The sequence below is a fragment of the Glycomyces sp. L485 genome (assembly GCF_022548875.1).
Taxonomy (GTDB): Bacteria; Actinomycetota; Actinomycetes; order Mycobacteriales; family Micromonosporaceae; genus Glycomyces.
The window spans coordinates 57278-112301 of sequence record NZ_JAKZEW010000002.1; the positions used below are offsets into that span (position 1 = coordinate 57278).

General features: G+C 67.7%; 60 protein-coding genes, 1 tRNA gene and 2 pseudogenes (1 of these 63 only partly in view). 37 read left to right on the forward strand and 26 right to left on the reverse strand.

Annotation, left to right across the window (positions count from 1 at the left end):
• Positions 1-218: 218 nt before the first annotated feature.
• Positions 219-1313, reverse strand: a complete 1095-nt coding sequence (locus L0U85_RS01540; protein ID WP_241375851.1) for a PLP-dependent aminotransferase family protein — start codon at positions 1311-1313, stop codon at positions 219-221.
• A gap of 165 nt (positions 1314-1478) precedes the next feature.
• On the opposite strand from L0U85_RS01540, the gene L0U85_RS01545 reads away from it, so the two are divergent.
• Together L0U85_RS01545 and L0U85_RS01550 are read left to right on the forward strand one after the other, a co-directional pair.
• Positions 1479-1994: a YbhB/YbcL family Raf kinase inhibitor-like protein gene (locus L0U85_RS01545; protein WP_241375852.1), complete on the forward strand. Its 516-nt coding sequence runs from the start codon at positions 1479-1481 to the stop codon at positions 1992-1994.
• The gene (locus L0U85_RS01550) at positions 1987-3144 is read left to right on the forward strand and encodes a thiolase family protein (protein ID WP_241375853.1); all 1158 of its coding nucleotides are present in this window, start codon (positions 1987-1989) and stop codon (positions 3142-3144) included. Before L0U85_RS01545 ends, L0U85_RS01550 begins: the two co-directional genes overlap by 8 nt.
• Before the next feature lie 122 nt (positions 3145-3266).
• Here the strand turns inward: L0U85_RS01550 and L0U85_RS01555 are convergent, their stop codons facing one another.
• A complete protein-coding gene (locus L0U85_RS01555) occupies positions 3267-3527 on the reverse strand; it encodes a cell division protein CrgA (protein WP_241375854.1) in 261 nt (86 codons plus the stop codon).
• Positions 3528-3769: 242 nt separating this feature from the next.
• Between L0U85_RS01555 and L0U85_RS21020 the strand changes: the two genes are divergently transcribed.
• From L0U85_RS21020 to L0U85_RS21025, 4 genes are read left to right on the forward strand one after another with little or no spacing between them, the layout of a single operon-like run.
• Positions 3770-4777 (forward strand): class E sortase, encoded by a 1008-nt coding sequence (locus L0U85_RS21020; protein WP_241375855.1) that lies wholly within the window; start codon positions 3770-3772, stop codon positions 4775-4777.
• Position 4778: 1 nt separating this feature from the next.
• Positions 4779-5096, forward strand: a complete 318-nt coding sequence (locus L0U85_RS01565) for a hypothetical protein (RefSeq protein WP_241375856.1) — start codon at positions 4779-4781, stop codon at positions 5094-5096.
• Entirely contained in the window at positions 5089-5685 is a 597-nt protein-coding gene (locus tag L0U85_RS01570) for an aminodeoxychorismate/anthranilate synthase component II (protein ID WP_241375857.1), read from the forward strand. Before L0U85_RS01565 ends, L0U85_RS01570 begins: the two co-directional genes overlap by 8 nt.
• The gene (locus L0U85_RS21025) at positions 5672-7084 is read left to right on the forward strand and encodes a YihY/virulence factor BrkB family protein (RefSeq protein WP_241375858.1); all 1413 of its coding nucleotides are present in this window, start codon (positions 5672-5674) and stop codon (positions 7082-7084) included. Before L0U85_RS01570 ends, L0U85_RS21025 begins: the two co-directional genes overlap by 14 nt.
• A gap of 3 nt (positions 7085-7087) precedes the next feature.
• Here L0U85_RS21025 and L0U85_RS01580 read toward each other — a convergent pair.
• Positions 7088-7736, reverse strand: a pseudogene (locus L0U85_RS01580) (response regulator transcription factor).
• Positions 7733-8848 (reverse strand): sensor histidine kinase, encoded by a 1116-nt coding sequence (locus L0U85_RS01585; protein WP_241375859.1) that lies wholly within the window; start codon positions 8846-8848, stop codon positions 7733-7735. Before L0U85_RS01585 ends, L0U85_RS01580 begins: the two are co-directional and overlap by 4 nt.
• Before the next feature lie 215 nt (positions 8849-9063).
• Between L0U85_RS01585 and L0U85_RS01590 the strand changes: the two genes are divergently transcribed.
• Both L0U85_RS01590 and L0U85_RS01595 read left to right on the forward strand, forming a co-directional pair.
• Positions 9064-9336, forward strand: coding sequence for a hypothetical protein (locus tag L0U85_RS01590; RefSeq protein WP_241375860.1), 273 nt, complete (start codon positions 9064-9066; stop codon positions 9334-9336).
• Positions 9329-9754 carry a DUF6220 domain-containing protein gene (locus tag L0U85_RS01595; RefSeq protein ID WP_241375861.1) on the forward strand — a complete coding sequence of 142 codons (426 nt, stop codon included), beginning with the start codon at positions 9329-9331 and terminating at the stop codon, positions 9752-9754. The genes L0U85_RS01590 and L0U85_RS01595 overlap by 8 nt, the downstream gene beginning before the upstream one ends.
• A 284-nt stretch (positions 9755-10038) precedes the next feature.
• On the opposite strand, the gene L0U85_RS01600 is transcribed toward L0U85_RS01595, so the two are convergent.
• A complete protein-coding gene (locus L0U85_RS01600) occupies positions 10039-10194 on the reverse strand; it encodes a hypothetical protein (RefSeq protein WP_241375862.1) in 156 nt (51 codons plus the stop codon).
• Positions 10195-10641: 447 nt separating this feature from the next.
• Here L0U85_RS01600 and L0U85_RS01605 point away from each other — a divergent pair, with 447 nt between their 5' ends.
• The 4 genes from L0U85_RS01605 to L0U85_RS01620 all read left to right on the forward strand — a co-directional run bounded on the left by L0U85_RS01605 (position 10642) and on the right by L0U85_RS01620 (position 14140).
• Positions 10642-11115: an NUDIX domain-containing protein gene (locus L0U85_RS01605; protein ID WP_277605242.1), complete on the forward strand. Its 474-nt coding sequence runs from the start codon at positions 10642-10644 to the stop codon at positions 11113-11115.
• 106 nt (positions 11116-11221) lie between these two features.
• Positions 11222-11773 (forward strand): hypothetical protein, encoded by a 552-nt coding sequence (locus tag L0U85_RS01610; RefSeq protein WP_241375864.1) that lies wholly within the window; start codon positions 11222-11224, stop codon positions 11771-11773.
• A 118-nt stretch (positions 11774-11891) separates the two neighbouring features.
• Positions 11892-12944 carry an endonuclease/exonuclease/phosphatase family protein gene (locus L0U85_RS01615; protein WP_241375865.1) on the forward strand — a complete coding sequence of 351 codons (1053 nt, stop codon included), beginning with the start codon at positions 11892-11894 and terminating at the stop codon, positions 12942-12944.
• A gap of 524 nt (positions 12945-13468) precedes the next feature.
• Positions 13469-14140: a polysaccharide deacetylase family protein gene (locus L0U85_RS01620; RefSeq protein WP_241375866.1), complete on the forward strand. Its 672-nt coding sequence runs from the start codon at positions 13469-13471 to the stop codon at positions 14138-14140.
• Between the two features lie 161 nt (positions 14141-14301).
• On the opposite strand, the gene L0U85_RS01625 is transcribed toward L0U85_RS01620, so the two are convergent.
• Together L0U85_RS01625 and L0U85_RS01630 are read right to left on the reverse strand one after the other, a co-directional pair.
• Positions 14302-14847, reverse strand: a complete 546-nt coding sequence (locus tag L0U85_RS01625) for a GNAT family N-acetyltransferase (protein WP_241375867.1) — start codon at positions 14845-14847, stop codon at positions 14302-14304.
• Positions 14848-14934: 87 nt separating this feature from the next.
• Positions 14935-15912 (reverse strand): S66 peptidase family protein, encoded by a 978-nt coding sequence (locus tag L0U85_RS01630; RefSeq protein ID WP_241375868.1) that lies wholly within the window; start codon positions 15910-15912, stop codon positions 14935-14937.
• 382 nt (positions 15913-16294) lie between these two features.
• Here L0U85_RS01630 and L0U85_RS01635 point away from each other — a divergent pair, with 382 nt between their 5' ends.
• The 4 genes from L0U85_RS01635 (at position 16295) to L0U85_RS01650 (ending at position 21498) form a co-directional block, all read left to right on the forward strand.
• Entirely contained in the window at positions 16295-18571 is a 2277-nt protein-coding gene (locus tag L0U85_RS01635) for a glycoside hydrolase domain-containing protein (protein ID WP_241375869.1), read from the forward strand.
• A complete protein-coding gene (locus L0U85_RS01640) occupies positions 18568-19863 on the forward strand; it encodes a glycosyltransferase (RefSeq protein ID WP_241375870.1) in 1296 nt (431 codons plus the stop codon). The genes L0U85_RS01635 and L0U85_RS01640 overlap by 4 nt, the downstream gene beginning before the upstream one ends.
• A gap of 376 nt (positions 19864-20239) precedes the next feature.
• Positions 20240-20791 (forward strand): SigE family RNA polymerase sigma factor, encoded by a 552-nt coding sequence (locus L0U85_RS01645; RefSeq protein WP_241375871.1) that lies wholly within the window; start codon positions 20240-20242, stop codon positions 20789-20791.
• Positions 20788-21498 carry a hypothetical protein gene (locus L0U85_RS01650; protein WP_241375872.1) on the forward strand — a complete coding sequence of 237 codons (711 nt, stop codon included), beginning with the start codon at positions 20788-20790 and terminating at the stop codon, positions 21496-21498. The genes L0U85_RS01645 and L0U85_RS01650 overlap by 4 nt, the downstream gene beginning before the upstream one ends.
• Here L0U85_RS01650 and L0U85_RS01655 read toward each other — a convergent pair.
• The 4 genes and pseudogenes from L0U85_RS01655 to L0U85_RS01670 form a co-directional block, all read right to left on the reverse strand.
• Complete coding sequence (locus tag L0U85_RS01655; RefSeq protein WP_241375873.1) at positions 21495-22223, reverse strand: PIG-L deacetylase family protein; 729 nt, start codon at positions 22221-22223, stop codon at positions 21495-21497. The two genes, L0U85_RS01650 and L0U85_RS01655, sit on opposite strands and share 4 nt — an antisense overlap.
• Positions 22224-22352: 129 nt before the next feature.
• Positions 22353-22928 (reverse strand): hypothetical protein, encoded by a 576-nt coding sequence (locus L0U85_RS01660; RefSeq protein WP_241375874.1) that lies wholly within the window; start codon positions 22926-22928, stop codon positions 22353-22355.
• Positions 22925-23473, reverse strand: a complete 549-nt coding sequence (locus L0U85_RS01665) for a CDP-alcohol phosphatidyltransferase family protein (RefSeq protein WP_241375875.1) — start codon at positions 23471-23473, stop codon at positions 22925-22927. The genes L0U85_RS01660 and L0U85_RS01665 overlap by 4 nt, the downstream gene beginning before the upstream one ends.
• A gap of 464 nt (positions 23474-23937) precedes the next feature.
• Positions 23938-24222 (reverse strand): annotated as a pseudogene (locus tag L0U85_RS01670) (BBE domain-containing protein); the annotation flags it as partial.
• A gap of 205 nt (positions 24223-24427) precedes the next feature.
• Here L0U85_RS01670 and L0U85_RS01675 point away from each other — a divergent pair.
• The 4 genes from L0U85_RS01675 (at position 24428) to L0U85_RS01690 (ending at position 27485) form a co-directional block, all read left to right on the forward strand.
• Positions 24428-24745, forward strand: coding sequence for a rhodanese-like domain-containing protein (locus tag L0U85_RS01675; protein WP_241375877.1), 318 nt, complete (start codon positions 24428-24430; stop codon positions 24743-24745).
• Positions 24746-24817: 72 nt separating this feature from the next.
• On the forward strand, positions 24818-26164 hold the full coding sequence (locus L0U85_RS01680; protein ID WP_241375878.1) for an MBL fold metallo-hydrolase: 1347 nt from the start codon (positions 24818-24820) through the stop codon (positions 26162-26164).
• On the forward strand, positions 26161-26727 hold the full coding sequence (locus L0U85_RS01685) for a rhodanese-like domain-containing protein (RefSeq protein WP_241375879.1): 567 nt from the start codon (positions 26161-26163) through the stop codon (positions 26725-26727). The genes L0U85_RS01680 and L0U85_RS01685 overlap by 4 nt, the downstream gene beginning before the upstream one ends.
• Complete coding sequence (locus L0U85_RS01690) at positions 26724-27485, forward strand: sulfite exporter TauE/SafE family protein (RefSeq protein ID WP_241375880.1); 762 nt, start codon at positions 26724-26726, stop codon at positions 27483-27485. The genes L0U85_RS01685 and L0U85_RS01690 overlap by 4 nt, the downstream gene beginning before the upstream one ends.
• Positions 27486-27553: 68 nt before the next feature.
• On the opposite strand, the gene L0U85_RS01695 is transcribed toward L0U85_RS01690, so the two are convergent.
• From L0U85_RS01695 to L0U85_RS01720, 6 genes are all read right to left on the reverse strand, one after another.
• The gene (locus tag L0U85_RS01695) at positions 27554-28684 is read right to left on the reverse strand and encodes a thioester domain-containing protein (RefSeq protein ID WP_241375881.1); all 1131 of its coding nucleotides are present in this window, start codon (positions 28682-28684) and stop codon (positions 27554-27556) included.
• Positions 28685-29090: 406 nt separating this feature from the next.
• Positions 29091-30068, reverse strand: coding sequence for a hypothetical protein (locus tag L0U85_RS01700; RefSeq protein WP_241375882.1), 978 nt, complete (start codon positions 30066-30068; stop codon positions 29091-29093).
• The gene (locus tag L0U85_RS01705; protein WP_241375883.1) at positions 30055-31215 is read right to left on the reverse strand and encodes a hypothetical protein; all 1161 of its coding nucleotides are present in this window, start codon (positions 31213-31215) and stop codon (positions 30055-30057) included. Before L0U85_RS01705 ends, L0U85_RS01700 begins: the two co-directional genes overlap by 14 nt.
• Before the next feature lie 104 nt (positions 31216-31319).
• The gene (locus L0U85_RS01710) at positions 31320-32516 is read right to left on the reverse strand and encodes a hypothetical protein (RefSeq protein ID WP_241375884.1); all 1197 of its coding nucleotides are present in this window, start codon (positions 32514-32516) and stop codon (positions 31320-31322) included.
• Positions 32517-32865: 349 nt separating this feature from the next.
• On the reverse strand, positions 32866-33456 hold the full coding sequence (locus L0U85_RS01715) for a hypothetical protein (RefSeq protein ID WP_241375885.1): 591 nt from the start codon (positions 33454-33456) through the stop codon (positions 32866-32868).
• Between the two features lie 117 nt (positions 33457-33573).
• Positions 33574-34083: a DUF6448 family protein gene (locus tag L0U85_RS01720; RefSeq protein ID WP_241375886.1), complete on the reverse strand. Its 510-nt coding sequence runs from the start codon at positions 34081-34083 to the stop codon at positions 33574-33576.
• Between the two features lie 359 nt (positions 34084-34442).
• On the opposite strand from L0U85_RS01720, the gene L0U85_RS01725 reads away from it, so the two are divergent.
• Positions 34443-34577: a DUF3500 domain-containing protein gene (locus L0U85_RS01725; protein ID WP_241375887.1), complete on the forward strand. Its 135-nt coding sequence runs from the start codon at positions 34443-34445 to the stop codon at positions 34575-34577.
• Positions 34578-35082: 505 nt separating this feature from the next.
• Here the strand turns inward: L0U85_RS01725 and L0U85_RS01730 are convergent.
• A tRNA-Ala gene (locus L0U85_RS01730) sits at positions 35083-35158 on the reverse strand.
• Positions 35159-35335: 177 nt separating this feature from the next.
• Between L0U85_RS01730 and L0U85_RS01735 the strand changes: the two genes are divergently transcribed.
• Entirely contained in the window at positions 35336-36088 is a 753-nt protein-coding gene (locus L0U85_RS01735) for an alpha/beta fold hydrolase (RefSeq protein WP_241375888.1), read from the forward strand.
• 120 nt (positions 36089-36208) lie between these two features.
• On the opposite strand, the gene L0U85_RS01740 is transcribed toward L0U85_RS01735, so the two are convergent.
• The gene (locus L0U85_RS01740; protein ID WP_241375889.1) at positions 36209-36367 is read right to left on the reverse strand and encodes a DUF2207 domain-containing protein; all 159 of its coding nucleotides are present in this window, start codon (positions 36365-36367) and stop codon (positions 36209-36211) included.
• A gap of 189 nt (positions 36368-36556) precedes the next feature.
• Between L0U85_RS01740 and L0U85_RS01745 the strand changes: the two genes are divergently transcribed.
• Entirely contained in the window at positions 36557-36790 is a 234-nt protein-coding gene (locus tag L0U85_RS01745) for a type II toxin-antitoxin system RelE/ParE family toxin (RefSeq protein ID WP_241375890.1), read from the forward strand.
• A 16-nt stretch (positions 36791-36806) separates the two neighbouring features.
• On the opposite strand, the gene L0U85_RS01750 is transcribed toward L0U85_RS01745, so the two are convergent.
• Together L0U85_RS01750 and L0U85_RS01755 are read right to left on the reverse strand one after the other, a co-directional pair.
• Positions 36807-38174, reverse strand: coding sequence for an amidase family protein (locus L0U85_RS01750; RefSeq protein WP_241375891.1), 1368 nt, complete (start codon positions 38172-38174; stop codon positions 36807-36809).
• A gap of 43 nt (positions 38175-38217) precedes the next feature.
• Complete coding sequence (locus L0U85_RS01755) at positions 38218-39366, reverse strand: cystathionine gamma-synthase (protein ID WP_241375892.1); 1149 nt, start codon at positions 39364-39366, stop codon at positions 38218-38220.
• Between the two features lie 93 nt (positions 39367-39459).
• Between L0U85_RS01755 and L0U85_RS01760 the strand changes: the two genes are divergently transcribed.
• Positions 39460-39723 carry a hypothetical protein gene (locus L0U85_RS01760; protein ID WP_241375893.1) on the forward strand — a complete coding sequence of 88 codons (264 nt, stop codon included), beginning with the start codon at positions 39460-39462 and terminating at the stop codon, positions 39721-39723.
• Between the two features lie 56 nt (positions 39724-39779).
• Here L0U85_RS01760 and L0U85_RS01765 read toward each other — a convergent pair whose 3' ends face one another.
• Positions 39780-40163 carry a VOC family protein gene (locus tag L0U85_RS01765; protein ID WP_241375894.1) on the reverse strand — a complete coding sequence of 128 codons (384 nt, stop codon included), beginning with the start codon at positions 40161-40163 and terminating at the stop codon, positions 39780-39782.
• An 87-nt stretch (positions 40164-40250) separates the two neighbouring features.
• On the opposite strand from L0U85_RS01765, the gene msrA reads away from it, so the two are divergent.
• The 9 genes from msrA to L0U85_RS01810 all read left to right on the forward strand — a co-directional run bounded on the left by msrA (position 40251) and on the right by L0U85_RS01810 (position 47726).
• Positions 40251-40817 (forward strand): peptide-methionine (S)-S-oxide reductase MsrA, encoded by a 567-nt coding sequence (gene msrA / locus L0U85_RS01770; protein WP_241375895.1) that lies wholly within the window; start codon positions 40251-40253, stop codon positions 40815-40817.
• Positions 40814-42274: a recombinase family protein gene (locus L0U85_RS01775; protein WP_241375896.1), complete on the forward strand. Its 1461-nt coding sequence runs from the start codon at positions 40814-40816 to the stop codon at positions 42272-42274. Before msrA ends, L0U85_RS01775 begins: the two co-directional genes overlap by 4 nt.
• A 688-nt stretch (positions 42275-42962) precedes the next feature.
• Positions 42963-43157, forward strand: a complete 195-nt coding sequence (locus L0U85_RS01780) for a hypothetical protein (protein ID WP_241375897.1) — start codon at positions 42963-42965, stop codon at positions 43155-43157.
• A gap of 608 nt (positions 43158-43765) precedes the next feature.
• A complete protein-coding gene (locus L0U85_RS01785; RefSeq protein WP_241375898.1) occupies positions 43766-44005 on the forward strand; it encodes a hypothetical protein in 240 nt (79 codons plus the stop codon).
• A gap of 234 nt (positions 44006-44239) precedes the next feature.
• Positions 44240-44455: a hypothetical protein gene (locus L0U85_RS01790; protein ID WP_241375899.1), complete on the forward strand. Its 216-nt coding sequence runs from the start codon at positions 44240-44242 to the stop codon at positions 44453-44455.
• Positions 44456-44582: 127 nt separating this feature from the next.
• Positions 44583-45980, forward strand: coding sequence for a phage major capsid protein (locus L0U85_RS01795; RefSeq protein WP_241375900.1), 1398 nt, complete (start codon positions 44583-44585; stop codon positions 45978-45980).
• A 1-nt stretch (position 45981) separates the two neighbouring features.
• Positions 45982-46362, forward strand: coding sequence for a hypothetical protein (locus L0U85_RS01800; RefSeq protein WP_241375901.1), 381 nt, complete (start codon positions 45982-45984; stop codon positions 46360-46362).
• A 3-nt stretch (positions 46363-46365) separates the two neighbouring features.
• Positions 46366-47112 carry a methyltransferase domain-containing protein gene (locus L0U85_RS01805; protein ID WP_241375902.1) on the forward strand — a complete coding sequence of 249 codons (747 nt, stop codon included), beginning with the start codon at positions 46366-46368 and terminating at the stop codon, positions 47110-47112.
• Complete coding sequence (locus L0U85_RS01810) at positions 47097-47726, forward strand: CheR family methyltransferase (RefSeq protein ID WP_241375903.1); 630 nt, start codon at positions 47097-47099, stop codon at positions 47724-47726. The genes L0U85_RS01805 and L0U85_RS01810 overlap by 16 nt, the downstream gene beginning before the upstream one ends.
• An 80-nt stretch (positions 47727-47806) precedes the next feature.
• Here the strand turns inward: L0U85_RS01810 and L0U85_RS01815 are convergent, their stop codons facing one another.
• Positions 47807-48076 carry a hypothetical protein gene (locus tag L0U85_RS01815; RefSeq protein ID WP_241375904.1) on the reverse strand — a complete coding sequence of 90 codons (270 nt, stop codon included), beginning with the start codon at positions 48074-48076 and terminating at the stop codon, positions 47807-47809.
• Positions 48073-48288, reverse strand: coding sequence for a hypothetical protein (locus L0U85_RS01820; RefSeq protein WP_241375905.1), 216 nt, complete (start codon positions 48286-48288; stop codon positions 48073-48075). Before L0U85_RS01820 ends, L0U85_RS01815 begins: the two co-directional genes overlap by 4 nt.
• A gap of 156 nt (positions 48289-48444) precedes the next feature.
• On the opposite strand from L0U85_RS01820, the gene L0U85_RS01825 reads away from it, so the two are divergent.
• Positions 48445-48714 (forward strand): GntR family transcriptional regulator, encoded by a 270-nt coding sequence (locus L0U85_RS01825; protein WP_241375906.1) that lies wholly within the window; start codon positions 48445-48447, stop codon positions 48712-48714.
• A 31-nt stretch (positions 48715-48745) separates the two neighbouring features.
• Here the strand turns inward: L0U85_RS01825 and L0U85_RS01830 are convergent, their stop codons facing one another.
• Positions 48746-49369, reverse strand: a complete 624-nt coding sequence (locus L0U85_RS01830) for a DUF2637 domain-containing protein (RefSeq protein ID WP_241375907.1) — start codon at positions 49367-49369, stop codon at positions 48746-48748.
• Positions 49366-49815, reverse strand: coding sequence for a hypothetical protein (locus L0U85_RS01835; protein ID WP_241375908.1), 450 nt, complete (start codon positions 49813-49815; stop codon positions 49366-49368). The genes L0U85_RS01830 and L0U85_RS01835 overlap by 4 nt, the downstream gene beginning before the upstream one ends.
• 466 nt (positions 49816-50281) lie before the next feature.
• On the opposite strand from L0U85_RS01835, the gene L0U85_RS01840 reads away from it, so the two are divergent.
• From L0U85_RS01840 to L0U85_RS20400, 3 genes are all read left to right on the forward strand, one after another.
• Positions 50282-52342: an MMPL family transporter gene (locus L0U85_RS01840; protein ID WP_347177331.1), complete on the forward strand. Its 2061-nt coding sequence runs from the start codon at positions 50282-50284 to the stop codon at positions 52340-52342.
• A gap of 133 nt (positions 52343-52475) precedes the next feature.
• Positions 52476-52682, forward strand: a complete 207-nt coding sequence (locus L0U85_RS01845; protein WP_241375910.1) for a hypothetical protein — start codon at positions 52476-52478, stop codon at positions 52680-52682.
• Between the two features lie 40 nt (positions 52683-52722).
• Positions 52723-55024 carry the 5' portion of a helix-turn-helix transcriptional regulator gene (locus tag L0U85_RS20400; RefSeq protein ID WP_277605244.1) on the forward strand. 653 nt of this gene lie beyond the right edge of the window, so the window shows 2302 of its 2955 coding nt (coding positions 1-2302); it begins with the start codon at positions 52723-52725; its stop codon lies off the right edge, out of view.

Sequence of the window (55024 nt, forward strand, 5' to 3'; positions counted from 1 at the left end):
GCGGCTCGCGCCGCGACCACGAGACCGATTCTCGCCTTCTGTCGAAGCAATGTGAAGAGTTTGCCAGTGGCGGTTATACGCCATGTCGCATAACCGCCAACCATGGTCGACATGTCGTGTTCACGACGCTACGGCCAGTGACCGTCGTCTCGCGAAATCGCGGCCGCCTCGTCCGGATCGGACGGGAGACGGCCGCGTTCGCTCGTTCCGGGACGGCGCTAGGGGCGGGTGGCCTCGACGGCCTTGGCCAGGCGCCGGACGCCTTCGTCGATCTTCTCGGCCGCGACGGCCGAATACGCCAGGCGCAGGCAGGACTCGCCGCCGTCGATCACGAAGTCGGTGCCCTTGACGACCTGCACGCCTTCGTCGGCGGCTGCGGCGGCGACCTTGTCGCAGTCGACGCCTTCGCCGAGGTCGACCCACAGGAAGTAGCCGCCGTCGGGCACCACGAACTCGGCGTTCGGCAGATGCGCGCGCAGGGAGGCCGACAGCTGGTCGACACGCGCTTCGAGGGCGGCCTTGACGGTCGCGATCGACCGGTCCAGACTGCCGGCCTTCGCGAACTGGTAGATGGTGGCCTGCGCGAACATGTTCGGCGCGATGTAGGTGTTGGTGGCGGCCTTCGCGATCCGGCCGATCAGGTCGGCCGGGCCGACGAGGTAGCCGGTCCGCAGGCCTGGGCAGACCGTCTTGGAGAACGACGACGCGTACACGACGCGGTCCTCGACGTCCTGGGAGAGCATCGTCGGGAACTGCTCGCCGCGGAAGCGGATGTCGAGGTACGGGTCGTCCTCGAAGATCGTGAAGTCGTACTCGTGGGCGAGCGCGAGCAGGCGGGTCCGCTTCTCGCCCGAGAGCGTCACTCCGGCGGGGTTCTGGAAGTTCGGGATGATGTGCGCGAGGGTCGGTCGCACGCCGCCTTTGAGGATTCTTTCGAGCTCGTCGACGTCGAGGCCGTCGGCCTGCAGCGACACCGGGTGGAGTTCGCCTCGCCGGTTGCGCAGGCCCAGCAGCGTCCGGTCGTAGGTGGGCCGCTCGACGATGACAGGCGAGTCGGGCTTGACGAGCTCGTCGAACAGGAACGCGTCGGCCTGCATCGAGCCGTTGGTGACGAGGACGTTCTCGACTTCGACCTCGTGCTTCGCGGCGATCCATTCGCGCAGCGGCGGGTAGCCGACGGCGGTGCCGTAGCCGGTGACCCGCGCCGGGTCGGCGTCGAGGGCCGCGGCGGCGGCGGACTTGAGTCCTTCGGTGTCGACGATGTCGAGCGACGGGGCGCCCCTGGAGAATGAGATGACGTCGGTGTTCGGCATGCCAACCAGCGTATGCGCCGACCCCGGCCGTCGTCGACCGGCATGTGGGCACCGCCGCATGTCGCACGGCGGCCCGCGCCGCCGGCGGCGCCGGCCGCGATACGGTGCAGTTGTGGGCCCTTTTGGGGCTCTGAGGGTTCGCTTCGCCGAAATGAGGGAGAGACGATGACGCTCGACCGTCCGCAGGCCCCGTGGCCGTACGATTTCCTTCCGCAGGTTCCATCGTTCGAGGTGACGTCGACCGACGTCGCCGACGGCGAGATGCTCTCCGAGGCCCAGACCGGCGGACAGGACGTGTCCCCGCAGCTTTCCTGGGCGGGGTTCCCCGACCAGACCGTCGCGTTCGCCGTGACGTGCTTCGACCCGGACGCGCCGACCGGCTCGGGCTTCTGGCACTGGATGATGCTCGACCTGGACCGCTCGGTCACCGGCCTGCCCGCCGGCGCCGACCTCGACCCGCCGCCGGGGACGGTGCAGCTGCGCGGCGACGCCGGCAAGGCCGGGTTCTTCGGCGCCGCTCCGCCGTCCGGCGACTACCCGCACCGCTACATCTTCGCGGTACACGCCCTGAAACAGCGCCTGGAGGTCCCTTCGGACGCCTCCTGCGCGGTCGGGTCGTTCAACATCACCTTCAACGTCCTCGCCCGGGGCTTGATCACGCCGGTGTACCGCAATGCCTGACGCGGTGATCCTGTCCGCTGCGCGCACTCCGGTCGGCAGGCGCGGGGGCGTCCTCGCGGACGTCCACGCCGTCGACCTCGCCGCGCACGCGATCAACGCGGCGCTGGAGCGCGCCGGTCTGGAGCCGGACGCGGTGGACGACGTCGTACTCGGCTGCGTCTCCCAGGTCGGGGAGCAGTCGTGGAACGTCGCGCGCAACGCGGTGCTCGCGGCGGGCTGGCCCGACGCGATCCCCGGCTCGACGATCGACCGCCAGTGCGGCTCGGGCCAGCAGGCGATCAGCAACGCCGCGGCCGCGGTCATGGCCGGGCACGCGGACGTCGTCGTCGCCGGTGGCGTGGAGTCGATGACACGGGTGCCGATGGGCTCGAACGTCAGCTCTGGCTCGGGCGAGCCGTACGGCCCGGCGGTGCGCGCCCGCTACGGCGAGCGGGTCGACGCGACCGCGGCGATGCCGTTCAACCAGGGTGTCGCGGCCGAGCTGGTGGCCGAGCGGTACACGGTCGGCCGGGAGGCGATGGACGCATTCGCGCTGACCAGTCACGAGCGGGCCGCCGCCGCGTCCGACAAGGGCGCGTTCGCCGCCGAGATCGCGCCGCTGGCCGGTGTCGACGCCGACGAGGGGATCCGGCGCGACACGAGCATGGAACGGCTCGCGGCGCTGAGACCAGTGTTCAAGGAGGGCGGTTCGGTGACGGCCGGGTCGTCGTCGCAGATCTCTGACGGGGCGGCGGCACTGGTCATCACCACCGATGAGCACGCGAGGCGGCTGGGGGTGCGGCCGCTGGCGCGGATCGCGGCCTCTGCGGTGGTCGGATCGGACCCGGTGATGATGCTCGACGGGCCGATCCCTGTGACGGCGCGGATCCTGCGCCGGACGGGGCTCGACCTCGACGAGATCGACGTGTTCGAGGTCAACGAGGCGTTCGCGTCGATACCGCTCGCTTGGCTGGCGGAGACGGGCGCCGACGAGGAGCGGCTCAATCCGCGCGGCGGCGCGATCGCACTCGGGCACCCGCTGGGCGCATCGGGTGCGCGACTGGCGACGACGCTGCTGCACTACATGCGCGACACCGGCGCGAGGCGGGGTCTTCAAACGATGTGCGAAGGCGGCGGGATGGCCAATGCGACGATCTTCGAGCTCTTCTGAGCCCGAGAACATGAAACCGGATATTTACTGATTTATCCGTCATAAGGGACCCCTGGCAACAAGTTTATGCCGGGGGTCCGACAACGAACAGACTGCGCCGAGTGGCCGTCACCAGCTCGGGGTCATCGCCACTTGGAGAGGACCAGCAGCGCCGCGACCATCGCCGAGAATCCGACCGCGAGGTTCCAATAACCCCACGCGGCCACCGGGTAGGCCATGCCGGACAGGTAGAACAACGTGAGCCACCCGATGCCGATCACGATGAGCGCGACGGCGGTGACCGGCACCCACGTCGGGCTCGGCTCGTAGCTCTCGCCGGTCTGCGAGCTCTTCCCCGAAGGGTTTGAGTAGACCTTCTTCTTACGCACGCGTGACTTCGGCATCGACGACTCTCCAAACGAGGGACATATCCGATGTTCAGGGTACCGCTCCGCTCCGAGACTCCCAAGCCCTCCATGGCCGAGCCGTCCTCCGGCCCGAAAGCCTCGCGGCGGCGCCCTGGACTGGACCGTTCGGGCGATACTTGAGATCAGGGCGTCACCTTAGGATGTCGTGGGGCGTTATGTTTAGGAAGCCACTCCCCCAACGATCCGATCACATGACCTGACGGAGGCGAAGTTCCCAGGTGAACGAGCAGGACTGGTCGCCCTTCGGAGGGGAACCGACTTCTCCTCCGCGACCCGCGCCCGGCCCGGGCCGGGCCACCGTGCCCCAGCCCGCCGGTTCGCCGCGTCCGTCGCCGTTCCCGAAGACGGACCCTCCTCACGACCAGACCGCCGCGCTCCGCCCGCCCTCGGCCGCGAAGCAGCCGACGCCGGGCCTCATCCCCGCCCCCGACGCCACCGCGATCCTCCCCCAGATCCCCGACGGCCCCGCCCCCGCTCCCGAAGGCGCCGACTCCGCGACCCGCAAGAAGCAGTCGGTCAAGCGCCACCGCGACGCGGAGGCCGCCGGCAAGGTCCGCAAGACAGTCCGCGGCGTCGGCGAAGTCCTCATCACCTTCGGCGTCGTCGTCCTGCTGTACGCCGCCTACGAGGTCTTCGGCGTCACCGGCGAGATCAACAACGCCCAGGGCGACCTCTCCTCGGACCTCGACGTCATCTGGGACGTCGGCGGGGAAGAAGAGGAGGGCGTGGACGGCGCTCCAGTCCCCGAGCTCGGCGACGCATTCGCCCGCATGTGGGCGCCCGACATCCGCGCCGAGTCGTGGACCCTCGTCGAGGGCACCGAGCTGTCCGACATCGAGTACGCCCCCGGCCGCTACCTCGACGGCGCCTACCCCGGCGAGCAGGGCAACTTCACGCTCGCCGGCCACAACGTCCCGGCCATCTTCCAGAAGATCCGCGATCTCGACCCCGGCGACAAGGTCGTCATCGAGACCAGGGAGAACTTCTACGTCTACGAAGTCGAAGAGCACGTCATCGTCGACGAGACCCAGATCGACATCACCGCGCCCGTGCCCGGCGATCCCGGCGCCTCGCCCGGGGACGAGGACTTCTGGATGACCCTGTTCACCTGCCACCCCCTGTGGGACAACTACGAGCGCTACGTCGTCTACAGCAAACTGATCGACACCGTCGAACGCGACCCGGAGGGCGACCTGCCCGACGAAGCGTTCGATCCGGAGGCCTGACGTGTACGGATGGATCTGGAGAAAACTGCCGTTCGGCCTTCCGGGTAAGCTGGTGGGCTCCCTCGCCCTCGCGGCGGGCATGCTCGCGCTCCTGTGGTTCGTGGCATTCCCGGCGATCCGGCCGATGATGCCGTGGAGCAACGTCGACGTGGGCGGTGGGACGAACGTCGAGAACGAGGAGGGCGGCGAAGATGAGCCCGACGGAGACGAACCCACCTGCACGCAAGGAGTCGACTGCGCACATACCGGCTTCGACCCCGAGGACTACCAGACCGCGGCGCCTCCCGAGGACGCCGAGGACCAGGAAGGCGATGGGTAGCGTCCTCGTCGTCGACTTCCGCGACTCCTTCGTCCACACGATCGTCAGCTACCTGCGGGCGCTCGGCGCACGCGTCGAAGTGCGCCGCTCCGACGAGTGCTCCCTCGCCGAAGCCGAGACGCTGCACCCCTCCGGGATCCTCCTCTCGCCGGGGCCGGGCCGGCCCGAGGAGGCCAAGCTCGGCCACGACCTGCTGGAGCGCTTCGCCGAACAGGTCCCGATCCTCGGGGTGTGCCTGGGCCACCAGGTCATCGCCGAGCACTGGGGCGCGACCGTCTCCCGTGCCCCGCAGCTGCGCCACGGCGAGACCTCCGCGATCCACCACGACGGCTCTGGCCTGTTCGCCGGATGCCCGAGCCCGCTGACCGCCACCCGCTACCATTCCTTGGCCGTCGAGCCTGATACCGTCGCCCCTCCGCTAGAGGTCACCGCGTCCACGGCTGACGGCGTCGTCATGGCGCTGCGCCACCTCGACCTCGATGTCGAAGGGGTGCAGTTCCATCCTGAGTCGATCCTCACCGAGGACGGCAGCGCCCTGCTGAAGAACTGGCTGCAGCGCCTCGCAGTCTCATCGCGTGAGACCACCTAGGAATCGGCCGTCGCCTGACGACGGCACCGACCACACACCGCAAGGCGCCTTTGGGGAGCTGTACTTGACTCGGGAGGACTGGAATCCTCGGAACCGGCACCGGCCGCGGCGCCCGCTGGTCCTCGCCGGATTCCTGCTGCTCCCGGTCGGGGCCTGGGAGGTCTTCATCGGCTATGCGATCGCCCACGGCGAGACGTTCGTCTTCTCCGACGGCGGCTACTGGTACCGGGCCGACAACACCGGCTGGGGTTGGGTCAACCTCGTCATCGGCCTCGCCGCGATCACCCTCGGCCTCGGTCTCGTAGTCGCGGCCAAGCGGCTCGCGCGCCTGCGCGCGAAGGTCACCCTGGCGCTGCTGCTCGCCGTGGTCTCGGCGATGAACCAGTTCTTCCTGGCCACGCAGTATCCCCTGTGGTCGACCCTGGTGATCGCGGTGGACGTCTTCATCATCTGGACGGTCACGACGCAGACCGAGGACCTCGGCGACAACATCGGACTGGACGACGGAATCGTCCGTTTAGGCCCGACCTGTCCGCAGAGCTGGCACGGTGGAGTCATGGGCCGTCGATCCTTCAAGACCGCGGCGAAGCGGTTCTGGGCCGAGAAGCGCACCGACGCCGCAGCAGCGCTCACGTACTACGCGGTGCTGTCGATCTTCCCCGCCATCCTCGTCGGCACCTCAGTAATCGGCATGCTGAACCCGGACGCCACCGAGGAGATGCTGAACGCCGCCGACGATCTGTTCCCCGACGACGCCATGTCGATCATCGACTCCGCGGTCGCGCAACTCCAGACCAACCCGGCGACGGCCGGGCTCATGGCCCTGGTCGGCCTGGCCGCCGCCCTCTGGGCGGCATCGAAGTACGTCGCGGCGTTCTCACGAGCCCTCAACGACGTCAACGGCACCGGCGAGACCCGCAAGTGGTGGACCGTACTCATCGTCCGCGTCGTGCTCACCGTCGTCGTCGGCGCCTTGACGGCCGTGTGCGCGATCATCGCCGCCACCGGCGGGGCCGTCGCCGACGCGATCGGCGACGCAGTCGGCGCCGGAGGAACCGCGGTCACCGTCTGGAACTGGGTGAAGTGGCCGGTCATCATCGTGCTCGTCATGGTCATCGTCACGCTGCTGTACTGGCTGGCCCCCGCCAAACGCTCCACGTTCCGGTTCCGCGCGCCCGGCGCCGTCTTGGCCGTCGCCGCGTGGATCGTCGTCTCCGCGCTGTTCGGCCTGTACGTGGCGAACTTCGGCAACTTCGACAGGACGTACGGCGCCCTCGGCGGCGTCATCGTGTTCCTGGTGTGGCTTTGGATCACCAACTCGGTGCTGCTGTTCGGCTCCGAGTACAACGTCTCGGCGCTCGCCGACGAAGTGAACGCCGAGGAGTCGGCGATCGGCTGAACGTCACTCCTCGACCTTGGGCTGCACCAGACCCGACTCGTAGGCGAACACGACCAGCCCGGCCCGGTCCCGGACGCCGAGCTTCATCATCGCCCGGTGGACGTGCGTCTTCGCCGTCGCGGGACTGATGAACAGCCGCTCGGCGATCTCCGTGTTCGTCAGCCCGCGCGCCACCAGCGCGACGATCTCGGTCTCTCGGCCGGTGAGTCCCTCGACCTTCCCGGCCAGGCGGGTCGGCGGGTGCGCGACATACTCGGCGACGAGTTTTGCGGCGATCTGCGGCGACAGCAGCGTCTCCCCGCACGCACCGCAGCAGCTCCTCGGGCTCGGTGTCCTTGACGAGGTAGCCGGCGGCCCCGGCGCGAAGCGCGTCGAAGACGTACCCGTCGAAGGAGTAGTTGGTGAGCATGAGGACGCGCAGATCCGCCAGCGCGCGACGTTCGGCGATCTCGCGGACGGCGCTGATGCCGTCCCCGCCGGGCATCTCGACGTCGATGAGGGCGACGTCGGGCCGGTGGGCGAGCGCGAGTTCGACCGCGGCTGGCCCGTCGGCGGCCTCGGCCACGACGGTCATGTCGTCCTCGGCGTCGATGAGCGCGCGGAAGCCGCCGCGCATGAGCGGCTGGTCGTCTGCGAGGAGCACCTGGATCATCCGGTCACCTCTTGTTCCGTTCGGGATTCGGCCGCGGCGGGCAACCGCGCTCGGACGCTGAAGCCGTGCCGGCCCGGTCCGACGACGAGCGAGCCGCCGACTGAGTCGACGCGTTCGCGCATCCCGGTGATGCCCCGGCCGGGTTCGAACGCGGTCACGTGGCCGTTGTCGGCGACCTCGATGTCGAGCTCGCCGTCGTCTCGGGCGATGCGAACTTCGACGCGGTCGCCGTCGGAGTGGCGGACGGCGTTGGTGAGCGCCTCCTGGACGATCCGGTAGGCGGCGTGGTCGACCTCGTGGTCGATGCCTTCGCAGTCGCCGCAGTCGAGGGCGATTTCGAGGCCGAGTCCGTGGTAGCGCTCGGTGAGGCTTTTGACGCGGCCGAGGCGCAGGCCGTCGTCGTCGCGGAGCATCGTGAGCGTCTCGCGAAGTTCGCGTGTGGCGTCTTTGGCGGCGTCCTCGACGGCGAGGAGCGCTTCGGGTGGTTGTTCGCCGCGCTTGCGCGCCAAGTGGACGGCGACGCCGGCCTGGACGCGGATGACGGAGATGGAGTGGGTGAGGGAGTCGTGGAGTTCGCGGGCGATGCGGACGCGCTCGTCGGCGGCCTTGCGTTTGACCGCCTCTTCTTTGGTTCGTTCGGCCTCTTCGATGTAGGCGTCCCGCTGGCGCCTCGACTCGCCGGTGACCATCGCGACGTGGAGCCAGCCGACGACCAGGAGCGTGTTCCGGACGACGTCGCCGGTGAGGCGGTAGTCGGCTGATTGCCAGAATCCGAAGCCCGCGATCGCGGAGACGGCGAGGACCATGGTGATCGTCAGCGCGCGGTAGCCGGTGTACATGGCGGTGGCGATGGCCACCAGCGCGGGCACGGCGGGGAGCGCGCCGAGTTCCAGGTGGGCGAGCACGACCATGGAGGCGATCGACACGGTGAGCACGGTGCGCGGGTGGACGCGCCGGAACACCAGCGCGATTGGTCCGAAGGCGAGCACGATCCAGGCCCATGTCGGCAGCGGATCGCGGAAGTGGCTGAACGCGGCTGCCAGCTCGGAGAGCACCAGGAGGGCGACTCCGAGGACGACGTCCGTCCGGCGGACGGGCAAGCGCTTCGACATCGTTTCATCGTAAGCCGAGGCGTCTTCACCGGCGTCGGCCAGCGGTTTCACCGCCGGCGTACGACCAGCGTGGTATGCGGTCGGTCCGATTGCGACGTCCGGCTCGGAGTGGATTGTCGGCGTGGGGAGGACGTTTTTCGATCGGCCGACGGGAATCGTCGATGGGGACGGAGGTGGTCGCCTCCGCCGCCACCCGAACCGAGGAGCGCGAAGCGATGTCATCTTCCATTCTGGACGTCGCCCCCGTCGACCGGAAGGCCGCCGGAGGACCGACCGCGCCGGGGACTGCGGCGCTCGGCGCGCGCCTGGCCGCGACCGCCGCGATCGATCCGGGCTCGATCAAGGACGAGGACGTGGCGGCGTGGCGGACCGGATCGGTCTCCTACCACTGCACCGTCTTCCACTTCGCGGTCGGGCACCTGGTCGACCGCGTCCAGTCCGACCTGTCCACATCCGGTCTTGTCAAGAGGGGAAACGTCGATGCTTGAGTTCTTCAGGATCTGGACGGGCGTCCTGGGCGCATTGATCGCGCTCCAGTTCTTCCTGGCCGGCTACGGTGCGATAGCTACGGGCGACACGGCGGAGGCGTTCGAGCTGCACATCATGAACGGGCGGCTCATCGGAGCGGTGTCGCTGCTGGGCATCCTGTTCGCGGTGCTGGCGCGCTCGGGGTCGAAGCTCGTGGGCCTGGCCGCCGCCGTGTTCGGCCTGGTCGCACTCCAGTCGGTCATCGCGCTGGTCAGCGTAGGCGGGACGGTGCCGGGGCAGATCCTCTTCGGCCTCCACGCCGTGAACGCCGTGTTCATCATGTCGGTCGCCGGTCGAGCGGACAAGACCGCCAAACGACTCCTGGAAGACCGCCGGATCTCTGCGGGCGACGCCTCCCCGGAGGCCGCTACGGCTTGACCGGGAACCGAGGAAACCCGGCTCGGGGACGGGGACGCCGCCCGTGTCTCGAGCCGGACATCCGGCCCGCATGCGGTGCCGATCCCTGTGAGCCGAACACTTCCTCCCCGTCAGATCGAGGGCCGTCGGCTCGGCAGGATCATGTCTCGCATACATCGCAGAGTCACAATCGGTTGTCACCGTTGTTACTACTGTAACCAGTTATTCGACTCGGAATCCCCTGCAACCCAATGTGAGTTAAATTCGCCTAGGGAGTAAAGTATTGCCCCATATCTTCGGTAGAATCAGACTTGGGCGGCGGCCCTCTTGATGTCGGCGGCGTTCGATCCCTGGTTCGCCCAGGTTCGGTGGGAGTGCTCGCACACCCACAGATCAGGCTCGCCGACGACGAGTCCGGTCACGTAACCGAGCAGCGCTGGTTCGAACTCGGTGAACGCCAACCACATCCGCGGTGCGTCGGCCGTCGTGCCGAATCGGATCTCTCGACCGCCGACGGTTTCTGTGCCGAGAACCGTTGAGCCGGGCCGGGTCGATCGGGTCCGCCAGCCGCACCGGGATGGGGGGTGGCGTTGAGCTCGCGCTGATACCGACTTCGGATCCGGTGGGGATTGAAGCGCGACAGGCGATGACCACCGGGCGGCGAATTGCATTCTGCCTTATTGAATTGGTTGAATGCGAGGCGCATGCCTCGTAACGCGATTTGTTGTAGACGTAAGCGCCTGTGCTGCTTGCGTATTCGAATGCTTGCTCATGGCATAATGAACGATGGTCATTGGAATGTCAACTCCCGCGTCCAGATGTTCTCAATGAGTCCGGTTGAGACTCGAAATTGACTTGTCAAAGCCAGGCCATACTGAAAGACTTTCGCAATGTCATCCTCTCCTGAAATGCTATTGTTCCGGCAGCGTGCGACATCTTATGTGCTGCGGCGATCGTCAGATGGCAGTGAAGTCGAGGTGCTCGTGTTCCTGCACATCGACGCGCCCGAGGCCGGAGTCCAAGTGCCCGGCGGCGGAGCACTGCCGCACGAGACGGTCGGTCAGGCCGCCATACGCGAAGCCTTCGAGGAGACCGGTGCCGCCGGTCTCGCCCTCGGCGAAGTCATCGGCAACAAGCTCATGCCCATCCAAGAGTCCCCAGTGCCGTACCAGGTGTCGACCTACTGCTGGCTCACGACCACCGAGACTCGCGACTCCTGGGACCACTTCGTCAACAGCCACGACGGCGACCACGGGATGCGCTTCCGCTGCGAATTCCGACCCTCGACCTCGGCCGGTCTCGATTGGGGCTTCGACATCTTTCTCGACCGCGCCGTCAAGCGCTTCAAGACATCCCACGGAAGGGTGACGTGTGCGGGCTGAGCGATTCGAATCGACGGCTGACCTCGCAGCGTTGCGGGAGCGGCTGCGGCACGTTCACTGGATAGGCGGCGGACCCGGCGCGGGCAAATCGACCATGGCCCGCCTAATGTCCTCTCGCCATGGCCTGCACTACTACTCGACCGACGAGGTCATGCCGGACCATGCCCGTCGTACGAACCCCGAGGACGCCCCGTTCCTGCACCGGTTCATCGCCATGAGCATGGACGAGCGATGGCTCCACCGTTCACCGGAGACCATGATGGATACGTTCCACTGGTTTCGCGGCGAGGGCTTCGAGCTGATCATCGAAGACCTCTTGCGACTCGCGGCCGCGCCCGGCGTCATCGTCGAGGGCTTCCGGCTGCTGCCGCACCTGGTGAAGCCACTCCTGGCCATGCAGAACCAGGCAGTCTGGCTCCTCCCCACCGCCGACTTCCGTCGAGCCGCGATCCGCGGCCGGGGATCACCTGGGGTCGGGTTCCTCCACAAGACCAGCGCCCCGGAACTGGCCGAGGAGAACCTGGCCGAACGCGACCGAATGTTCACGGAACACCTCTATGAGGAGACGGAACGGCTCGCACTGCGCCGCATCCGGGTCGACCCCACCATGACCGAAGAGGAAGTGGCTCGACAGGTGGCCGAAGCCCTCGAACTCTGATCTGACGCCTGCCAGGTGAACTGCTGGACGGTCACCTTTGGGCCGGTCGCAGCGGAATCGTCCGCCGCCGACGGCAGCTCGCGAAGGCCGCCTGGCGAACGACGGCTAAGCTCGCCGGATGACCGACGCACAGTCGAACGATGCGATCTTGCAACTCGACCACGTCGATGAACCGCAGCGGAAGGCGGCCGGGACCCGCTGGTATCGAACTCGCGTGTTCCGGTCACTGTCTTGGACGGCGACCGCCGGGGTCGTCGCTTACTCGCTGATCCGGCTGTTGGGCCTGGAGACCGGGTGGATCCTGGTCACGACCATCGCGTTCGTGCCGTACCTGGCGGCAGCCGCACTGGTCGGCGCCGGGATGCAGGCCGCATTCCGGCACTGGCGGGCCGCGATCGTCACTGCCGCTGCGGCACTCGCGATGGTCGCCGCGATCGTCCCCCGCGTCCTGCCTGAGAACCAGCCGGTGGCCGAGGGCGCCGAGCTGACCGTCATGTCGGTGAACATGTATGTGGGCGTGGCGAACGTGAAGTACATCATCGAGCTGGTCGACCGCTACGAGCCCGACATCCTCAGCGTCCAGGAGCTCACCCCGTCCGGCTTCGACGAGTTGGCCTCGCGCGGCTTGGAGGAGCGTCTGCCTCATGTGATCGCCGAGCCCGCCTGGAACGCGGTCGGCACCGGCATCTACTCGCGCCATCCGATGGAGCGGCTCGAAGAGTTGGAGCCCGACGGGATCTTCTACCAGCCCGCAGCGGAGGTGACTTTGCCGGACGAGTCCAAGATCCGGTTCATGGCCGTCCACGTCGCCGCACCGGGCAGCCCCGAGCGGATTCCCGATTGGGAGGCCGACTTCGAGGACTTTCCCGCAACCGGCTCGGACGTCCCCTGGGTGCTGGCCGGCGACTTCAACTCCACGCTCGACCACCGGCTGCTGCGCCAGGTCGTCGACTCGGGTTACAGCGACGCCGCCGACGCCACCGGCGAGGGGCTCGTTCCGACGTGGCGGCCGTTCGAGGGCGGCTTCCTCGGCAACCGGCTGCACCCGCCTGCGGTGACGCTCGACCACGTCCTGGTCGACGAGCGGGCCGCGGTGCGTGACTTCGAGGTGCTCGACAGGGACGGCAGCGACCACGCCCCCGTGGTCGCCACCATTCGACTACCGTCCTAGTGTCGGCCACTGCGAAACGTGGCCGGCCTTTGTCGACCTAGACCGATGCCGAGCGTGCGACCTGGGGGAGTCGGGTGCGTCGGCCGAAGACCGCCCTCGCGCAGCGGGCTCGCATCATCTTGGCCTGCGCCGCATCGACAGAGCAGTCCCGCACGAGCGATTTCCACATCGTCTGCGACGACTGCGCAACCCACCGTGCGGCGGTGACCGACCCGCCACCCCCGCTTCCACATCCGCTTCACCCCGAACGGCGCCTCCTGGATCAACCAGGTCTCGCCGTCGACCTCCGCCTGCCCTGGGAGAACCCAGCGAAGCCCGGCCTGGCAACTCCCGCACGAGTCCGCCGCGACTTCCCGAACCTCCACCAGGCCCCTGCCTTGCCTGACCAGCGCACCGAACCCGTTAGGCCCGGTCCCGGACGCTTTCGCGGGCAACGCGACAGAGAGTGAAGTGTCGGGATACACCCGTTTCATATGACTGCACCCCCATTACGCCCCAAGGAAACATATGCCATCATATGCCCCGTGAAAATTTCTCACTTTCTAATCGCCGCCACGGCGGCCGCAATCACCTCCCTCTCTCTCACCGCTCCGGCGGCCGCCCAGACCGCCGAGTCGGCGGACGACTGGGGCGACACCATCTTCCTCACCTTCGACGACGGCCCCGGCGGCTCGAACACCGACCGGATCCTGGAGGTCCTGGACGACAACGACGCCCAGGCCACCTTCTTCGCCATTGGCGAGAACATGCAGAACGACCCCTTGCGCACCCGGCAGGTCCTGGCCAACGGCCACGCGATGGGGAACCACACCTGGAGCCACCCCGACCTGACCGAACTGACCCGCTTGGAGGTCGACCAGGAGATCTACTCGGCCGCCGCGCTGCTGACCGCTTTCGGCGCCGAGGCCCCGTGCTTCCGTCCGCCGTATGGGGCGACGAACGCCGAGGTCGACGAGGCGATCGCCGACGCGGGGCTGAAGAAGCAGATGTGGAACGTCGACACCAGAGACTGGTCGCGGCCCGGCGTGGACGCGATCGTGGATGAGCTGCTCGGGGCCACGCCGGGCGACGTGGTCCTCATGCACGACGGCGGCGGAAACCGCTCGCAGACGGTCGAGGCCCTGGAGATCGCGCTGCCGAAGCTGGCCGAGAAGGGCTACGACTTCGGCATCACGCCCAAGTGCACCCCCGCATAGCGAAACACTGACGGACTGGTCCTGTTCAGGGCCCTTCCAAGAACCCGGGCGAGGTTGGATCCGGTTCACTTGTTCGCTCGCAAAGCGGAAGGTCTCCCAGATGTTGCATCTGGGAGACCGACAACGCAGAGGGCGGGCAGATGGGCCGGATCCAATCGGGATCAGGCGAGTTCGTCGACGACGCGCTCCTTCGGGAGGGTGAGGCGCACGATCGGGTAGTCGCTGCCGTTCATCTCATGGGTGCTGCGCTCGCCGTCCCGGACGAAGCCGTACTGCTCGTAGAAGCGCAGGCCGACCTCGTTGCTGTCCAGAACCCACACGCGGATCGGGGAGAGTGCGAACTCATTGAGCGCCTTGTGGGCCTCGCGCATGAGCGCGCGGCCGACTCCCTTGCCCCAGCGGTCGGGGTGGACGTAGAGCATCCAGACCTCGCCGGGCGAGCCCGGCGAGGTCTCGTCTTTCGTCGATTCCCTGGTGTCCCGGCCGACTGTGACGGAACCGATCACGTCGGGACCGCGCTCGGCCACCAACGTGAGCCAGAACGGAGGCGGGGAACTCAGGTTCATCACGAACGCTTCGGAGGGTTCGTCGCTGAGCCCGGCGAGCACGTTGTCGTCGATGAGGCCGCTGTAGGCGGCGCGCCAGGACGCGTTCTTGACATGCACGATCTCGTCTGCGTCTGCGGGCCCGGCTGTTCGGATCTTCATGTCTACCAACCGTGCCTGAAGGTCAATAAGAAAGCAACCACTAATTCGGATAGAATTTCGCCTGCACTCCGGTTGTGCATGAAGCGTCTAGGAGACAGGGGATTCCAAGAGTTTCAGGATCTGCGAGTCGGCGTCGACCTCGGCGTTCAATCCGATCGGCATCGGCAGATTCGGTCCAGTGTGGCCGAATTCGACGCCGCCGAGAATCGGGAGGTCGTGGTCGGCGAGAACGTCGAGGACGACCTCGCTGACCGTCGCCGGCCCGTACTTCTCGGGCGGGCCGTGCAAGTCGGTGGGGATGCCGACGACCATCGCGCCGACGCGGTCGAAGACGCCCTGCAATCGGAGGCTGTGCAGGTCGTTCCAGATGTGGCCGATATTGCGACCCACGTCCTCCCAGAAGAGGATCGCACCGTCGAACGCCTCGGGAGGCAGGGCGTACGGAGTCGCCTGGAGGCGGACGAGCCTGTCGAGCAGGCCGCCGACGAGGCGGCCGGTGGCCCGGCCGGGCTTCCATGTCTCCCACTGTTCGTCGGCGGGCAGGTCGATCTCGGTGATCTCGCCGGTGAGCAGGCCGCGGAGGATCTCCCGGACTCGGCCGCGGCGCTCGGGAGTCGACGCCTCCTCCCAGAAGTTCCCGAGACCGGGCGCGAAGTCGGCGTGCATTCCGATGAGTCCGGTCTGGGAGTGGAGGGCGAGGTGCAGGGCGGTGATGTCGGAGAAGCCGAGCAGCGGCTTGGGGTCGGCTCTGACGGCGTCGTAGTCAAGGCGGTCGATGTAGCCGGTGGTGGCGTTGCCGCCGGCGAAAGGGACGATGGCGCGGACATCGGGGTCGGCCAGCAGCTCGTTGATCTCGGCAGACTGCTCGGCCGGGGGCGCGGAGCGCCAGAAGCGCCTGGAGGCGGACTCGACGAGCTTCGAGACGCGGACGTCGAATCCCATGTCCTCGATGGCGGCGATCCCCGAGTCCAGCTCGTCGCGGCGGCCGGGGAGGAACGGTCCGGAGGGAGCGGCGATGACGACGGTGTCGCCCGGGTGGAGTCGCCTGGGCCGAAGCGGTTGCATTGCGTCTACCTCCAGAGCGTGTGCCGGAACCGAGACCAGCCTACGGCCGGACCGGTTCCGGCACAAGACGCGAGGCGAACGCCGGCCGCTTTGAGCGCGGGAGCGACTTGCTCTAGTTGAAGGGCAGTTGAGGGATCGGGATCCAGAACGGATCTCCCGAGAGCGTGCGGTCGTCGATGGACATGCGATGACCGTGGGCGCGGCGAAGGCGAGCCCCGCCGCGGTGACCAGCGCGTCGGGGCGGCGTGGCGGGGTGCGGGTGTCTTCTCGCCGAGGGGAGACCCGTGCTCATGGAGCACGTGGACCGCGAGCGTGGCAAGAGCTCGAACGGCTCGCGTCGTTCGGCTTGCACATTCACCCATCCGTAACGAGGATGTGACGGATGAACCTTAATATCGGTCACATCCTGGAGTCAGTAGATCCCTTCATCGGGACCGCAGCGACCGAACTGCCGGCGGCGAGAGGCCTCGCGGCCTCATGGTGGTGGCCGAAAGCGCAGGTGGGCAACACCCACCCCGGCGCCTGCCATCCACTCGGCATGGTCTCGGCCTGCGCCTGCTCCGGGGCCTACCCCACCGGATACGGCCGCTACGGCATCAGCACCGAGGGCGCCCCCGAGCCGATCTACGACGACTACCTCGCCTCCGGGTTCACCCACTTCCAGCAGTCCGGCACCGGCGCGATCCGCAAGTACTACAACTACTTCCGCGTCACCCCTATGGTCGAGCCGCTCGACGCGCTAGGCACCCGGTGGCGGCTCCACGACGAGGTCGCCGAACCCGGCTACTACGCCGCCACCCTCGACACAGGCATCCGCTGCGAGCTCACCGTCGGCGCCAAGACCGCCGTCCACCGCTATACCTTTCCGGCCTCGGCTTCGGCCCGTGTCGTCCTCGATTTCTCTTACGGCGGCCTTGCCATCGAGCACGGCGGCACGGTGCCGCTCCGCGCCGAGATGCAGAGCCTCGGCCACGGCCGCGCCCAGGGCACGGTCGTCATGGAGGGCGTCCCGATCTCTGTCTACATCAAGTCCGACACGCCCGGCTGGCGCCAACTGTGCTGGTACGACCGACGCCGCGTCGACGGCGGCACCCGCCTCGACTTCGACTACATCCGACGCACCACCCTGCGGCCCTTCGGCCTGATGTTCATGGGCCCCACCGAACCCGGCCAGGCCATCGAGTTGCGCATGGGCTTCTCCCTGCGCGGATGCGAGCAGGCCAGGAGGAACCTCGAAGAGGGGACGCCCGAGCCGGCCACGTTCGACGCCCGCCGCGAGCGTACGGCCGAAGCGTGGAACGAGTACTTCGACCAGATCAGAGTGGACGGCGGCACCCCCGAGCGGCGCACCGTGTTCGCCACGAGCGTCTACCACTCGCTCATCAAGCCGTGCTTCGCCGAGGACGAGAGCCCCTTCTGGCCCTCCGACGGCCCGTTCGTCTTCGACATCTCGACGATGTGGGACATGTACAAGACCCAGTTTCCGCTGCTCACGGCACTGTCGCCGACGATGGGCGCCGAGATGCTCGAATCGCTCGTCCGCATCTGCGAGGAGGAGGGCAACCTCCCCATCGGCTACCGCATGGCCCGCGGCTCCGACCGGTTCTTCCGCCAGGCAAGCGCCCTCGCCCACACCGCCCTCGCCGACGGCTACCGGCTGGGCCTGCCCGGTGTGGACTGGGACTGGGCGCTCGTGCACATGGTCGACGACCTTCGCCGCGGCTTCGGCGAGGACTTCTACGAGCGCGGCATCGTCCATCCCATCAGCCACACTCTCGACCTCGCCTGCGGCTACCACTGCGCGGCGCAGGTCGCGCGCGGCCTCGGCGACGAGAAGCTCGCCGGGTTTCTGGAGGAGAAGGCTCGCAACTGGATCAACGCGTTCGACCCTTCCAACGGCCTGCTCAAGGACTCCTCGTTCTATGAGGGCGGCCGCTGGAACTACTCGTTCCGGCTACTGCACGACATGGCCGCGCGCATCGGCCTCGCCGGAGGCGACACCGAGTTCACGGCCATGCTCGACCGCTTCTTCGGTTTCGGCGCCCCGCCGGTCACGCAGCTCGGGACGCCGCCGTTCGGCACGGAGCTGTCGATCGGCGGCGACCTCAACCGATTCGAAGGGCTCAACAACGAGCCGGACATGGAAGCGCCCTGGGCCTACCACTACGCGGGCCGTCCTGACAGGACTGCCGAAGTCGTGCATGCGGCCTTGGCCTACCAGTTCGGAACAGGTCGCGGGGGCTTGCCGGGCAACGACGACTCGGGCGGGCTCAGCTCCTGGTACGTGTGGGCCTCGCTGGGGCTGTTCCCCGTCGCCGGGCAGAACCTGTTCCTGGTCAACGCCCCGGCGTTCGCGGGCGCGGCGCTGCGGTTCGGCGGGAACGAGTTCGAGATCGCCACGACCGGGCACGTCGAGTCCGGGATCGGCGACGACGCCGAGGGCTCCTCGCCGCGCTACGTGCAGAGCGCCCGCTTCAACGGCCGTCCACTGGAGCACGGCTACATCACCGGGAACCAGCTGCACGGCGGTGGAACGCTGGAGATCGAGCTGGGTCCCGAACCTTCCGACTGGGCGACGAAGACGCGCCCTCCGTCCGTCTCCGACCGACCCGACGACGCTCGGGGCGGTGGGACCCGCTTCCAGGAGTTCCTGCTATGAAGCTGATCCAGCCGGCGAGCCGACGGCTCGTCATCGTCGTCCGCGCCGACCCGGTCGTCTGCGGCCACGCCACCGAGGCCCGCAACCTCGCCGAAGTCGCCCTCGCCAGGGGCTTCGACGACGTGCGGATCGTGTCGTGGCCGATCCCCGCGCTCCAGGCCGCGGGCCTGCCGCTCAAACCGCTCGACGCGCTCGTGCCGTACTCGGAGGGCATCACCGTCGAACGGCCCGAACCGGTCGGCGACTACCGAGTCCCGGACGGGCGGTTCCTGCTCGGGCTGTCGGGGCGGCTGTTCGAGCTGTTCACCGACGGGGTGCCGACGGTGTGCATGTCGATGTACCTGACGCCGCATGCGAACGTCGTCGCCGAGGCGATGCGGTCGGTCCGCGACGCCGGGCTCGGCTCGCAGGTGACGACGATCGCCGAGGCGGTCGGCTCGGACATCACCAACGTGGTGCGCGGCTGCATCGCCGACGGCCGGGTCGGCGCGGCCGCGTCGCTGTTCACCACGTACCTGGCGAGCGACCGGTGCGTGGCGGTCTCGGAGTACACGAAGGACCTCATCGCCTCCTCGGCGCGCGAGGTGGACCTGGCGTGCGGGACGCGCTTCGCCGACGAGGTCGAGCGGCGCGTCGCGGTCAGCTACCCGGCCGTGGACTCCTCGATCTACCTCGACCTCACCGATGAGCAGGTCGACGCGGCGCTGCGGCGCCGCGGCCTGGAGCGCGACGGGTACATCCTGTTCTTGTCGCGCGTGGCGGCCGCGAAGGGCGCCGACGACCTCGTCGCCGGGTGGCGCGCCTCGGCCGCCGCGGCGACGCACAAGCTGGTGATCGCCGGAACCGGCCCGGCTTTGGCCGACGTGCGGGCCGAGGCCGCCGGCGATGAGCGGATCGTGTTCCTCACCGACGTCGGCGACGAGGAGAAGCCGCTGCTGATGAACGGCTGCGCCGCGTACGCGCTGCCGTCCAAGCCGCGGCCGGAGTTCGTCGAGACGTTCGGGATCGCGCTGGTCGAGAAGATGCTCGCCGGCGGCGGCCCGGTCATCACCACCCGCACCGGCGGCATCCCCGAGGCGGTGGGCGACACGGCGATCGAGGTGGCGCCGTCCGACCGACCCGGACTGGCCGCGGCGATCGACGCGGCCCTGGCGATGAGCCCGGACGAGCGCGAACAGGCCGCGGACCGGGCCAGGCGCCACGCGATGAGGTTCGACCGCATCAGCGTCTTCGACGGCCTCTTCGCCGACCTTCCCACGACCGACGCCGTCCCCTCGATTTCACAGTTCTAGCTTCTCTGACCTGCGGCTGAGCAAGTTCCCAAAATTCTTTCGAAATCGCGGCAACCTTCGAGCGCTCGGCGGCAACTACATGTCGGTGCGGCAACCCGGCTCCGTCGCACCTACAAACAACCAGGCCCAAATATGGAGAGGCATGCATGTCTTCACCTCGCGTCGCGCGTGCCGCGCAATCTCGGCCCCGGCCGGGAGTACACGCGCATCGGGGGACCGTCGGGTCACGGCCCGCGGTCGGACTCCCGGCCGAAAGGCTGGACGCGAGGGGCCGCTGACGGTATCAGCGCAGGTAGGGCGGGCGCAAGTGGCGCCCGCCCTACCTGCGCTGATAAACTCCGCCTCCCCGATACCTACCCGCACAGGGAGGGCCCCGTTGTACGTCCCCGCCTCGCCCGGAGAAGACGCCTTCCGCGCCTTCTTCGAACGGCACCATGCCGAACTGGCACGGTTCGCGTGGATGCTCATCGGTGAGCGCGCGGCGGCGGAGGACATCGCGGCCGACGCGATGCTCGCAGTGTGGCGACAGTGGAGCGACGTCGAGCGCTCCGCTTCGGGGATCGCCTACGCTCGCGGCATCGTCGCCAACCTGGCCAAGAGCAGGATCCGCTCCGCTGTGAGGGAACGCCGCCGGAACGCCGCGTTCTGGCTGCGCCCGAACGAGACGGTCAGCGAACCGAACATGGCGGCCGTGGTGGACGTGCGCCGAGCCCTGGACCGCCTGCCGTTCCGCAAACGCGCCTGCGTAGTGCTGCGGCACTCGCTCGACCTGTCCGAGCACGAGACGGCCGAGGCCCTCGGGATCTCGGTCGGGACGGTGAAGAGCCAGACCTCCAAGGGCCTGGCCGAGCTGCGACGGCTCCTGGCGCCGGCGAACGGGAAGGAGGGTACCGCGTGGGCGACCATACGGAACGGGATACAGCTATGAACGACGATCTGCCCGGCCGTCTGCGGGTGACCGCCGAGGAATTCCGGCCCGACTCGGAACGCATGTGGGAGCGGGTCGCCTCCGGCATGGACCGCTCCGGGACCGTCGCGTCCGAGCCGGCCCGCAGGGGCTTTCGCATCCCGCATCTGGCGATCGCCACCGGCGTCGCGGTAGTGCTCATCGCCGCGGTCGTGGCCGTCGGCTACGGGCCCGGCCTGGTCCGGCCGACGACGCCCGCGCCCGGATCGACCGGCTCGGACTCGGAGACGGGCGCGCCGGCGGTCGGCCACGATCGGCCCGAAGCGGTCGACGATCTCGACTTCCTGTCGGCCGGCGCCGCGGTCAACGACGACACCGACAACGCCTACTGGTCCCAGGCAGAGCTGACCTTGGACACCGAGGAGCCACTCACCGAGCTGACCGTGGAGCTGTACGTCGTCGTCGGTGAAGACGTCGAGACGACCGGCTCCTGGACGACCGCCGAGCACTACTTCGGCATGCCCGACGTCTACGAGGACGACGGCTACCTCGTCTACCGGTGGACGCTGCGCGAGGACGAGACCGTCGAACCGGGTGAGTACGTCTTGGCGGGGCAGCACAACCACGGCGACGGCGCCAGGGACACGGGCGGCGACTACTACGTGTTCGAGGCCTCCGCCGATTCCGGCGAGGGCACCGTCATCGGCCACTTCCCGCCGCAGGACTAGAAGGAGACGAGCTCGAACGTGGCCGCGTAACGCGTGCCGAAACGCTCGCCGCCCATCGCCGCGAAAGCCGTGAGGAGTTCGCGGGCGTAGGTCTCCGGGTCGGTGTCGCTGAGCGCCGAGATGTACGCGCGGTGCTCGACGAGCGAGGCTATGCCGATCTCCATCGTCGCGGTCGTGTCCACCGCGTGCGACGCCTCCGGCGAACCGAACAGGGCCGCCCAGCGCACCCCCGGCCACGGTTCAAGCCCCTGTTCGAGCAGGTCGGTGTGGATCCAGCGATTCCCGGCGTCGTTCACGGCGTCCAGCACCGACTCGCCGACGGCTCGGTGGTCGGCCGAGTTCCAGCCGCCGGGCTGGAAGTTCTCACGGGGGTTGAGCGTGACCACCAGCTCGGGCCGGTGCCGGCGGATCGCGGCGGCCAGGTCGCGGCGCAGCGGCACCCCGGCCTCGACGACGCCGTCGCGGTGGTCGAGGAACTCCACGGAGCCGACGCCGACGACCTCGGCGCTGGCGCGCTGCTCGGCCTCGCGCAGCGGCGCGCACTCGTCGGGCGGGATCGTGTCGATGCCCGCCTCGCCGCGAGTGACCATGAGGTAGGCGACCTCGCGGCCCCCCGCGGTCCATGCGGCGACCGCGGCGGCGGCGCCGTACTCCATGTCGTCGGGGTGGGCCACAATGGCGAGCGCCCGGGTCCAGTCCGTCGGCATCTCGAGGAGTTCGCCCATGAGCCCAGTATGCGCCTCGGCCGCCGGAATCGAAGGCCCCTCCCCGCGTTCCATCACGCGGGAGGCAGCCGTGGGCCCTCACTCTGGAGTTCGTTCACATGGCCGTCGAGCCCGGTCGGAGTCGCCGCATCACCCCATCAGGAGGTGCGGGGCGAGGGCGACGGCGATGAACCTGATCGACCGTCCAAGTAGGCAGACGAGGACGAACGCAGGCGCGCTGATCCGGGTGTAGGCGGTGTAGATGCAGGTCGCCAGCAATGGAGGTAGCCCCGTCACCGCGCTGAGGAACAGGATCGGCACGGTCAGGGCGGGCCGGTCGAGCAGGGCCGTGAGTTTTCCGGCGGCGGCGCCGATCGGCTCGGCCAGGCCTCGCCACCGTGCGCCGGCCGCCGTCCTGGATCGGGTACTCACCGGATCCTGCGGTTCACCGGAGGAGTCCTCGATCCGACCGGCCGGTTCCCGGTGGCGGCGGCGGCCGGCGGCATGGGCCCACTGCCGAAGCCGAGTCGACCGCAGGGCACCGCGGGTGCCGAGGAAGAAGACGGTCTTGCCGGCGGTCTGGCCCAGCGCCGCGGCGATGCCCAGCCCCACGGGGCCGTGTCCGGTGGTGGCTGCCAGCCCGATCAGATACGGCTCGACGGGCGTCACCGGCAGGAACGCCGATACCAGTCCGGTGAGGCAGGTGAGGAGATAGGCGGCGATCACGGGGCCTGCAACCGGGCCGAACGCAGACGTCCGACGACCACCAGCGATGCGGCCTTGACGCATGCGACCGCTAGGGCGAACGCCGCGGGCCAGAGTGGCGAGGGAGAGAGCAGCACCAGGACCACCAGGCCACCGGTGTTCAGCGCCTTGGCCGGCGGCGACCAGTTCCACCGGTGCACGCCGCGATGGATCTCATAGAAGTAGTTGGGGCTCACCACGGGCCAGTACAGGAAGGCGAGGCTGAGCATGCAGTCGAGCACCATGAACTGGACCAGGAAGATCGCCAGCGGCAGCGCCATGTCCGGGCGCAGTACCAGCAGCGCCGCCGCGCACATCGAAGTGCAGCCTCGATCGGCGACGATGTCCAGCACTGCGCCGGCTCGGGTCTCCTGGTCGAGCAGGCGCGCGAACAGGCCGTCCAGGATGTCGCCGATCCAATAGACCACGTAGGCGGCCACGGCCAGTGCGACGCCGGCTTCGGTGACCGCCAGTACGGCCAAGATCATCGCGGCGACCGTGCGCACGATGGTGATCGTGTTGGGCACGTTGACCAGGGGAGATTCAGTCGCGAGTCTGATGCGGTCCTTCGGAGCCTGCTTCTCGGATGCCGAGGGAGGTTCGATGACGGCTCCTCCATCGATCAGTTTCGCGCTGTGCGGGGCCGGAGAGTACTTGACCTCCTTGGACAAGAAACTACCAGGTTTGCATACTCGGTGTGCACCATGGATTCCGATGTGTACCGCACGAATGGTCCACAGGGTCATGTCCCGTCTCTCATTGGTGTTCAGTACCGGCCGGCCGTCGGTCTTCGGCCCCGACATCGGTTGGAGTCTCCTGCCGCCTCCGCTCGGGAGATGCTCGGCTCTCCGCGCGTTTGGCGAGGGCTCGGCCCCGTCTGCGGGACCTCGACGATCGGGCTCGGGATCGCCGCGGCCGCCGGCGAACGCGCCTGACACTTCACCCGCACCGGAGCCGAGCCACTCGTCTCGCTCGGACTGGTCCTTGCGCCTCAGCCGGCCACCGGCGGGATGTTCTGGTTGGCGTGGAAGAAGTTGTCCGGGTCGTAGTCGTGCTTGATCGCTGCCAGCCGATCGTGGTGGCCGCGGTAGGTGGACCGGACACGCTCAGGACCCTCTTGTGCGCCGAGGAAGTTGACGTAGGAGCCGCCCATCGAATACGGATGCAGGTCGTTCCAGTAGTCGACGCACCATCGGCGGATCAGGTCGGCGTTGGCGGGGTCGGGATCGATCCCGGCGATCACCCCGGACCACATGGCGTCCCGGTAGGCCCAGGCGATCGACCGGGCGGGCTTCAAGCTCATCGCCTCCGGCATGCGTGAATGCCGTCACGCCGCCGAACGCGGCGAGGAGGAACCGCTGACCGAGGAAGAGCTCGAGAAGCTCTTCATGGCCCTGGCCTGAGACCTCATGCCCGGCGGGCGGGCGCCGGGCACATTTCTTTCGATGAAAAATACCCCATGGGGTATAGAGGGGAAATCCATGCCGAACGAAGAACCATTGCACGCCTTCCGGGCCGCGCACCAACGCGGCGAGACCGTCGTCGACGTCCGGGAGGAGGTCGAGTACACCGCCGGTCACGTCCCCGGCGCGGTGTCGATCCCGCTCCACCGGCTCGCGGCGCAGCTCGACCGCGTCCCGCCCGGGCGTGTCCATGTCGTTTGCGCCAGTGGCAACCGCAGCAAGGTCGCCGCCGAGATGCTGCGCCGCGCCGGCCGCGACGCCGTCTCGGTCGCAGGTGGCACCGCCGCTTGGCACCACGCCGGGGGCACGCTCGCGCTCGGCCGCTACGCCGCCTGATTCATTGCAGATCCGCGCCGCAGTGCGCCCGAAATATACCCCCAGGGGTATTGTCCGATCTTGGAGGCAACCATGGAGATCATCTCGTTCCCGACCCCAGGGCTCGGAGACACCAGCTACCTGCTCGTGCACGACGGGCTGGGCGTCCTCGTCGACGCCCAGCGCGACATCGACCGCTTCCTCGCCGAGGCGGCCCGGCGCGATGTCGACCTGCGGTTCGTCCTGGAGACGCACCTTCACAACGACTACGTCTCCGGAGGCGAGCAGGCCGCGCTGCGCTCCGGCGCCGAGCTCGTGATCCCGGCAGCCGCGGCTCCGGCCTACCGGCACACGCCCGCGTTCCACCTCGAGGACATCAAGGGCGACAAGGGCTTGAGCCTCCGCCCGATCCACACTCCGGGCCACACGCCCGAGCACACCAGCTACCTGGTGCTCATCGACGGGGAGCCGCAGGCCGTGTTCTCCGGCGGCAGCCTCCTGGTGGCCGCGGCCGGCCGCCCCGACCTGCTCGGTCCCGAGCGCGCCGGGACCCTTGCCCGGCTCCAGCACGGATCGCTCCACCGCCTCGCCGACCTGCCGCCGGAGGTGGCCCTCCTGCCGACGCACGGCGCGGGCTCGTTCTGCACCACCACCGGCGCGCTGCGCACCACCTCGACCATCGGCGACGAGCGCGAGACGAACCCACTGCTCGCCGTCCCCGGCGTCGACGAGTTCGCCGAGCGGCTCATGGCCGCCCCTGCCCCGATCCCGGCCTTCTACCAGCACATGGGTCCGGCCAACACGCTCGGCGTCCCGCCGATGCCCCCGATCGCCCCGCCGCCGCTCACACCATCCGATCTGGACGAACTCCCGGAGGACACCGTCGTCGTCGACTTGCGCCCCCGTATCGCCGCCTCCCGCGGCTTCCTGCCCGGCGCCACGCTGATCGAGCTGGCCGACGACTTCGGATCGTGGACCGGCTGGCTCACGCCCCGCGACGCGCCACTGGTACTGGTCGCCGAACTGGACCAGGACGTGACCGAGGCGGTCACCCAGCTCGCCCAGATCGGCGTCGACACCGTCGCGGGCGTCATCACCGACCCCGGCGAGGCCGCCGCCGCCGCCTCGTTCGAGCTGCTCGAACTCGACGACTTCCTCGAGCGCCTGCGCGACCCGAACGCGCAGCTGCTCGACGTGCGCATGCCCTCAGAGCGCGAAGCGGTCAGCGTGCCCGGCGCAGTCCAGCAGTTCCTGCCCGACCTGTTCTCGAGCGGCATCGCGCCCGAACTCGACCCCGCCAAGCCCGTCCACATCGCCTGCGGTTCGGGGCGCCGCGCCCTCATCGCCGCGAGCCTCCTGCACCGCAACGGCTTCACACCCGTCGTCCTCACCGGAGCCGGCATCGCCCAGCTCGCCGCCACACTCGAAGGAGCCCAGTGACCACCATCGACCCGCGGTCCGCCCGCGAGCTGATCGAAACCGCACCCGACACCCTCGTCGTCGACGTCCGCACCCCCGGCGAATTCCAGAGCGCGCACCTCCCGGGAGCGATCAACCTCCCGCTCGACCAAGTGGACCCGCACCTGCGACGCATCGTCGCCGACGCGGGCGGACGCATGATCCTGGTGTGCCAGAGCGGCCGCCGGGCCGCCCAATGCCAGGCCAAACTCGCCGCCGCCGGACTCGCCGACACCGCGATCCTCGACGGCGGCATGCTCGCCTGGACAGCCGCGAACGGGCCGGTCGTCAACGGACCCAGACGATGGGAACTCGAACGTCAGGTCCGGCTCGCCGCAGGGAGCCTCGTCCTGACCTCCGTCCTGACGAGCCTGCTGTGGGCACCGGCGCTGGTCCTCGCCGGGATCGTCGGCGCCGGCCTCACCTTCGCCGCGCTCAGCAACTCCTGCCTCATGGGCATGCTGCTCGCACAGCTCCCGTACAACCGCGACGGCGCCCCGCCCATCGAGGACTCACTCCGCCGTCTCGCGGGAACGGCCCGGTGACAGCCGCACTCGCGGCGACCCTCGCCGCCGCCATCGCCATCGGCCTGCTCCTGGGCCTGCTCGGCGGCGGCGGGTCGATCCTCACCGTCCCGGTCCTCGTCTACCTCGCCGGGATCGAACCGAAGGCCGCGATCGCCATGTCGCTGTTCATCGTCGGCGCCACCTCCCTGATCGCGATGGGCTCGCACGCCCACGCGGGCCGGGTGCAGTGGCGCACTGGCGTCATCTTCGGCTCCGCGGGCATGGCCGGGGCATACGCCGGAGGCAGGATCGCCGAATACCTGCCCGGGGCGTTGCTGCTCACCGGATTCGCGCTGATGATGGTGCTGACCGCGGTCGCGATGATCCGGCGCTGCAAGAAATGCGAGTCAGAGACCGCGCCCCGCCGCAGACCGGTCCTCAAGATCCTCGCCGAGGGAGCAACGGTCGGCCTGTTCACCGGCCTGGTAGGCGCGGGCGGCGGATTCCTCGTCGTCCCCGCCCTGGTGATCCTCGGCGGCCTCAGCATGCAGGCCGCAGTCGGCACGTCCCTGCTGGTCATCGTCGCCAAGTCCTTCGCGGGCCTGGCCGGATACCTCCACTCGACCACGATCGACTGGCCGCTCACTCTGTCCATGACCGCGCTGGCGATCGTCGGCAGCCTCATCGGCGGAACCCTCGTCGGCCGAATGGACCCGGCCGCCCTGCGCCGCGCGTTCGGCTGGTTCGTCGCCGTCATGGGCGTCGCCCTTCTCGCCGGGCAACTGGCCTCGGCCTGACCGAAGTGGCCTCACCCCGCCTCGACCGTCCGGCCGAAGCACCTGATTCGAACCCTGGCGCTGAGCGACTACTTGTCGTTCTCGCCCCAGTCTCCGCCGGCGGTGGCGGCGCGGCGGCGCTTGAGCACCAGCAGAACGCCGCCGGCGAGCAGCACAGCGGCGATGCCGACGACCATGGTCAGGGTAGAACCGGTGACGGGGAGCGTCGCTTCCGAAGCCGGGGAGGCGGCCTCATCGGGGCTCGCGAACTCGATCTCCGTGGCGACCCTGTTGCTGATCTGCGAGGCGAGGATCAGGGTCTGGCCCTCGGCATCCGCGCCGCCAACGGGGACGAAGGTGCGCCCGACGGGCGCGATCCAGGTGGCCGTTTCGGCGATGACGGTAACCGGGCCGGTCTCCTCTCCATCGAACTCCACCCAGACGGACTGGCCGTCCTCGAAGCGGTCGATGGCGTGGCCGTTCAGGTTGACGAGCGTCGCGCCTTCGGGCTGGGAGAGACTGACCGGGGGCTGGGTGAGGCTGACCGGACTGAAATTGGTCGAGACGGTGAACGGACCGACCTTGGCGCCCTCGGTGACGGCTGCGGCATTGTCGATCGCAAAGTGCGGATCAGGGTTCGGTTCTTCGATCGGCTCGGCGTTGTCGAGCAGGTAGGCCATGATGGCGATGACCCACCGGTCGACGTCATCCCCGTCGTCGGTCGGGTCCTCGGCGTCGATCTCCCAACCGTCGGCCAGGTGCCAGATGGCGGCCTGGGTGCCGGCGTAGGCGACTTCTTCGATGCTGATCTCGTCGGAGGGGACGAAGGAGCCGAGCACGCCAGCGGCATCGAGCACATCCGCCGCCCAGTCGCCGTTGTAGCCGTTCGCAAGGACGCCGAGCACGAGCGGCAGGTCCTCGACCGGGACGTCCTCCCAGGCGCGCTCCTGATAGGTGTCCAGCTTCTGGGGTTCCACATCGACCTGGACGCCATAGACGGTGTAGGGCCAGTTGTCCACGACCAGTTGGTGCATGTAGGCGTTGGCCGGCTTGTCCTCGCCGTCCAACTGGCCGTTGAGGTCGAGGCCCGGCCCGCCTGACATGGTGCCTGAGGCGATGTCCTCGGCGGGTTCGTCCTGCGCGAGCGCAGCGCCGTCGACTCCGAGGACGAGTGCGAGACTCGCGGCAACGGCCAGCGACCCTTTCAGAGCTTTTCTCATCATTGTGAAGCTCCATCTGCTTCTCAAGGGATTGACGCGTTGATGCTGTATGCAACACATTAACGACCCCGCGCTGGTCGCACCAGACCGGAGACTGGCCCACATCTGGCGTTGGCCTCGGGTTTCTCCTGCGAGACAAGAGGTTCGGCGAGATCTTCATGAGACGCGACACGATAACGATTCGGTGTCGGGCCGGAGCTCGACCGAAGTGTCCACGTGGAGCAGGCCTCATTGCCCACAGCAGTCCAACAGGACGTTGGCCAGCTGGTAGAGATCGATCCTGTCCTGCACTTCGCTCGCCACCCGGATCTGACCTGCAGAGCAAACAAATAGGGAACGATGCAAGCGGGCATCGACCGCGCGGACGGTAGAACCGTCCACCCAGAACCGAGCTTCGTCGGTCTACTCAACACATCGCGTTGAGAGGAAGCAGGCATCTGGAGTGCGCAACGCTCAGTGAGTCGTACCAGATCGGATATTGTCCAGGATTACCCGTGTAGTTGAATGCGCCACCAACGGCAAGCCACTCCTGCGGCAGCGACCACATAGGCTGTGATTTTGCGACCATACCTGGGGTGAAGCCGTCACCTACTCCAAATGAGTCAGCAACTACCACGCATCTTGCAGCAGGAACCAACAATCGTTCCGAACTCGGCGCTTCAGGCAAGGTGGGGTATATGAATGATGTGGCCCCGGAAGCACACTCCCCAGACTCATTAATATTTGCTTGCATGTTCCGCTGCTCGCCTGGACCATAATTCGGTCCCCACAGCCCAGTATCTCTACTGTCAGCGGAGACCGTTGCTATTTCAAAATCAGTCGTAAGCACCTGGCCCTCGACAGTTTTAACGGCCTCTCGAACGGACGCCTCTCGGACTACCGCGACCGCACCGTCATCTACTATCTGGGTAGTACAACTAATAACCCTGTGCATTTGATCAGTCGCATACACCGCCGAATACCAAGCTGCCATGCAAGTGTTCGAATCCGAATCTCCAGAGCGCGAAACAGATATATCCAGCGAGTCCGAACCGGCCCCTGCACCTACTTTCCATTCAGCGGTTACGCTAGTAGGACTCAAGATCGTTGGCCAGATCATTATCAGCCGATGATGCTCGCTTCCATCTGCCCTGAGCTCCGCGGCGCGGAATGCCTCGAGGTCATACTGCATCCCAAGGCTATCCAACGTCCGAAGCAACTCAATGGCGAGATCTTCGGACTCACCGGAATCTCGAAACTGGTCCACAGTTGCGAACTCAATATCGTCCTGATCTGCCTTGAGAATAAACCTCTCGACAGGCAGGAACGAGCCTGTCGCTACGATACTAGCCAACAATACCGCAATTGCAATGAGCACTACAAGGTATACCCTAGGTCGCGACATGCTCCCAACACTCCTCCCATCCGCCAATATCACTATGTGATTGCTCCTCAACTTCCACAAAATACGTGGCATCGACGTACTCGTGGACCAACGAGATCGGTGTGACTGAGTCCGCGGAGCTACCAGTCATGCATGTAGGTGTAATCGACGTGTCGATCGTGAGGTTGATTCTCTCACTTTCGCACGGTGCGGCATTGGATTGAAGGATCTGGCGAAGGCCACGACCGTCATCAATGGGCGAGTTTGCTCCCGCAACACCACACAACTCCTCCCAATAGGCCAGCATCCCTGGCGACAGCGAGTCTACCCCGTATCTCATCCACAGCTGGTCTGACAACTTTCCAATGAGCTCGGGATCAGAGTCGTTCTGGACGGCGTCGAGTATCTCGTTGACTTCCGCACTCTCGACGTATCCGGTGGAAATTATCGCCGAGACTGCGTCAAATTGAGTCACTGGCAACGATCGACTAGATATGGACTGGTCTTCCCAGTGAATTTCACCCGCCTGAAGGTCTTGAAGTAGGCCTAGGCGAGCATCTATGACTTCATCTATCCCCGCGCCCACTGGAAACGGTCGTGTGAGCACAGCCCACTCAGGATGCACTGTCGGGAGACCGGTCTGGAGGTAAGCGAGCCTAGCAGCGCCAAACGAATGCCCTATAAAGCCGGTGACCTCAATTTGCTCTTCGGACGCGATGTTGGCGACCAGTGTGGTGTAAGTATCAGCTGTAAATCCGTAGTGCGAGCCACTGAGTTCACATGACTCTAGGACTCCATCGACGCCAACCTCGGCTTGTGCGCTGCCATTTCGGAGGTTCCGATAATACTCGGCCATCGCACTACTACATTGATCGGTCACCTCAGACGCGACCCACGGCTCTTCAAGCACCAGAAGATTGTAGCTCTCTGGGAGGGATTGTTGAGTGCCGGCCAACTGAAATGAGCCTGAAAGCGCTGAAACCCCAGGGCCTCCGGGGTCGTATATCACTGTTTTAGAAGTTGCTTGACGGGACCGTATAAGTGAATAGCGCCATTCCCTACCGTCAACTGAAATAGCTTGACACACCTCCCGAGCCGGAGGATCAAGGCAGAGGTCATTGAGAGTATCCGGGTGTACTTCGACAGCAGGCTCCTCGTTGCTGTCCAATAGGAGTCCCACGCCTATCAAGACCACAATTAGGAAAGCGATTAGCAGAAGGAGGGGGCGGGCCCCGAAGGGCCCACCCTTAGAATAGTTACCGTGTGGCATAGCTACCAGCCGCTATCCCATTGTGAGTGGACCTTTGCGCTACAGTACTTGTCCGTACATTCGCGGGCTTCTACCCAGTTGTAGTCTGCGAACGACGGAACGACCGAGTTGTTGGCGGCGCGGAGTGACATAGCGGCGTCGATTCCCATGTACGACTGCTTTGCATTACCTTTGAACTTGGCTCCGAAATGGAAGTCGGAACCGATCAGAATTGGCGTCACTGAATCGCATTGAGTGATGGGGAAGCTAATTGAAGCTCCACCCGCTCCGAGTTCAGCGTTCGCGCCGTTACAGTGCTGATTGTATTGAGTCGGTGCATGCCCCAATACACTAAAGAAGTTGCTGTTGTTCTCGTTCCAGGGGCGCGATCGAATCGTGAATTCCCTGAAGAATGTCGTGAGATTTGTCCTGGTCCGGAAGTTCGAGTAGCGGTTGTAGAACCACCGGTCGGTGCCAGAGACGGCGTATTTCTGGTATAGCGTGTTCATGATGTGATCACCCTTCGCGCCATGCTCAACCGCCGGCGTGAAGTGGATGGTTGCGGAGCCACTGCTGTACAGATAGGCACCCGTCGCGCTCTGGACTGAACCGAACCCGCTGCCAGATTCAACGATCGAGGGCTTGCTCGTGCTCGGTACTTCCTGGACAGTGAGTCCAACGGCGGTCGCGGCATCGACCTCTCCGCCTTCGCTGGCATCTTCACGACCAAGGAACAGACCTGTGGGTTCAAGGTCCGACGGCCAGACCACATCAATGGTGCCTTCAGGAACCGTAGGATCGGGAAGTGTGGCGACGTTCACCGCGGAAGCGTCAGTGAGCACGCCAGAGCGTGCATTCGACTCGAGGTACTCAGTGGCGAACTCCTGAGAGCTAGCGGAACTCGCAATGCGGCTCAGGATCTCTCCTCCTGAGTACTCCACCTCGCTGCTCGTTGAAGCTTGCGCTGACGCCGCCGGCACTAGGCCGAACACCAGGCTGACCACCGGAATCACAAGGACTGCGACCCTGCCGAGTGCATGCGATAGGTTTGTTGATGGTTGATGGGTGATGGGGTGATGGGGTGATGGGGGGGAAACCATCGAAATCCTTCCTATTACGGATTCGATACTTGGAGTGCTTTTGTCGGTAATGCTAACGTTTGCCACAATGAAAATATCAGCCACCCGATACTCGCGCAAGCACGCTACGGGCTGGTTCAAGTCGCAAAAGCTCGACCGTCGTCGCTGGTCAAGTAGCCCATAGCTCCATACGTTCGGCTTGGGGGAGTGTAGGGAAGAAGTAGCACTCTTGTGAGGACTGTCATATTTGTCCTTCGAGGTAGGCGCCCAACCACTCGAGGGAGCATGTTGGGCCGTAGACATCAGTGTTCGAGATCCGCAGCCTCGGACCCTGCCGCTTCCGCCCCAACCACGGCGATCCCGCCGCTGACACTGGTCATGGTGAACCAGACGCCACCAGAGCCGATCCCAGTGGTTCCACCAACGCACTACCTCGCCATCTGAGACCGGCACCAAGAGGTCTCAGGCTGAAATGCGGCTGTAGTACCGGTCAATCCAAGTTGAGCGGTATTCGGCGTGGAGCAAAGGTTTCGACTGCCGCGGCGAGGTGCTCTCGGTCTAGTCTCCACCAGAAATCCACCGGCACGGCCACGTCGTACCGCGGATCGCAGGCGTGGATCTGGCTGGCCGCCATACCGTGCAACGCGGTGAACGGAAGACGGCGTCGTAGCGGACGAGACTTCGCAGCCCGTTTCACAACGAGCCATTGGTTGGAAGCCTTCGTGGCATCGGTGCGGACCGTGATCGAGGCGACCTCCCTCCAGGGAATTGTCATGTACCCGGAAAGCAGGCCGAACGGCTGGATCGTCAGGCCTGAGCGATCCGCCCGGAGCGCAAGAGGTCGAAATAGTCCCATGGCAAGCCTGACCATGAGTATCACGCTGAACATGACCAGGGCAACGAGCCCGATGGCCTGCTGGAGTGAGCGAGGCAGCCTCCGGTACTCAGAGGACATATCCACTAGCAACAATGTGACACCCGTAGCTGCGAATAGGCTTAGCAGGGGATACCGCCACAGGTCGTGGAGCAAGAAACCGTAGCGGACGGAATACTCTGAGTCTTTGTCGCGTTCGGGGAGCACTCCCGCATTCTAGGCCGTCTACCAGGATCTGAGGTCCCAGTTGAACACGGCCCAGCACCTCCCCCATGTTTCAACCCGAAGTTCAACGGCGTTGTCAACCGCGTTCGCGACCGCACCTCAGTGATGGGTGCTCAGCATCGACTTGTGCAGTCGATGGGCGAACACCTCGAAGTCGAGCATCGCCTCGACGTACCTTCTTGCCGCGGGGACCGAGGAGTCGGCCTCGGCTCGCAGCTCCCCGACTCGGCGCAGCCGGTTCTCGAGCTCCGCGCGCAGCCCCGCCGAAAGGAACGAGTAGAGATCGGCGATCGACCCGGACTCGATGGCCTTCTCCGCCAGAGGGATCACCGGACCGATGTCAAGCCCGGCGGGCTTGAGGCCCGTGTACGGCGCGCCCTCACCCTCCCGATGTAGGCGTACCACCGTCTCGAGGAAGTACCGGTCGGCGACCTCGCGGGCTTCGGGGCCCGACTCGCGAGCGCGCTGAGCCTTGTGGAAGGTCGCCCGCACCTCCGCCTCGGCGGACTCGGGGACGAACGGGAGGGCCAGGGCGACATTCGATTCTTCGAGGGCGCGCCGAGCGGCGGTCGCGACCGGGCCGTCCATCGAATCGCAATGCGGTGGCATCGGTGACCGCCTCCTCATGACGACTACCCGTTCAGCATATGTCCGAGCCTTGCAGTAGCCGAGTTCTTCTCAAGGATCGCCTGCGACCGGAGATCGCCCCGCCGGTCCGCACTCGCGCGTGAAGCGGTTGGGAAGTTCGGAGTATGGGTAGACGATCACTCCCGACAGCTTCGGCTACGCCCTTCATCAACTGGGATCGAGAGTCGAACGTCTGCTATCGGCTGGCCCTGGATATACACCGCGACCTCGGCAATCGTCGACGGCACGACATCGTTCTCACGCAGCTCGGCGACGATCGGCACCTACGGTGAGGACGCGGTCTACTACTACCGAGTCCAAAACCCGGTCGTGCTCATCCAGTGCGACTGCCAGGGGCCGCCGCCTGCGACGGCGACGGCCCGAGCCAGAACCAGATCCACACCCTGATCCGCACCCCGAACGGCAACGACTACGGAATGGACCTGCTCAAGCTCCACCTCGAACTCGACCACTGACGCAGGTGAGGGACGCCGCGGCGGTGCCGGGTTCAGATGGCTCCGTCGCTGGCCGGCCATGCTGACGTCGTCGCCGGGAGAGATGCACCGGACGGACCTTGGGAGGGGGCCGGAGGAGGCAGGGCCTGCGAACGTGGTGCACGACCGACCGAGCCCTCAAAACACGAATGAGCGGTCATCAACCCGTTGGCCGCTCATGTGCTTAATCTAGCGGCTTTGTTCGGCTGAGGACTGCTTCGCTTCGTGGTGCCAGGTTCGTCTGCGGTCTTCGGGCTGTACGAGTCGCTGGTCGAGGAAGACCGGCAGACACTCAACTCGATCTGCTTCACCCGGCTCCACGTCGATACCGATGCGGACCAGCGACCCACCACCAGCGGGAGCGCCACGACCGCCAGCATCGCGCCCCAGCTGGCGTATCGGGACCAGGAACGCGAAAACGGCACCTGCCCTAAGGCCGGTGCCGCGGACGATATTCAGAAGGGTCAGAGTTCAAGTCTGACCGCCGTGGTGGAGCTTAGGGGATTCGAACCCCTGACCTTTTCCATGCCATGGAAACGCGCTACCAACTGCGCCAAAGCCCCTTGCGGTTTGGATCCCAGGTTTCAGACCTTGGAACCGGGACCAGTTTACACAGGGTTCAGGCCGCTACCCAGGGAGGGGCTGGAGACGGCGGTCACGTTGGTTCGGTGAGGTTCTGGCGGGGTTCCGGCTCGTCTACGGTGAAGTTCGATTGATGTGGAATGTCTGGGGGACGTTGCATGATTCCTTACCATCTGGTCGATGGGACGGGCGATCCCGTGGTGTTGATCAACTCGCTGGGCGGGACGCTGGATATGTGGAAACCGCAGGTCGGACCGCTGACGGAGCGGTTCCGGGTGGTGCGGTTCGACACCCGCGGGCATGGGGCGACCCACGCCGAGCCGGGGGAGTGGAGCATGGACGACTTCGCCGACGATGTCGCTGATCTGCTCGTTGGACTCGGCATCGAGCGGGCACACCTGGTCGGGATCTCGCTCGGCGGGGCGATCGCGATGACGACGGCGCTGCGCCACCCCGGCCGGGTCGGGCGGCTGGTGCTCCTGAGCACGGCCCCGAAGCTCGGCACCGTCGAGTCGTGGCACGAGCGGACGGCGAAGGTCAAGGCCGAGGGCTGCGGATCCATCGCCGACGCGACGATGAACCGTTGGTTCACCCCGGGATTCCACGCCGAGCACCCGGAGGTCGTCGCCGAGTTCCGCGAGCACTTCGCCGCCTGCGACGCGGAGGGCTACGCGTCCTGCTGCGACGCGATCGCGAAGTACGACCTGCGCGGCCGGCTCAGCCCGATCGACACCGGTGCGCTGGTCATGTACGGCACGCTGGACGAGGTCACGACCGCTTCGGACGCCGAGGCCATCGCCTCGGAGATCGCCCTGACGGAGGTGGTCGAGGTCGAGGGAGCCCAGCACCTGATCTCCACCGAGCAAGCCGACTTCGTCAACCGGAGGATCATCGACTTCCTCAGCGTTTGACCATCGTCCAGTCGCCGTCGGCGGACGAGGAGCACCGCGGGCGGGCCCGCCTATTTCCTCATTTGCGAAGTCATCGTGGCCGATCTTCGATCCGTCCGGGTGTCCGGCATGATGCGGCGCCTACCTACGGCCGACCCGGCGCCTGATGAACCCGAAGACGATGGTGCCGATGAAGAGCACGATGGCGATGACGGCCAGCCAGAGCAGGCCCTCAAGGGCGAAGCCGACGATCGCCAGCACAGCCCAGATAATGATCAGGATCCATAGAACTGTCCACATGTCTTGATCGTAGGCTTCAGTTCGCGTGAAATGTCAGAATTAGCACAAACAACGCTATTTCTCAACGTGCGACGGTTGAGCGCGGCGACGAATCTCGGTGGTCGGCGGCCCGTGCGCATGCCCTACGGACGTGACCGGCGTGGCCCACGCTTCGCGCGTGGACCACTCCGGTGTTCGCCTCGGATCAGAGTGTCATCGGTCGATGTCGTCGGTGATCGCCTCGCCGACGAACAAGGGGCCCGCCCACTCCGAGGGCTCCCATTCCTTCGCGTTCAGAGCGCCACTCATCAGGTCTCGCAGCTCAAGGGCAGCTCGGACCGATGGCGCATCCGCGTCGGCGATCGGCGCATCTTCTACAAGATCGAGGACGGCCGGCTCGTCGTTCTGGTCATCGCCATCGGCCGTCGCGACAAGGACGGCTGAATCACGTCGGTTCGCGTCAGTCCCAGGTGAGGCCCGGGGCGTAGCGGCGGGGCCGCAGTTTGGCGATGAGCTGCGCCGCGACGTCGAAGAGCCTGCCGGTGGAGCCGGGCGGGCCCACGAGCTGGACCGTCGCGGGGACGCCGTCGCCGCGCATGCCCACCGGGACCACCAGCGCCGGGAGTCCGGCCAGGCCGAACGGCGCGGTGAACGCGGCGGCGCCGGCCAGGTGGGTCACGTTGGAGCGCAGCGTCTGCGTCGACCAGCCCTGCGCCGCCGGAGGCGGGCCGGGCATGCCGGGGGTGACGAGCAGGTCGTAGTCGCCGAAGTCGAACCAGTCCTCTAGGTGGCGGCGGATCCGGTTGCCGTCGCCGAGGATCGGGCCGAACAGGCCCTTCAGGTACGTCTTCTCGCCGAGGGCGACCAGGCGGCGGGTGCGCCGCTGGAGACCGTCGGGCCCGCACTTGAGGCTCCTGAGGTAGGCCGCGCACGACCATGCCCCCGAGGAGGCGGCGGTCAGGCGGGGACCGAACTTCGGCCGCGCCCTGAACGTGTCGTGTCCCAGGTCGGTCATGCACCGCACGGCCTGGAGCAGCGACTTCGTGGCTTCGTCGTCGACCCTCGCGGGCAGCGGCGTGGTGTTGGCCGCCGCGATCCGCAGGCGGCCGGGGTCGCCGGTGCTGCGCGGGGACCGGTGCGTCAGCGCCGCGTATGCCAGGGCCGCGTCGTCGACGGTGGTGGCGAGGACTCCGACGTGGCCGTTGAGCCAGTGCTCGGGGTCGGAGTTGAGGTCGGCTGGGACGTGCTCGGGGCTGTAGGCGACGACGCCGCAGGCCGCGGCGGCGGTGCGGACGCCGCCGGCCGAGCCGGGGCCGTCGATGCCGATGCCGATCGGGGCCGCGCCTGTCGCGACCGCGAGCGCGGCGCCGCCTGAGGGACCGCCTATGCCGCGGTCGGGCCGCCACGGGTTGCCCGGCACGTTGCCGTCGTCGTCGGTGGCGGGCCACAGTCCCAGTTCGGACGAGCGGCCGAAGCCGACCACGACCGCTCCGGCGCCCCTGATGCGCTGCACCGCCCGGTGGTCGCTCTCGGCGATCGGGAGGAACGTGGCGTTCGAGCCGAGGCGGGGAGCGTGGCCGGTGACCGGCAGTTGCTCGCACACGGCGACGGGGACGCCCGCGGCCGGCAGGGCCGAGCGGTCGTCGATCTCGTCGACGGCGGCGGCCTCGGCGAGCGATTCGATCTTGCGGACGGAGGTGAGCGCGTCGGCGGCCTCGCGGTGCTCCTCGATGTGGCGGAGGTGGTGGTCGACGACGATGGCGGCGTCGGCGTCACCTCGCCTGACCGCCTTGGCTATCTGCTGCGCGGTAGTTCCCGACCAGCTCACGACTCTCGTCCTTTCGTATGGGGATGGGGTGTCATTGCCGGGGTCAGCTCCCGAGTGCCTGGCGCAGGTCGGCCAGGAGGTCGCCCGGATCCTCGATGCCGACCGACAGCCGGACGAGGTCGGAGGGCACTTCGAGCGCCGAGCCCGCGACGGAGGCGTGGGTCATGCGGCCGGGGTGCTCGATGAGCGACTCGACGCCGCCGAGGGACTCGCCGAGCGTGAACACCTCGGTGCGCGAGCACATCTCGACTGCCGCCTCCTCGCCGTGCTTGTGGCGGAACGAGATCATGCCGCCGTAGCGTTTCATCTGCTTGCCGGCGACGTCGTGCCCGGGGTGGGTGGACAGGCCGGGGTAGCGGACTTCGGCGACGGCGTCGTGGCCGGCGAGGAACTCCGCGATCGCCTCGGCGTTGTCGCAGTGCCGGTCCATGCGGGCGGCGAGAGTTTTGATGCCGCGCAGCGTAAGCCAGGCGTCGAAGGGGCCGGCGACGGCACCCATCGAGTTGTGGTGGAACGCGATCGGCTCGGCCAGCACCTCGTCGTCGACGACGACGGCCCCGCCGACCACGTCGGAGTGTCCGCCGAGGTATTTCGTGGTCGAGTGGACGACGACGTCGGCGCCGAGCGCGAGCGGCTGCTGGAGGTAGGGGCTGGCGAAGGTGTTGTCGACGACGAGGATCGCGTCGTTCTGGTGCGCGAGCGCGGCGAGTTCGGCGATGTCGGCGATATTGAGCAGCGGGTTCGTGGGCGTCTCGACCCAGATCATCCGCGTGCCTTGATCCAGGCTCTGGGCGACCGCGTCCAGGTCGGTGATGGGCGCGGCGGTGTAGCGCAGGCCCCAGCGGGCGGCGACCTTGTCGAACAGGCGGAACGTGCCGCCGTAGGCGTCGTTGGGGATGATGACGTGGTCGCCGGGTTTCAGGAGCGCGCGCAGCACGGTGTCCTCGGCGGCGAGGCCCGAGGCGAAGGCGAAGCCGCGGGCGCCGCCTTCGATGGAGGCCAGGCAGGTCTCCAGTGCGGTGCGGGTGGGATTGCCTGAGCGCGAGTACTCGTAGCCGCCTCGCAGGCCCCCGACGCCGTCCTGCTTGTAGGTGGAGGTGGCGTAGATCGGTGGGACGACCGCGCCGGTGAGCGGGTCGGGTTCCTGCCCGGCGTGGATCGCGCGTGTGGAGAATCCGTGGGCTTCGTGCATAGCCCTAACGCTAACCGACGCGAGTACCTGTGGCCATGCATAGCCACGCTAAGCTGCGAGCGACACGTACCTGCTTCACTTAGGGGTTGCCTCATGGGCTTCGACGAAGTACACAAGATGGACATCACTGGCGACGGCCACGAAGAGACGGTCGGTGTGCGCCGCAACGAAGACGGCTCGGTCGAGTATCACGTGGACATCGACGACGACGGCACCGCCGACATGAAGGCCGTCGACTCCGACGGCGACGGCAACATCGACCACGTGCTGCTGGACCACGACGGCGACGGCAAGTACGACGCGGCGGCCGTCGACTCGACCGGCGACGGCCAGCTCGACACCATGGCCGAGAACTAAGCCCCGCACAGACTTTCGCCGCGGGCGCCCCGGTTCCGGGGCGCCCGCGTTCGTCGCTAAGGCTCGGTGCGCTCGGCCTCGGAGCGCTCGACGCAGAACTCGTTGCCCTCTGGGTCGGCCAGGACGACCCAGCCCTTGCCGTCGTCGGTGCGATGGTCGGCGACGAGGGCGGCGCCGATGCCGATGAGGCGCTCGACCTCCTCGTCGCGGGTGGTGTCGGGCCCGAGGTCGAGGTGGAGCCTGTTCTTGACGCTCTTCTCTTCGGGGACGTTGATGAAGAGGAGATCCACCCCGTCGGGGTTGACGAGTAGATTCTCCTCGTCTTCGGGGTTGTTCGGGTACTCCGGGTGCTCGGAGAAGCCGGTGACCAGCTCCCAGAACTTCGAGAGCGCGTAGGAGTTCTCGCAGTCGAACGTGACCTGCCTGATAAGTGAAACCATGCGCATACGCTAACGGAATGCGCGACACTGGTCGATTGTTATTCCTCCGAGACACGCTTGCGTGATGCGCACCGAACGGAGTGAGCGATGACGGCCAAGACACATCCTGTCCTGAAACACCCGATCGAGGGCCCGGCCCCGGGCGCCTCCGAGATCGCCTACTTCGGCATGGGCTGCTTCTGGGGGGCGGAGCGCCTGTTCTGGCAGACGCCGGGTGTGTGGACGACCTCGGTCGGCTATATGGGAGGCGACACGGAGAATCCGACGTACGAAGAGGTCTGTACCGGCCTGACCGGCCACGCCGAGGCCGTCAGGGTCGTCTTCGACCCCGAGCAGGTCTCCTACGAGACCCTCCTCAAGGTGTTCTTCGAGAACCACGACCCGACGCAGGGCATGCGGCAGGGCAACGACATCGGCTCGCAGTACCGGTCGGTCGTCTTCACGACCACGCCCGAGCAGAAGGAGATCGCCGAGGCCATGAAGAAGGCCTTCGAGCCGGTCGTGCGCGACGCCGGACTCGGCTCGGTCACGACCTCGATCGTCCCGGCCGGCCCTTACTGGCTCGCCGAGGACTACCACCAGCAGTATCTGCACCGCAACCCGAACGGCTACTGCAACCACGGCCCGAACGGCCTGTCAATATGTAGTCTATGACAATCTCGGGAATCTACGTCCGCATCTCCCAGGACCGCGGCGGCGCCGGCCTCGGCGTCGCACGCCAAGAGGAAGACTGCCGCGCCCTGTGCGAACGCAAAGGCTGGGCCGTCGCCGAGGTCTACGTCGACAACGACACCTCCGCCTACTCTGGCGCACCCCGCCCAGCATGGCAACGTCTGATAGCCGACTCAGAGGCCGGCGCCGTCGACGCCGTGGTCTGCTGGCACGTCGACCGGCTCACCCGCACACCTCGCGAACTCGAGGACGTGATCGACCTCGCCGACCGCCTCGGGTTGCAACTCGGCACCGTCGCCGGCGACATCGACCTGGCGACGCCCACGGGCCGGATGGTCGCCCGGATGCTCGGCGCCGCCGCCCGCCACGAGAGCGAGCACAAAGCCGAACGGCAGCGCCGCGAGCACCAGCAGCGCGCCGAGGCAGGGAAGTTCTCCGGCGGCGGCCACCGGCCCTTCGGATACACCCGCATCTACGACACCACCGACCCCGACCGGCCCCGCCGATTCGTCCGCGACGAGATCAACGACGACGAGGCCGCCATCGTGCGCGAGGCCGCCGCCCGCGCCCTCACCGGTGAGACCCTGTCGTCGATCTGCAGGGAACTCAAGGCCCGGGACGTCAAGACCAGCGCCGGGAACCACTTCATGCCCCACACGCTCCGGCTCGTGCTGTGCTCGGCCCGGATCTCCGGACGCCGCGAGCATAAGCCGCGCGACTCCTACCAGGGGACGCGCCCTATCCTCGGCCAGATCGTCGCCGAGGCGGTGTGGCCTGCGATCATCACACCCGAGGACTCAGACGCCCTCAGAGCCACACTCACGCGCCCAGAGCGGCGGAAGCACTCCGGTCCCACCGGGAGGAAATACATGCTGTCAGGCATCCTGCGGTGCGGTAAATGCGGTCACCAGATGTCGAACCGGCCCCGCAGCGGCACCCCCCGGTACGTGTGCCCCAACCTCCCCGGAGGAAAGTCCTGCGGTGGGACGGCCACCAACGGCGCCAAGACCGACGAGCTGATTCGCGACATGGTGCTGGAGGCCCTGGCCTCCCCCAACCTCGCCGAGCGGCTCCAACAGCGAGGCGCGCCCAATGATGGCCTCGCCGAGCGCATTCGGACCGCCGAGGACCGCGCCGACGAGTTGGCCGCCGATTGGGCCGCGGGCGAGATCACCCGCTCAGAGTGGCGCACCGCGAAAGACGTACTGGACAAGCAGTTGGAACGGGACCGGGAAACGCTCGCGAGGTCGACCCAGACCAGGGCGTTGAACGGATTCCTCGGGGTCACACCGGGACAGATACGGCTGCGGTGGGACGGGCTCGGGACGGGGCAGCGGACGGCAGTGGTCGCCGCTGTCGTTGAGCGGATCATCGTGCATCCGGCGAACCCTCGCAAGCGCTGGGACCCCGACCGGTTCGAGATCGTCTGGCGGGCCTAACTCGGCGTCTTCCCAACCTTCGTCAACTTCGTCGTCGCCGGAGTAGAAGTGGACGACCATCCGGCCTTTCCTACTTCGCTCGGCGTCCGAACCCTTGCGGCTGTAGGTGTAGTCGACTTGGCCGTCTCCGTCGACGCTGATCGTGACGTTGAACGGCCACGCCTCCCGCCACGTCAGGTTCCGTACCGCATCCTCCACCGGGTCGTCGAGCTCGTAAGGCCGATTGTCGGCGATGAACCGCCGCACGCGGGACCGGTCGCCGTAGCCGGCTAGCGGCGTCTCGCCATGAGCCCAGCGCCAAGCCACCAGCCACGGCACCACCTTGTGCTCTGTGAGCCACACTCCCCCTTCAGTCTCCTCGGCAGGCAGCAGCAGCGTCATAGGCGAGACGTTGAGCGCTACAGCCAAGGCCATCAGGTCGTCGACGTCGCAGCGCCTTGTGCCCGCCTCCATCTTGGTGATGCCCGACGGCAGGATCGGATGCCCGATCTCTGACAGCGTGGCCGACAGCGATCGAACCGTGTGTTCCCGGCGCTTCCGCCACTTCAGCAGGTTGACACCTAGCGATTCTGAGACTGTTTGCATATTGGCACCTTAAGCCACTGTTGACGAACATACAACCCCGGTGTAGATTCCTCGCGAGACCACATGTTTGCGAATTGGATCAGATGAACCGAGGAAAAAACAGATGAGCGTCGATTGCGAACCCACGATCAAAGAGCGCGTAGCCGCCTCACGAGCTGCGCAAGGGCTTCCCCCGGTCATCACCGATCCCGCCGCCATCGAACGTGTTGCCGCGATCCTGCTCGCCGCAGAGGCGGCCGACGGCAACCGCGCCGACGCAGCGGGACCGCCATCGTGCGGCGGCCCGCGCTGGCCATAGGGCGGCGGCAGTGGGTTACATCCTGTTCCGGGAAGTCCGCGACCACGCACCGACCGACCTAAGTCAAAGCGAGATGGTGGTGCTCTTGGTGCTCGCCGACTGCGCGAACGAAAACACCAGGGAGGCGTACCCCGGCATGGAGACGCTCGCGCGGTGGTGCCGACTCAAGCCCGACAGCGTCGGCAAGGCTCTGAAGCGACTTGCTGCGCGCGGGCTGGAACTACGCGTCCAGCGAGGTGTGAACAGTCGTGGCGAGCCGCTCTATGCCGTCAAAGGTCGACAGACCACGTACCGAATTCCCGAGTTCGTATGCCCGGACGATGATCCGGGCATCATGCCCGGATCATCATCCGGGCATACGAACAATGCCCGGACCACCGTCCGCCAAAGCCCGGATGATCATCCGCCTATGCCCGGATCATCATCCGGCCCTTCTCCTCATGAACCCTCAGAACCCTCAGACGATCACCGGCCGTCGCGCACCTCCGGGACGCACGCCTTCGTCCGCGATCCGAGATCTAGCTACCGCAATGGTGTTGCCGGGGTGTGCCTGGAGTGTGGGATGCCGGAGTCACACAGCAACCACGGCAAGGGGAGGGGGGTAGGTGATGACTGGTCGCTCTCGCGTGCGCCCGCACGCCTTCGAAGACGACGCCGAGCTACAGGACCCGTACGTCCCCTGCGACCGTCGAGACGACGGCCCGCGCCGCTGGTGCGCTCGCTGCGGCCTTCCCGGCGAACCAGGCGACGCCCGGCACCCACCCGACGCCGAGGACGCACAGCGGCGACACGAGGACTTCCTGGCCGCCGCCGCCGAGGTCGACCGACGCCGGACCGGCGAACACTGAGCGCCACTGCAAGAGGACTCAACGGTGCCGACCGAAGCTCAATGCACCTGGTCACGCACACCGAACGATGAAGCGAGCGTTCGTCACTCTCCGTTGATTGGGGAGGGGACACCTAAATCTCTGGGCGGGGGGCTGTCGACCGCGCGGGGGTGAGGCAGCGAACTCTTTGACAAAACTCCCGGATTTCTCCCAAGACCCGCCGTCACGTTCCGTAATCGATGATTGGAGATCTTCATGTCTCAAGAACTACCGGATTGGCTACGATCCGAGGCTGAGGAGTTCATCGCCGAGATCCCTAAGGACGAGCAAGCTTCGGCGCGGGCGATCCTCGATGCCGGCGAGTTCACCGTGGAGTCGTGGACCACGCCCAACGGCACCGAGGCGATCGCGCTCGACCTCGGCGACGCGGAACTATGGACTTGTCCGCCCGATGACGTAGCATCGTCATAACGCGGCTGTCGCAACCCGACCCCGGCTGGTCGGCTCTGCGGCCCGCGCAGTTGATCTCGTCCCGGCTGGCGAGCAGCAATCCCGAACCGTCGTTCGGCGCTGCTGTGCGCCAGACCAGGAGACACCGATGCCCAAGCAAGACCGACGCCAGCGCGTCGGCACCCAAGACGAGACCACTCGCACGAAGTGGCTCCGCGCCACCCACCAGGCCGAAACCCTCGAGCTCGGCCAGGCCTCCGTTCGCAGCTTCCAACAGGAGCGCCACGCCCGCGGAGAGCGGGCGCGCAGCATCCTCGACGGCGCCCACGCCGACGGCCGGGAGCTGACACCGTCCGAAGAGCGCGACTTCGACCAGGCAATGGACGACGTCGATGAACTCAAAGCACTCATCGGCGGGGAGGAAGCCGCACGCGACCGGGCGCGCTCCGACTTCGCGGGTACCACGGACCGCGCTGGCGAGGCCGGCTTTCGCTTCCGCCTGGCCGACGGCCGGGAAATCCCCGGCGTGCGGCACGGCGAGTCCTTCGCCGCCGCGCTCGGCCACGAACGCCGCTCTCTGCCGGTCGTCGGCGGCAACGACGGTGGCGGATCGCTGGATCTAGGCCGTTCGATCATGGCCGTGATCAACGGCGAGCAGCCCATCATCGAGTCCGCACAACGCGCTCAGTCGATCTCCAATGACCCATCGGGCGGGTACCTGACCAGTCCGCAGATGTCGAGCCTGTTCATCGACCTCGCCCGTTCACGGTCGATCATGTCGGCCGCCGGCGCTATCACGGTGCCGCTGAACGGCCCCGAGACGCGGATTCTGCGGGTCACTCAGGACCCGGTCGCGGCGTTCAAGGCCGAGCTCGCGCAGTTGACCGAGACCGACATGAAGTTCGGGCTGGTCGTGCTGTACCCCAAGACACTCGGCGCCGTGATCACGGTGTCCGAGGAGCTCGCGGCCGACGGGCAGAACGCCGGCCGCATCATCCAGGAGACGCTCGCGCAGTCGGTCGCGAACCAGCTCGACCGGGCGTTCTTCCGCGGCATCGGCACCATCGAGGGCCAGGAGTTCTCCGGCGTCCTTGACGACCCCGATGTGAACGTCGTGGACCTTTCCGGCGCCGCGCCAACGTCGTTCGATGAGGTTGTCGACGCGATCCAGCTCGTGCGCGACGCCAACGGCGAGCCGGTCGTGCGGATCGATTCGCCGCGGACCGCGGGCCAGTACGCCAAGCTCGCCGATACGACGGGCCAGCCGTTGCAGCCGCCGGCCGAGGTTGCCGCGCTTCGGCACCTGGTGTCGACACAGACGCCGGTCGACCTCGGCACCGGGTCCGACGAGTCGGTTTCGGTCGTCGGCAACTTCGGCTCGGCGTTCGTGATGCTCGGCATCCGCTCGTCGTTCCGAGTGGAGGTGTCCCCCTACGCCGGGGACGCGTTCGAAACCTTCGCGCGCAAAGTCCGGATCGTCGGCCGCGTCGACCTGGCCATCGGCCGGCCCTCGCACCTGTCGCTCGTCGAGAACATCGGAGTCTGAGATGACCAGAGTGACCTTCAACCGCAACTACCGCAGGGCTAAGGACAACCTGGCCGCCCGCAAGGGTGAGACGGTCGAGGTGCCCCAGGGCGTCGCGGCCTACCTGGCCGACCACGGCTACGCCGATCCCGAGGAGTCGGCGAGAGTGAAGCGCCGCGGCAAGTCCAAGCGGGCCGTGACATCCGCCGAGGACGCCGAGGACGAGCGCCCCGAGCCGACCGCCCGAAAGGCGGACTGGGTCCGCTGGGTGGCCGAGCAGCACGGTCTCGACGTCGAGCAGGCCAAGCAGATGACCCGCCGCGACCTCATAGCCGTCGATGCCGCCGCCGAGGACCCCGACGGCGACGACGAGGGCCATGCCGACGACACCGACCAGACCTAACCAATGCACACGACGGATGCCGCCGCAGTCGGCGACGGGATCGAGGCAGGGAGCGGCCGGTGGAACTTCGCCGGCCGCGCCGCCGAGCACTTCGACGCCCACGTACACAAGAGCGTCCCCGGCTACGCCGACGGCCACCGCCTAGTCCTCGAGCTGTCCGACTGGTTCGTCGGCCCCGACAGCACCGTGTACGACCTGGGCTGTGCCACCGGGGCGCTACTCGCCGCGCTGGCCGAGCGGCACGCCGACCTTGCCGCCCGGTTCATCGGCGTCGACGTCGAACCGGACATGGTCGCCGCGGCACGCTCCCGCACCGCTCACCTGCCCACGGTGGAGGTCCGGCACGCCGACGCCGCAGCGATGACATGGGAGGCCGCCGACCTGGTCGTCGGCTGCTACACGCTCCAGTTCCTGCCGTCCGACCAGCGCGGGGCGCTCGTCGAGCGGATACACCGCGTCCTGAGGCCCGGCGGCGCCCTGGTGCTGTTCGAGAAGGTGCTCGCCCCAGACGCCCGATTGCAGGACATCGCTTCGGCCCTGTACGTCGAGCACAAGCTGTCGGCCGGCTTCACCCCGGCCGAGATCGTCGGCAAGGCCCGCAGCCTCAAGCGGATACTCACCCCGTGGCCGACTGGCCGGCATGTCGAGACGCTGCACGCGGCTGGCTTCCCGCACGTGATGACGATCTACAAGAACATCTCCTTCGAAGGCTTCCTAGCGATCAAGGAGGGACCGTGCGCCGCATCGTGACCGAGTGGTTCCGCGTCCCGCGCGTCTGGCCGCACGTCGAGAAGCACCTGGCCGGACTCGATCGGCCACTGGTCGTGTGGTCCGGTGGTTGCGGCACCGGCGAGGAGCCGTACTCGGCCGCGATCATGCTCGAGGAGCTCGGCATACCCGGCCGCGTCGTCGCGACCGATCTTGACGAGCAGCTGCTCGCCATCGCCCGCCAAGGCGAGTACAGCCGCCGCAACATCACGCTCAACCTGGACGAGCGCCGACTGACCACCCAGCAGGTCGGCCAGTACTTCGACTATGCCGATGGCCGGTACACGGTGCGGGCGGAGATCCGACAGCGCGTCGACTTCGCCGTTGGCGCGCTGGGCACCGACCAGCCGCCACAGTGCGATGTGGCGTTCGTGCGCAACGTGTGGCGACACCTCGGCGCGGCCGTACAGCGGCGCCTAGCCGCCCAAGTGCACGAATGCCTCCCGGCCGATGGTCTTCTGTTGCTCGGCGGCGGGGACCTCATGACGCAGGACCCAATAACGCTGGAGCTGAAGGAAATCGAACCGGCCGGCCTGTCGCAGTACTTCGCCGAATCACGTGAGCATGAGCTGATCTGGCGCCCGCGCGAGGGATAGCAGAAAGGCCAGGCCGCTTCGGGTGGGACCGTTGCGACCTGGCCGCTCTCGGCATCTGTGCACGCCGAGAGATCTGAATCTTACTTGTAGCGGCGAACGAGCAGGAGCTGTACTTCGGCGACGAGCTTGCCGCGTACCGCCGGCGCGAGGTGAGCCCGCCACGACTCAGACCAGTCGACCTGGAGACCGCGGCCGGCGTTATGGCGGATGGTGAGCACCTGGTCGGTCTGCTCGACGGTCCGGGCCGGCCGGTAGGCCACAGTCGCGGTGGCTTTGTCGAAGGTGACTTCGAATCGGAACCCGAGCCGCGGCTGTTCTCTGACGAGGACTTCGACAGTCGTCACGGTCACCGGTCGAACTCCCCGCAGTCCTTGACTTCGGCGTCGGGGCACGGCCACGCGAGGTGGCAGGACTGGCAGATGGGGCCGTTCCGCATCGCCTCAGTGCAGCGGGGGCAGTCGCACCGACCCCAGGCGGGAACGTGGAAGGCCGCTTCCATCCGTCGGCGTCGCTCGGCTTCGGTCTCTGGCGGCTTGCCGCCGCGGGTCGATAGGGTTTGCATGTCTCGACTCCAATTCAGTCGGGGCCACGCTCCGGGGCCGTGTCAGCGGTCGCCGGAGCCTTCGTCTGCAGCCTAAAGCTACTTGTCATATACGTCAATGACGTCACAAACGTAAAGATTGATTACTGACGTTCAGGAGTTGCCTAACGTGAGGCCATGACCGCCGACCCGGATGGCCGAATCGACGAGATGTCGCCCGAGCCGCTCTATCGCCAGCTCGCCGCGATCCTGCGCGCCCGAATCGAGCGTGGCGACTGGCAGCCACGCACACCGATCCCGAGCGAGTCACAACTCGTCGATGCCTACGGCGTGTCCCGGCCGACCGTCCGCCACGCCGTCGCCGTCCTGGTCGACGAGGGCCTGGTGGTCACCATCCCTCAGCGCGGCAGCTTCGTAGTCGGCCAGGACACCGCCGCGGCCGACTGAGAGGCGACGCTAGGCCGCCCCTCAGCGGGCGTCAGGTTTCCTTGCGGGCCTTGTGGATCGCCAGTAGGGCCAGTGCGCCGACGGTCACCAGGCCGTCGACAGCGATGGGGCCGAGGTGGGCCGAGAGGACGTCCTCGCCCCAGTAGGCCAGCAAGCCGGCCATGTGCTTGTAGGAGACGACAGCGGCAACGACGGCAACCGCGCCGACGCCAGCGAACCTGATGAGGCTGTAGCCGATCGAGGCCGGCCAGCGGACGCGCGCCATAACTTCGATGGCGACGACGAGGGCGATAGGCCAAAACGCCGCGCCGGCCACCTGCGGCACGGACCCGCCCCCGTTGCCGATCACGAGCACGGTGTGGAGGATGTTCGCACCGACCGAGGCGCCGACCCCGAGGGCCAGCGCGAGCCAGGCGGTAGCCGCGGCGCCGCGCGGCTGTGCCGCGGCATGCCGCCCGGCGTCGGCCGGCTGCTCGGCGGCGGGGGAGTTGTCGCCCGCAGCATCTTCGGCGCGGACCTCGGCGATTCGGTCGCGGCCCCACCGTTCGGAGCGTCCGAACTCGGCGGCCAGTTTCGCGCCCGTGAAGGCCGCGCCGGCGGCCACGGATTGCCGGTACGCCTCGCGGGCAGCCGCGCGCTGCTCGGCCGCGCTCATGCCGAGGCTCCGGCGCCGAGCTGTGCGCGGAGCCGCGCGACTTCCGCTAGGGCCTCGTCGCGCTCGGTAGCGACCTGGTCGAAGGCCGAGAAGATCTTTGCGGACAACTGCAGCGCCCGCTGTACGCGTCCCGAGGCGCGGCCGGACACCTCGCCGCCGACGTCGCCGTCGTCGTATTGGTCGTCTCCGCGCTCGGGATTCTCGTCGCGCGGCCCTGTCGCCTCGTCAAGTTCGGGTCGGGCCTGGCCGGTGGCGGCGTAGACGTGCCGCTTCCATTCGGCGGCGAGCGAGGCGGGGATGTCGTCGTCGTCGTGGCCGTCCGCGAATGCCGCGGTGGCGGACCAGCCGCACTCGCAGTCGAGCGTGACCGTGCCGTCGGCGGCGTTGTAGCGGTCTTCGGCCTCGTGGTCGTAGGAGGCGGGGTGGCCGTTGTCTAGAGTGATCATGGTCGGAACCTCGTTTTCCGTCAAGGCCCTGGTCTGGTGTTGCATCACCACCAGGGCCGTTCCGTACCCGGCAAATCAACCGGATACATAACCTTGACATGGTTCCCAACGGCCTGTCGTGCCCTGTCGGCGTCGTCAAGGCGCAGGTGGAGGTCGAGCCGCCGAGCTAGCGCCGGACTCAGGATCACGGTGTTCGCGCCGACCGCCGACGCGGCCGTGTACATCATCGACTCGGACCTCATATCCTGATATGAAGTCCATATCGCGAGGGGCCGCCCGCGGCGCGGGCGGCCCCTCGTCCGCGTTCGGGCCCCGTCCGGGGCCGCGGCGGGTTCGAATGAACAGTGCGTACCTCTGAGGGGGATCCGATGGTCTCGAACCTGGCGGTGCGGACCGCCGTGGTGCTCGCCGCGGCCACCTGGCGCGGGGCGGGCCGGACCGCGTGAACGTCGTCGATCCGCGGCCGGTGCGCCGCCGCCGCTGGCTGATCCCCGCCCTCGCGGCGCTCGCGTGGCTGGCTCTCGGCGCGTTCGCCGGGCCGTACGCCGGCCGGCTCAGCACCGTCGCCGAGAACGACAGCTCGGCGTTCCTGCCGTCGTCGGCGGAGTCGACCGAGGTCGCGGGGCTGCGCGCGGGCTTCGCCGACGCCGAGGCGACCGCCGCGGTCGTCGTCGCCGAGCGCCCTGGCGGCCTCACCGGCGCCGACTTCGCCTACCTGGAGGCGGCGGGCTCGGGCCTGGCCGGACTGCCTTTCACGCTCGACCCGGCGCCGGCACCTGTCCCCTCGGAAGAGACCGCGCCGGAGGCCGCACAGATGGTCGTGCTCATCGACGCGGCGGCCGAGCTCGACGAGGCCGTCTCGCAGATCCGCGCGGACCTCGAGGACGCCCGTCCGGACGGGTTGACCGTCCTGGTGACCGGCCAGGCCGCACTCGGGGCCGACCTCGGCGCCGCGTTCGGCGGCGTCGACGGCCTGCTGCTCCTCGTCGCCGCCTCCGTCGTCGCGGTGATCCTCGTACTGGTGTACCGCTCCCCGCTCCTGCCGCTGCTGGTCCTGACGTCCAGCGTCTTCGCGCTGAGCCTCGCGAGCATGGCGGTCTTCCTCCTCGCCGACGCCGGAGCGATCGACCTCAACGGTCAGAGCCAGGGCATCCTGTTCATCCTCGTGTTCGGCGCCGCCACCGACTACGCGCTGCTCCTGGTGGCCCGGTTCCGCGAGAAGCTGGGGACCGAACCCGACCGGCTGCGGGCGGTCGCCGCGGCGCTGCGCGGGACGATCGAGCCGATCGCGGCCTCGGCCGGGACGGTGATCCTCGGCGTTCTGTGCCTGCTGTTCAGCCAGCTCGATTCGAACCGGGGCCTCGGTCCGGTCGCGGCGATCGGCATCGCCGCCTCCTTCCTTGCCTCCATCACCTTCCTGCCCGCCGTCCTCGCGCTGTTCGGCCGCGCCGCGTTCTGGCCGCGACGGCCCGCCGCCGGCGCTCGCGCTCGCCGCTCGCGGCTGTGGAGCCGCGTCGCGGGGCTGGTCGCCGCCCGGCCGCGCAAGGTGTGGGTCTCGACGGCGCTCGCGCTGCTATTCGCCGCCGTCTTCATGACGCAGCTGCGCGCCGACGGCACCGCCCAGACCGACGTGTTCCTCACCGAGGTCGACTCGGTGACCGGCCAGGAGGTGCTCGCCGAGCACTTCCCGGCCGGATCCGGGACCCCGGCGGTGGTCATCGCGGACGCGGCCCGGGCCGAGCACGTCGCCGCCGCGGCCGAGGTCGACGGGGTGGCCGGGGTCTCGGTCACGACCGGGGACGGCGGCGAGCCGAAGGTGGTCGACGGCCTGGTCATGATCGAGGCGGTCCTGGAGGACGCCCCCGATTCCCAGGCGGCCATGGACACCGTCGAGCGGGTGCGGGAGTCGGTCGGCGCCGTCGACGGCGCCGGAGCGAAGGTCGGCGGCGCGACCGCGGTACAGCTCGACACGATCGAAGTGTCCGAACGCGACAGGTCGGTCATCATCCCGATCGTGCTGGCGGTCATCCTGGCGGTCCTGGCGCTGCTGCTGCGGTCGATCACGGCGCCGCTGCTCCTGGTTGGGACCGTCGTGCTCTCCTTCGCGGCGACCATGGGCGTCTCGGCGCTGGTGTTCAACCACCTCCTCGGCTTCCCGGGCGCCGATCCGACCGTGGTCCTGTTCGGCTTCGTGTTCCTGGTGGCCTTGGGGATCGACTACAACATCTTCCTCATGACCCGGGTCCGAGAGGAGGCGGCGCACATCGGCACTCGCGCGGGCACGCTGCGCGGGCTGGTCGCCACCGGCGGCGTCATCACCTCGGCCGGGGTCGTCCTCGCCGCGACGTTCTCAGCTCTGGCGGTGCTCCCCCTGCTGTTCCTCGCGCAGATCGCGTTCATCGTCGCATTCGGCGTCATGCTCGACGCCGTGCTGGTGCGCTCGTTCCTGGTTCCCGCGCTCACCGTCGACATAGGGCCGTCCGTGTGGTGGCCTTCGCGACTGGCCCGCCGCGGTAAGGGCCGATGAGGCGACCTTCGCGTCCCCGGAGGCGAGAAGTAAGGCCTCCGCGGAGCGCATCGACGCGATGTGCTGATGCCGCCCCGGCGGCCTCAGCCGAAGACTCGGTGTCACAAGGAACAACGACACCGAGGGAACCATCGTGAACGACTTCGAACTCCACTACGTCCACTCGGCCCGCTCCCGCGAGCTCATGGCCGACGCCGCCTACGAGCGCCTCGCCGAGAGCGCCCGCGCGGGCTCCGGCCTCACCCGCCGCCGGAGCCTGACCGCCCGTATCGCGGATGCGCTGCGACGGAAGGAGGCTCCGGCGGCCGAACCCGCCCGTCGGCTTCAGCCGGCGAAATAAGAAGCCCGGAATGTCATGAGCTCATGTCATGATTGTGGACATGCCGCGCCTAGGTTCCGACCTCCCGCTCTTCGCCCGCGACAACGAGCTCGCGACGCTGCGCGGCGCCCTCGACAAGGCACGCGAAGGCAGGCCGGCCACCATCCTCATCTCAGGCGACGCAGGAGTCGGGAAATCCCGGCTCCTGCACGAATTCAACACCGGCGCCGGTGACGATGTCCTCACCGTCACCGGCCACTGCCTCGACACCGCCGACTCCGCCCTCCCCTACCTGCCCTTCGCCGAAGCCGTCGGCGCACTCTCGCGCCGCCGACCCGACCTCGTCGCCGACCACCAGGGACTGCGGCCGCTCATCCCCGGCCAGAGCCAAGGCACCGAAGGCGAACTCGGCCGACTCGGCTTGTTCGAGGCCCTCCACGGCGCCCTCACCGACCTCGCCTCGCACCAGCCCGTCGTGCTCACCCTCGAAGACCTCCACTGGGCCGACCGCTCCAGCCGCGACCTCCTCGCATTCCTCACCTCCCGCCTGAGCGACCAGCCCCTGCTCATCCTCGGCACCTACCGGGCCGACGCCGTCCACCGCAGCCACCCCATGCGGCCCCTCATCGCCGAGCTCGTGCGCCTGCCCGCCGTCGAACGACTCCACCTCGCCCCCTTCGACGCCCCGCACGCCGCCGCCTTCGTCCGCGAACTCAACACCGGACTCGACGACGCGACCGTCGCCAGGATCGCCCAGGCCAGCGAAGGCAACGCGTTCCTCGCCGAGGAGCTCGCCGCAGCCGAGACCCACACCATCACCTTCGAACTCGCCGAAGTGCTGCTCTCCCGCCTCGAACGCCTCCCCGAGGTCGCCCAGCAGGTCGTGCGCCTCGCCTCCGTCATGGGCCGCGTGTTCACCTACCGGCGGCTCAACTCCGCGGCCTGGAACCTGCTCGACGAGACCGGCATCAAACACGAGCGCGAACTCGACCAGGCGCTGCGCGCGGCCATCTCCCACGGCATCCTCGTCCAGAAGAGCGACGACGCCTACGCCTTCCGCCACTCCCTGCTCGGCGAAGCCGTCTACACCGACCTCCTGCCGGGCGAACGCAGCCGCTACCACCAGCGCATCGCCGGCACCCTCGGCAAGGACACCGGCAAGGGCGCCGCCGCCGAACTCGCCCACCACGCCTACGAGTCGGGCGACCTCGCCACGGCACTGGCCGCGTCCGTCCAGGCGGCCCACGAAGCCGACGAGCTGTCCGCGCCCGCCGAATCCCTCCTCCACTTCGAGCGCGCGCTGCGCCTGCTCGACCGCGTCCCCGACGCCGACCGACCCCAGGGCTGCTCCGAACTCCAGCTGACCCTCAAAGCCGCAGCCCAGGCCGCGGCCTCGGGCGAGATCAAGCGCGCGCTGTCGTACGGCAGCGCCGCCGTGGCGCTCGCCGACCGCGCGGGTGACCGGGTTCGCGCCGCAGCCACCCGCCGCAAGCACGCGAAACACCTGCTCGCCATCGAAGGCGACGAAGAAGAGGCGCACCGGATCGCCAGCGAGGCATGGGAGCTGGTCGAGGACGACGAGCCGCACGCGACGAAGGCCTGGACGCAGGCGATCATGGCCCGCGCGTGCCTCTCGGTGCGCGGCAAGCGAGAAGCCGACGAATGGGCCGCCCGGGCCATCGCCACCGCCGACGCGATCGAAGGCCCCGGCGCCCACATCGCCGCGAAGGCCGACGCGATCATCTCGGCCGGCGCCTCCTCGCTGCGCCGCGGCGACGATGTCGAGGCGGTCCTGCGCCTCTTCGCCGAAGCTCTCGACCTCGTGCGCGGCACCTGCTGGCACGAGGTCGAACTGCGGGCGCACTTCAGCTCCGGAATCGCCTGCGTCGAGCGGGCCCGCACCGCCGACGCCCTCGTCCACTTCGACCGCGGCATGGCCATGGCCGGCGAGACCGGGCACAAATGGAGCGCCTTCGGCCTGGAGACCGCCGTGCGCCAAGTCATCTGCAACTACATGCTCGGCGACTGGGACGCCGCCGACGCCGCCGGTGAGATGGCCTCCAGCGTCGTGCCCGGCGTCGTCCTCACCCGACTCACCGCCGCCGTGCTGCTCGTCGACGTCGCGCGCGGCCACTTCGACACCGCCGACCGGCGCCTCGCCTACCTGGCCGACCGCTGGCAGCTCGACGGCCAGGGCCTCGCCCTCGCCGGCCTGTGCGGCGTCGAGCTCGAACGCTGGCGGCACCGCCCCGCCGAAGCGGTCGCAGTCGCCGAACGGACCGTCGACCGCATGGACAAGATGCGCCCCTACTACATGGCCGGGATCTCCGTGTGCGCCGCCGGGGTCGGTGCCGCCGCCGACC

Bases quoted from the DNA above. Each gene is read 5' to 3' on its own strand.
- L0U85_RS01615 (WP_241375865.1), top strand. From the start codon at position 11,892: ATGACCGACGCACAGTCGAACGATGCGATCTTGCAACTCGACCACGTC.
- L0U85_RS01640 (WP_241375870.1), top strand. From the start codon at position 18,568: ATGAAGCTGATCCAGCCGGCGAGCCGACGGCTCGTCATCGTCGTCCGC.
- L0U85_RS01835 (WP_241375908.1), bottom strand. From the start codon at position 49,815: ATGATCACTCTAGACAACGGCCACCCCGCCTCCTACGACCACGAGGCC.
- L0U85_RS01825 (WP_241375906.1), top strand. From the start codon at position 48,445: ATGACCGCCGACCCGGATGGCCGAATCGACGAGATGTCGCCCGAGCCG.
- L0U85_RS01785 (WP_241375898.1), top strand. From the start codon at position 43,766: ATGACTGGTCGCTCTCGCGTGCGCCCGCACGCCTTCGAAGACGACGCC.
- L0U85_RS01780 (WP_241375897.1), top strand. From the start codon at position 42,963: ATGAGCGTCGATTGCGAACCCACGATCAAAGAGCGCGTAGCCGCCTCA.
- L0U85_RS01550 (WP_241375853.1), top strand. From the start codon at position 1,987: ATGCCTGACGCGGTGATCCTGTCCGCTGCGCGCACTCCGGTCGGCAGG.
- L0U85_RS01605 (WP_277605242.1), top strand. From the start codon at position 10,642: ATGCTATTGTTCCGGCAGCGTGCGACATCTTATGTGCTGCGGCGATCG.
- L0U85_RS01740 (WP_241375889.1), bottom strand. From the start codon at position 36,367: ATGTGGACAGTTCTATGGATCCTGATCATTATCTGGGCTGTGCTGGCG.
- L0U85_RS01630 (WP_241375868.1), bottom strand. From the start codon at position 15,912: ATGCAACCGCTTCGGCCCAGGCGACTCCACCCGGGCGACACCGTCGTC.
- L0U85_RS01830 (WP_241375907.1), bottom strand. From the start codon at position 49,369: ATGAGCGCGGCCGAGCAGCGCGCGGCTGCCCGCGAGGCGTACCGGCAA.
- L0U85_RS01675 (WP_241375877.1), top strand. From the start codon at position 24,428: ATGCCGAACGAAGAACCATTGCACGCCTTCCGGGCCGCGCACCAACGC.
- L0U85_RS01540 (WP_241375851.1), bottom strand. From the start codon at position 1,313: ATGCCGAACACCGACGTCATCTCATTCTCCAGGGGCGCCCCGTCGCTC.
- L0U85_RS01720 (WP_241375886.1), bottom strand. From the start codon at position 34,083: ATGCCACCGCATTGCGATTCGATGGACGGCCCGGTCGCGACCGCCGCT.
- L0U85_RS01760 (WP_241375893.1), top strand. From the start codon at position 39,460: ATGGGCTTCGACGAAGTACACAAGATGGACATCACTGGCGACGGCCAC.
- L0U85_RS01805 (WP_241375902.1), top strand. From the start codon at position 46,366: ATGCACACGACGGATGCCGCCGCAGTCGGCGACGGGATCGAGGCAGGG.
- L0U85_RS01700 (WP_241375882.1), bottom strand. From the start codon at position 30,068: ATGTCGCGACCTAGGGTATACCTTGTAGTGCTCATTGCAATTGCGGTA.
- L0U85_RS01650 (WP_241375872.1), top strand. From the start codon at position 20,788: ATGAACGACGATCTGCCCGGCCGTCTGCGGGTGACCGCCGAGGAATTC.
- L0U85_RS01595 (WP_241375861.1), top strand. From the start codon at position 9,329: ATGCTTGAGTTCTTCAGGATCTGGACGGGCGTCCTGGGCGCATTGATC.
- L0U85_RS01795 (WP_241375900.1), top strand. From the start codon at position 44,583: ATGCCCAAGCAAGACCGACGCCAGCGCGTCGGCACCCAAGACGAGACC.
- L0U85_RS01655 (WP_241375873.1), bottom strand. From the start codon at position 22,223: ATGGGCGAACTCCTCGAGATGCCGACGGACTGGACCCGGGCGCTCGCC.
- L0U85_RS01635 (WP_241375869.1), top strand. From the start codon at position 16,295: ATGAACCTTAATATCGGTCACATCCTGGAGTCAGTAGATCCCTTCATC.
- L0U85_RS01735 (WP_241375888.1), top strand. From the start codon at position 35,336: ATGATTCCTTACCATCTGGTCGATGGGACGGGCGATCCCGTGGTGTTG.
- L0U85_RS01695 (WP_241375881.1), bottom strand. From the start codon at position 28,684: ATGAGAAAAGCTCTGAAAGGGTCGCTGGCCGTTGCCGCGAGTCTCGCA.
- L0U85_RS01775 (WP_241375896.1), top strand. From the start codon at position 40,814: ATGACAATCTCGGGAATCTACGTCCGCATCTCCCAGGACCGCGGCGGC.
- L0U85_RS01625 (WP_241375867.1), bottom strand. From the start codon at position 14,847: ATGAAGATCCGAACAGCCGGGCCCGCAGACGCAGACGAGATCGTGCAT.
- L0U85_RS01545 (WP_241375852.1), top strand. From the start codon at position 1,479: ATGACGCTCGACCGTCCGCAGGCCCCGTGGCCGTACGATTTCCTTCCG.
- L0U85_RS01555 (WP_241375854.1), bottom strand. From the start codon at position 3,527: ATGCCGAAGTCACGCGTGCGTAAGAAGAAGGTCTACTCAAACCCTTCG.
- L0U85_RS01680 (WP_241375878.1), top strand. From the start codon at position 24,818: ATGGAGATCATCTCGTTCCCGACCCCAGGGCTCGGAGACACCAGCTAC.
- L0U85_RS01800 (WP_241375901.1), top strand. From the start codon at position 45,982: ATGACCAGAGTGACCTTCAACCGCAACTACCGCAGGGCTAAGGACAAC.
- L0U85_RS01765 (WP_241375894.1), bottom strand. From the start codon at position 40,163: ATGGTTTCACTTATCAGGCAGGTCACGTTCGACTGCGAGAACTCCTAC.
- L0U85_RS01610 (WP_241375864.1), top strand. From the start codon at position 11,222: ATGTCCTCTCGCCATGGCCTGCACTACTACTCGACCGACGAGGTCATG.
- L0U85_RS01585 (WP_241375859.1), bottom strand. From the start codon at position 8,848: ATGTCGAAGCGCTTGCCCGTCCGCCGGACGGACGTCGTCCTCGGAGTC.
- msrA (WP_241375895.1), top strand. From the start codon at position 40,251: ATGACGGCCAAGACACATCCTGTCCTGAAACACCCGATCGAGGGCCCG.
- L0U85_RS01755 (WP_241375892.1), bottom strand. From the start codon at position 39,366: ATGCACGAAGCCCACGGATTCTCCACACGCGCGATCCACGCCGGGCAG.
- L0U85_RS01590 (WP_241375860.1), top strand. From the start codon at position 9,064: ATGTCATCTTCCATTCTGGACGTCGCCCCCGTCGACCGGAAGGCCGCC.
- L0U85_RS01570 (WP_241375857.1), top strand. From the start codon at position 5,089: ATGGGTAGCGTCCTCGTCGTCGACTTCCGCGACTCCTTCGTCCACACG.
- L0U85_RS01790 (WP_241375899.1), top strand. From the start codon at position 44,240: ATGTCTCAAGAACTACCGGATTGGCTACGATCCGAGGCTGAGGAGTTC.
- L0U85_RS01820 (WP_241375905.1), bottom strand. From the start codon at position 48,288: ATGCAAACCCTATCGACCCGCGGCGGCAAGCCGCCAGAGACCGAAGCC.